Source organism: Kineococcus rhizosphaerae (assembly GCF_003002055.1).
Classification (GTDB): Bacteria; Actinomycetota; Actinomycetes; order Actinomycetales; family Kineococcaceae; genus Kineococcus; species Kineococcus rhizosphaerae.
In genome coordinates this window covers 115,344-172,094 of record NZ_PVZF01000013.1, presented here as the reverse complement: position 1 = coordinate 172,094, position 56,751 = coordinate 115,344, and the positions used below count along the sequence as shown (strand labels likewise).

General features: G+C 74.9%; 59 protein-coding genes (2 of these 59 running past the window's edge). 22 read left to right on the top strand and 37 right to left on the bottom strand.

From position 1 onward, the window contains the following. Positions 1-896, bottom strand: partial view of a hypothetical protein gene (locus tag CLV37_RS22160; protein WP_106214562.1) — the 5' portion only. The gene continues 4 nt to the left of window position 1, outside the view; the window shows 896 of its 900 coding nt (coding positions 1-896); its start codon is at positions 894-896; the stop codon falls past the left edge of the window. A 37-nt stretch (positions 897-933) separates the two neighbouring features. Further along, positions 934-1,173 carry a hypothetical protein gene (locus CLV37_RS22155; protein ID WP_146149542.1) on the bottom strand — a complete coding sequence of 80 codons (240 nt, stop codon included), beginning with the start codon at positions 1,171-1,173 and terminating at the stop codon, positions 934-936. A 155-nt stretch (positions 1,174-1,328) separates the two neighbouring features. On the opposite strand from CLV37_RS22155, the gene CLV37_RS22150 reads away from it, so the two are divergent. Continuing rightward, complete coding sequence (locus CLV37_RS22150; protein WP_106214558.1) at positions 1,329-1,871, top strand: hypothetical protein; 543 nt, start codon at positions 1,329-1,331, stop codon at positions 1,869-1,871. Between the two features lie 2 nt (positions 1,872-1,873). Here CLV37_RS22150 and CLV37_RS27835 read toward each other — a convergent pair whose 3' ends face one another. After that, positions 1,874-2,017, bottom strand: a complete 144-nt coding sequence (locus CLV37_RS27835; protein WP_170127435.1) for a hypothetical protein — start codon at positions 2,015-2,017, stop codon at positions 1,874-1,876. 103 nt (positions 2,018-2,120) lie between these two features. On the opposite strand from CLV37_RS27835, the gene CLV37_RS22145 reads away from it, so the two are divergent. After that, on the top strand, positions 2,121-3,512 hold the full coding sequence (locus tag CLV37_RS22145; protein WP_170127434.1) for a GGDEF domain-containing protein: 1,392 nt from the start codon (positions 2,121-2,123) through the stop codon (positions 3,510-3,512). Positions 3,513-3,723: 211 nt separating this feature from the next. Here CLV37_RS22145 and hutI read toward each other — a convergent pair whose 3' ends face one another. The 4 genes from hutI to hutH are packed head-to-tail and all read right to left on the bottom strand — an operon-like array spanning position 3,724 to position 9,377. Then, complete coding sequence (gene hutI / locus CLV37_RS22140; RefSeq protein ID WP_106214554.1) at positions 3,724-4,878, bottom strand: imidazolonepropionase; 1,155 nt, start codon at positions 4,876-4,878, stop codon at positions 3,724-3,726. Next, a complete protein-coding gene (locus tag CLV37_RS22135; RefSeq protein ID WP_106214552.1) occupies positions 4,875-6,185 on the bottom strand; it encodes a formimidoylglutamate deiminase in 1,311 nt (436 codons plus the stop codon). The genes hutI and CLV37_RS22135 overlap by 4 nt, the downstream gene beginning before the upstream one ends. Further along, positions 6,173-7,828, bottom strand: coding sequence for a urocanate hydratase (gene hutU, locus CLV37_RS22130; RefSeq protein WP_106214550.1), 1,656 nt, complete (start codon positions 7,826-7,828; stop codon positions 6,173-6,175). Before hutU ends, CLV37_RS22135 begins: the two co-directional genes overlap by 13 nt. Positions 7,829-7,841: 13 nt before the next feature. Continuing rightward, the gene (gene hutH / locus CLV37_RS22125) at positions 7,842-9,377 is read right to left on the bottom strand and encodes a histidine ammonia-lyase (protein WP_106214548.1); all 1,536 of its coding nucleotides are present in this window, start codon (positions 9,375-9,377) and stop codon (positions 7,842-7,844) included. Positions 9,378-9,457: 80 nt separating this feature from the next. Here hutH and CLV37_RS22120 point away from each other — a divergent pair, with 80 nt between their 5' ends. Further along, positions 9,458-10,219, top strand: coding sequence for an IclR family transcriptional regulator (locus CLV37_RS22120; RefSeq protein ID WP_106214546.1), 762 nt, complete (start codon positions 9,458-9,460; stop codon positions 10,217-10,219). A gap of 109 nt (positions 10,220-10,328) precedes the next feature. Here CLV37_RS22120 and CLV37_RS22115 read toward each other — a convergent pair whose 3' ends face one another. The 5 genes from CLV37_RS22115 to CLV37_RS22095 form a co-directional block, all read right to left on the bottom strand. After that, positions 10,329-10,790 (bottom strand): OsmC family protein, encoded by a 462-nt coding sequence (locus CLV37_RS22115; RefSeq protein ID WP_106214544.1) that lies wholly within the window; start codon positions 10,788-10,790, stop codon positions 10,329-10,331. An 82-nt stretch (positions 10,791-10,872) separates the two neighbouring features. Next, a complete protein-coding gene (locus CLV37_RS22110) occupies positions 10,873-11,958 on the bottom strand; it encodes a sugar ABC transporter substrate-binding protein (protein ID WP_106214543.1) in 1,086 nt (361 codons plus the stop codon). 30 nt (positions 11,959-11,988) lie between these two features. After that, the gene (locus CLV37_RS22105; protein WP_170127433.1) at positions 11,989-13,635 is read right to left on the bottom strand and encodes a methyl-accepting chemotaxis protein; all 1,647 of its coding nucleotides are present in this window, start codon (positions 13,633-13,635) and stop codon (positions 11,989-11,991) included. Positions 13,636-13,757: 122 nt separating this feature from the next. Beyond that, the gene (locus CLV37_RS22100) at positions 13,758-14,471 is read right to left on the bottom strand and encodes an alpha/beta fold hydrolase (protein WP_106214539.1); all 714 of its coding nucleotides are present in this window, start codon (positions 14,469-14,471) and stop codon (positions 13,758-13,760) included. A 136-nt stretch (positions 14,472-14,607) separates the two neighbouring features. Beyond that, complete coding sequence (locus CLV37_RS22095) at positions 14,608-15,363, bottom strand: TetR/AcrR family transcriptional regulator (RefSeq protein WP_106214537.1); 756 nt, start codon at positions 15,361-15,363, stop codon at positions 14,608-14,610. Between the two features lie 105 nt (positions 15,364-15,468). On the opposite strand from CLV37_RS22095, the gene CLV37_RS22090 reads away from it, so the two are divergent. Continuing rightward, positions 15,469-15,846 (top strand): VOC family protein, encoded by a 378-nt coding sequence (locus tag CLV37_RS22090; RefSeq protein WP_106214535.1) that lies wholly within the window; start codon positions 15,469-15,471, stop codon positions 15,844-15,846. A gap of 25 nt (positions 15,847-15,871) precedes the next feature. Here CLV37_RS22090 and CLV37_RS22085 read toward each other — a convergent pair whose 3' ends face one another. After that, a complete protein-coding gene (locus CLV37_RS22085) occupies positions 15,872-16,954 on the bottom strand; it encodes a spore photoproduct lyase family protein (protein WP_106214592.1) in 1,083 nt (360 codons plus the stop codon). Positions 16,955-17,039: 85 nt separating this feature from the next. On the opposite strand from CLV37_RS22085, the gene CLV37_RS22080 reads away from it, so the two are divergent. Continuing rightward, positions 17,040-17,642 carry a hypothetical protein gene (locus CLV37_RS22080; RefSeq protein WP_106214533.1) on the top strand — a complete coding sequence of 201 codons (603 nt, stop codon included), beginning with the start codon at positions 17,040-17,042 and terminating at the stop codon, positions 17,640-17,642. Here the strand turns inward: CLV37_RS22080 and CLV37_RS22075 are convergent. The 6 genes from CLV37_RS22075 to CLV37_RS22050 are packed head-to-tail and all read right to left on the bottom strand — an operon-like array spanning position 17,625 to position 24,378. Continuing rightward, on the bottom strand, positions 17,625-18,707 hold the full coding sequence (locus tag CLV37_RS22075; protein ID WP_106214531.1) for a histidinol-phosphate transaminase: 1,083 nt from the start codon (positions 18,705-18,707) through the stop codon (positions 17,625-17,627). The genes CLV37_RS22080 and CLV37_RS22075 overlap by 18 nt on opposite strands. Continuing rightward, positions 18,704-19,915 carry an alpha-hydroxy acid oxidase gene (locus tag CLV37_RS22070; RefSeq protein WP_106214529.1) on the bottom strand — a complete coding sequence of 404 codons (1,212 nt, stop codon included), beginning with the start codon at positions 19,913-19,915 and terminating at the stop codon, positions 18,704-18,706. The genes CLV37_RS22075 and CLV37_RS22070 overlap by 4 nt, the downstream gene beginning before the upstream one ends. Continuing rightward, complete coding sequence (locus CLV37_RS22065) at positions 19,912-21,321, bottom strand: purine-cytosine permease family protein (RefSeq protein WP_106214527.1); 1,410 nt, start codon at positions 21,319-21,321, stop codon at positions 19,912-19,914. The genes CLV37_RS22070 and CLV37_RS22065 overlap by 4 nt, the downstream gene beginning before the upstream one ends. After that, complete coding sequence (gene hisD, locus CLV37_RS22060; protein ID WP_106214526.1) at positions 21,321-22,649, bottom strand: histidinol dehydrogenase; 1,329 nt, start codon at positions 22,647-22,649, stop codon at positions 21,321-21,323. Before hisD ends, CLV37_RS22065 begins: the two co-directional genes overlap by 1 nt. Before the next feature lie 29 nt (positions 22,650-22,678). Continuing rightward, positions 22,679-23,395: an SDR family NAD(P)-dependent oxidoreductase gene (locus CLV37_RS22055; RefSeq protein WP_170127432.1), complete on the bottom strand. Its 717-nt coding sequence runs from the start codon at positions 23,393-23,395 to the stop codon at positions 22,679-22,681. Continuing rightward, positions 23,392-24,378 (bottom strand): zinc-dependent alcohol dehydrogenase, encoded by a 987-nt coding sequence (locus CLV37_RS22050; RefSeq protein ID WP_106214524.1) that lies wholly within the window; start codon positions 24,376-24,378, stop codon positions 23,392-23,394. The genes CLV37_RS22055 and CLV37_RS22050 overlap by 4 nt, the downstream gene beginning before the upstream one ends. A gap of 116 nt (positions 24,379-24,494) precedes the next feature. On the opposite strand from CLV37_RS22050, the gene CLV37_RS22045 reads away from it, so the two are divergent. Continuing rightward, positions 24,495-25,256, top strand: coding sequence for an IclR family transcriptional regulator (locus CLV37_RS22045; protein ID WP_106214522.1), 762 nt, complete (start codon positions 24,495-24,497; stop codon positions 25,254-25,256). Between the two features lie 9 nt (positions 25,257-25,265). Here CLV37_RS22045 and CLV37_RS22040 read toward each other — a convergent pair whose 3' ends face one another. From CLV37_RS22040 to CLV37_RS22015, 8 genes are all read right to left on the bottom strand, one after another. Then, the gene (locus CLV37_RS22040) at positions 25,266-26,015 is read right to left on the bottom strand and encodes an SDR family oxidoreductase (protein ID WP_170127431.1); all 750 of its coding nucleotides are present in this window, start codon (positions 26,013-26,015) and stop codon (positions 25,266-25,268) included. A 102-nt stretch (positions 26,016-26,117) separates the two neighbouring features. Continuing rightward, the gene (locus CLV37_RS22035; RefSeq protein WP_106214588.1) at positions 26,118-26,636 is read right to left on the bottom strand and encodes an AAA family ATPase; all 519 of its coding nucleotides are present in this window, start codon (positions 26,634-26,636) and stop codon (positions 26,118-26,120) included. Between the two features lie 167 nt (positions 26,637-26,803). Then, positions 26,804-27,016, bottom strand: coding sequence for a hypothetical protein (locus CLV37_RS22030; RefSeq protein ID WP_106214518.1), 213 nt, complete (start codon positions 27,014-27,016; stop codon positions 26,804-26,806). A 128-nt stretch (positions 27,017-27,144) separates the two neighbouring features. Continuing rightward, a complete protein-coding gene (locus CLV37_RS27830) occupies positions 27,145-27,312 on the bottom strand; it encodes an LxmA leader domain family RiPP (RefSeq protein ID WP_170127430.1) in 168 nt (55 codons plus the stop codon). A 117-nt stretch (positions 27,313-27,429) separates the two neighbouring features. Continuing rightward, positions 27,430-27,594: an LxmA leader domain family RiPP gene (locus tag CLV37_RS27825; protein ID WP_170127413.1), complete on the bottom strand. Its 165-nt coding sequence runs from the start codon at positions 27,592-27,594 to the stop codon at positions 27,430-27,432. Between the two features lie 200 nt (positions 27,595-27,794). Next, positions 27,795-28,436 carry a response regulator transcription factor gene (locus tag CLV37_RS22025; RefSeq protein WP_106214516.1) on the bottom strand — a complete coding sequence of 214 codons (642 nt, stop codon included), beginning with the start codon at positions 28,434-28,436 and terminating at the stop codon, positions 27,795-27,797. Positions 28,437-28,445: 9 nt separating this feature from the next. Then, on the bottom strand, positions 28,446-29,489 hold the full coding sequence (locus CLV37_RS22020; protein WP_106214514.1) for a sensor histidine kinase: 1,044 nt from the start codon (positions 29,487-29,489) through the stop codon (positions 28,446-28,448). Positions 29,490-29,608: 119 nt separating this feature from the next. Then, complete coding sequence (locus CLV37_RS22015; protein ID WP_106214512.1) at positions 29,609-30,604, bottom strand: UbiA family prenyltransferase; 996 nt, start codon at positions 30,602-30,604, stop codon at positions 29,609-29,611. A 209-nt stretch (positions 30,605-30,813) separates the two neighbouring features. Here CLV37_RS22015 and CLV37_RS22010 point away from each other — a divergent pair, with 209 nt between their 5' ends. From CLV37_RS22010 to CLV37_RS21980, 7 genes are all read left to right on the top strand, one after another. Further along, the gene (locus tag CLV37_RS22010) at positions 30,814-31,563 is read left to right on the top strand and encodes an AfsR/SARP family transcriptional regulator (RefSeq protein ID WP_146149540.1); all 750 of its coding nucleotides are present in this window, start codon (positions 30,814-30,816) and stop codon (positions 31,561-31,563) included. A 146-nt stretch (positions 31,564-31,709) separates the two neighbouring features. Continuing rightward, entirely contained in the window at positions 31,710-33,011 is a 1,302-nt protein-coding gene (locus tag CLV37_RS22005) for a M16 family metallopeptidase (RefSeq protein WP_170127429.1), read from the top strand. Beyond that, complete coding sequence (locus tag CLV37_RS22000) at positions 33,008-34,330, top strand: M16 family metallopeptidase (protein ID WP_106214506.1); 1,323 nt, start codon at positions 33,008-33,010, stop codon at positions 34,328-34,330. The genes CLV37_RS22005 and CLV37_RS22000 overlap by 4 nt, the downstream gene beginning before the upstream one ends. Beyond that, positions 34,327-35,295 (top strand): LLM class flavin-dependent oxidoreductase, encoded by a 969-nt coding sequence (locus tag CLV37_RS21995; RefSeq protein ID WP_106214504.1) that lies wholly within the window; start codon positions 34,327-34,329, stop codon positions 35,293-35,295. The genes CLV37_RS22000 and CLV37_RS21995 overlap by 4 nt, the downstream gene beginning before the upstream one ends. A gap of 1 nt (position 35,296) precedes the next feature. After that, on the top strand, positions 35,297-35,947 hold the full coding sequence (locus tag CLV37_RS21990; RefSeq protein WP_106214502.1) for a flavoprotein: 651 nt from the start codon (positions 35,297-35,299) through the stop codon (positions 35,945-35,947). Beyond that, positions 35,940-36,899: a hypothetical protein gene (locus CLV37_RS21985; RefSeq protein ID WP_106214500.1), complete on the top strand. Its 960-nt coding sequence runs from the start codon at positions 35,940-35,942 to the stop codon at positions 36,897-36,899. Before CLV37_RS21990 ends, CLV37_RS21985 begins: the two co-directional genes overlap by 8 nt. A 46-nt stretch (positions 36,900-36,945) precedes the next feature. After that, positions 36,946-37,269 carry a helix-turn-helix domain-containing protein gene (locus tag CLV37_RS21980; RefSeq protein ID WP_106214498.1) on the top strand — a complete coding sequence of 108 codons (324 nt, stop codon included), beginning with the start codon at positions 36,946-36,948 and terminating at the stop codon, positions 37,267-37,269. Positions 37,270-37,574: 305 nt separating this feature from the next. On the opposite strand, the gene CLV37_RS21975 is transcribed toward CLV37_RS21980, so the two are convergent. The 3 genes from CLV37_RS21975 to CLV37_RS21965 all read right to left on the bottom strand — a co-directional run bounded on the left by CLV37_RS21975 (position 37,575) and on the right by CLV37_RS21965 (position 38,975). Then, the gene (locus CLV37_RS21975; protein WP_106214496.1) at positions 37,575-38,006 is read right to left on the bottom strand and encodes a DUF6924 domain-containing protein; all 432 of its coding nucleotides are present in this window, start codon (positions 38,004-38,006) and stop codon (positions 37,575-37,577) included. 151 nt (positions 38,007-38,157) lie between these two features. Next, positions 38,158-38,475 (bottom strand): hypothetical protein, encoded by a 318-nt coding sequence (locus tag CLV37_RS21970; RefSeq protein ID WP_106214494.1) that lies wholly within the window; start codon positions 38,473-38,475, stop codon positions 38,158-38,160. Positions 38,476-38,621: 146 nt separating this feature from the next. Then, the gene (locus CLV37_RS21965) at positions 38,622-38,975 is read right to left on the bottom strand and encodes a hypothetical protein (RefSeq protein WP_106214492.1); all 354 of its coding nucleotides are present in this window, start codon (positions 38,973-38,975) and stop codon (positions 38,622-38,624) included. Positions 38,976-39,158: 183 nt separating this feature from the next. On the opposite strand from CLV37_RS21965, the gene CLV37_RS21960 reads away from it, so the two are divergent. The 4 genes from CLV37_RS21960 to CLV37_RS21945 all read left to right on the top strand — a co-directional run bounded on the left by CLV37_RS21960 (position 39,159) and on the right by CLV37_RS21945 (position 41,593). Then, positions 39,159-39,716 carry an alpha/beta fold hydrolase gene (locus CLV37_RS21960; protein WP_170127428.1) on the top strand — a complete coding sequence of 186 codons (558 nt, stop codon included), beginning with the start codon at positions 39,159-39,161 and terminating at the stop codon, positions 39,714-39,716. 168 nt (positions 39,717-39,884) lie between these two features. Next, positions 39,885-40,184 carry a hypothetical protein gene (locus tag CLV37_RS21955; protein ID WP_106214488.1) on the top strand — a complete coding sequence of 100 codons (300 nt, stop codon included), beginning with the start codon at positions 39,885-39,887 and terminating at the stop codon, positions 40,182-40,184. A 148-nt stretch (positions 40,185-40,332) separates the two neighbouring features. Next, positions 40,333-40,848: a SigE family RNA polymerase sigma factor gene (locus CLV37_RS21950; protein WP_106214486.1), complete on the top strand. Its 516-nt coding sequence runs from the start codon at positions 40,333-40,335 to the stop codon at positions 40,846-40,848. Continuing rightward, positions 40,841-41,593 carry a hypothetical protein gene (locus tag CLV37_RS21945; RefSeq protein ID WP_146149539.1) on the top strand — a complete coding sequence of 251 codons (753 nt, stop codon included), beginning with the start codon at positions 40,841-40,843 and terminating at the stop codon, positions 41,591-41,593. The genes CLV37_RS21950 and CLV37_RS21945 overlap by 8 nt, the downstream gene beginning before the upstream one ends. Before the next feature lie 52 nt (positions 41,594-41,645). On the opposite strand, the gene CLV37_RS21940 is transcribed toward CLV37_RS21945, so the two are convergent. From CLV37_RS21940 to CLV37_RS21915, 6 genes are all read right to left on the bottom strand, one after another. Continuing rightward, positions 41,646-43,157, bottom strand: a complete 1,512-nt coding sequence (locus CLV37_RS21940) for a putative bifunctional diguanylate cyclase/phosphodiesterase (RefSeq protein WP_106214482.1) — start codon at positions 43,155-43,157, stop codon at positions 41,646-41,648. After that, a complete protein-coding gene (locus tag CLV37_RS21935; RefSeq protein WP_106214480.1) occupies positions 43,154-44,302 on the bottom strand; it encodes an FIST signal transduction protein in 1,149 nt (382 codons plus the stop codon). The genes CLV37_RS21940 and CLV37_RS21935 overlap by 4 nt, the downstream gene beginning before the upstream one ends. 180 nt (positions 44,303-44,482) lie before the next feature. Further along, complete coding sequence (locus CLV37_RS21930; RefSeq protein ID WP_106214478.1) at positions 44,483-44,674, bottom strand: hypothetical protein; 192 nt, start codon at positions 44,672-44,674, stop codon at positions 44,483-44,485. A gap of 23 nt (positions 44,675-44,697) precedes the next feature. Beyond that, positions 44,698-45,954 (bottom strand): ABC transporter permease, encoded by a 1,257-nt coding sequence (locus tag CLV37_RS21925; protein WP_106214476.1) that lies wholly within the window; start codon positions 45,952-45,954, stop codon positions 44,698-44,700. After that, positions 45,951-46,832: an ABC transporter ATP-binding protein gene (locus CLV37_RS21920; protein ID WP_106214474.1), complete on the bottom strand. Its 882-nt coding sequence runs from the start codon at positions 46,830-46,832 to the stop codon at positions 45,951-45,953. Before CLV37_RS21920 ends, CLV37_RS21925 begins: the two co-directional genes overlap by 4 nt. A 59-nt stretch (positions 46,833-46,891) precedes the next feature. After that, the gene (locus CLV37_RS21915; protein WP_170127427.1) at positions 46,892-49,039 is read right to left on the bottom strand and encodes a peptidase domain-containing ABC transporter; all 2,148 of its coding nucleotides are present in this window, start codon (positions 49,037-49,039) and stop codon (positions 46,892-46,894) included. A gap of 145 nt (positions 49,040-49,184) precedes the next feature. On the opposite strand from CLV37_RS21915, the gene lxmK reads away from it, so the two are divergent. From lxmK to CLV37_RS21895, 4 genes are read left to right on the top strand one after another with little or no spacing between them, the layout of a single operon-like run. Beyond that, positions 49,185-50,285 carry a class V lanthionine synthetase subunit LxmK gene (lxmK, locus tag CLV37_RS21910; protein WP_106214470.1) on the top strand — a complete coding sequence of 367 codons (1,101 nt, stop codon included), beginning with the start codon at positions 49,185-49,187 and terminating at the stop codon, positions 50,283-50,285. Then, positions 50,282-51,247, top strand: coding sequence for a T3SS effector HopA1 family protein (locus CLV37_RS21905; protein ID WP_106214468.1), 966 nt, complete (start codon positions 50,282-50,284; stop codon positions 51,245-51,247). The genes lxmK and CLV37_RS21905 overlap by 4 nt, the downstream gene beginning before the upstream one ends. A 59-nt stretch (positions 51,248-51,306) precedes the next feature. Beyond that, positions 51,307-52,635, top strand: coding sequence for an NAD(P)/FAD-dependent oxidoreductase (locus tag CLV37_RS21900; protein ID WP_170127426.1), 1,329 nt, complete (start codon positions 51,307-51,309; stop codon positions 52,633-52,635). Between the two features lie 10 nt (positions 52,636-52,645). Further along, complete coding sequence (locus CLV37_RS21895; RefSeq protein ID WP_106214464.1) at positions 52,646-53,977, top strand: cation:proton antiporter; 1,332 nt, start codon at positions 52,646-52,648, stop codon at positions 53,975-53,977. A gap of 7 nt (positions 53,978-53,984) precedes the next feature. Here the strand turns inward: CLV37_RS21895 and CLV37_RS21890 are convergent, their stop codons facing one another. After that, a complete protein-coding gene (locus tag CLV37_RS21890; protein WP_146149538.1) occupies positions 53,985-55,736 on the bottom strand; it encodes a putative bifunctional diguanylate cyclase/phosphodiesterase in 1,752 nt (583 codons plus the stop codon). 268 nt (positions 55,737-56,004) lie between these two features. On the opposite strand from CLV37_RS21890, the gene CLV37_RS21885 reads away from it, so the two are divergent. Further along, positions 56,005-56,751, top strand: the 5' end (the start) of a protein-coding gene (locus CLV37_RS21885; RefSeq protein ID WP_245885543.1) for a putative bifunctional diguanylate cyclase/phosphodiesterase. The gene runs 1,971 nt beyond the window's last position; 747 of the gene's 2,718 nt are visible here — the first part of the coding sequence; its start codon is at positions 56,005-56,007; the stop codon falls past the right edge of the window.

Here is a 56,751-nt window from a genome sequence, read left to right as displayed (position 1 = left end):
GCGTCGAAGCCGGTGTCGTCGGCGGCCTCGCCGCGCACGACGGCGGCCAGCCGGGCCAGCCAGGCGGCACCGGCCTCGTCGTGGACGGTGTGCCGCGGCACGAGGACGGGGTAGGGCGTGACGGGGACGCCGTCGGCGGGACGGACGTCGACGTGGACGACGACGTGGCCCTGGGCGTGCAGCCAGTCGGCCATCGCGTAGTCGGTGCGGGAGTCCCCGACCGTGCGCCAGGCCGTGGGCAGCGGGCCGTCGGCGGCCAGCAGGCGCAGGGCCGTCTCGGCGCCGCGGTCCTTGCCGAGCAGCACGGACTCGACGTCGGTCGAGATGATCGTGGGGTCGATGCGCCAGTCCACGGCGCCGTGGGCGTCGGGCACGGACACGCCCTTCCAGGTGACGCCGAGGTCGAGCTCGGCGAAGACCTGCAGCGCGGCCTTCTCGAACTCGGGCTGGCGCGCGAGGTAGGTCGCGGAGTCCACGTCGAGGCGCTGCTCGAGGGAGACCATGGCGCGCTTGCCGCCGTCGACGAACAGGACGTCGCCGAAGTCGTCGCGCGCCAGCGCCTCGAGGCGCTCGACGGCCTCGGCGGGGACCGCGACGGCCCGGTCGACCTCGACGTCGCCCATGCCGCCGGCCGTGACGCTGAACGTCACGGCGCCCTTCTCGCAGACCGCGTGCAGCCGCGCACCGGCGGGCAGGCCCGCGGCGAGGATCGGGCCGACGACCTGCTCGCGGAGGAACTCGTCGGAACGGCCCGTGTTGAAGACGACCGGGATCCCGGCGGCGAGGAGTTCGAGGAGGCTGTCGAGGAGGCCGGGGGCGCTGATCGAGCGCGTCACGGGGCTCGCGATCGGGCCGTCGACGTCGAGGAGGAGGCCGAAGGGCGGGGCGGTCGTCACCCCCCGATCCTCCCACCCGCGCGGAGGTGCCCGGCCGCTACTCCGCCACGACGGAGCGGCGGTCGCGCTCGGCCAGGACACCGTCCCAGTCGACGCCGCAGGCGGTGGCCAGGGCGCGCAGGTCGCCCAGCGCGGCGGTGCGCAGGTCGTCGGCCAGGCCCGCAGCGGCGGTGTCGGAGCTCGCGGCGACGGCGTGCAGCTGCTCCAGGTAGCCGGTCAGGGCGCTGACGTGGTCGGCGACGGGCGCCGGCGGCTGGGGGTGGTCGGTGTCGGTCATGCCCACAGGGTGGCGGGTGCGCGGCGGGCCGGCGAGGGGAGGCCCGTGACCGCCCGTGCCCCGCCCGTCGCGCCGCCGCACCCGGGGGGCGCCGGACGGGCGAACCTCCGGCGTCGGCCTGCGCAGCGGGCGGGGCCCCTGGGAGGGTCCGGCCGGTGCGCCTCCTCGTCCTGCCCCTCGCCTCGCTCGTCCTGGCCCTCGGGGCCTGCGGCACGCAACCCGCTCCCGGCTCCTCCGCCGCGAGCGCTGCGCCCACCTCCGAGCCGACCTCGTCCGACGACTGGACGCAGACGCCGGAGGAGGCCGCGGAGGAGGCCGCGCACTTCGACTGGCTGCAGGGCGGGCCGATGGCGACCTCGATGCCGACGCGCACGTGCGTCTTCCAGGACGACTCCGAGGAGGGCGACACGACCCCGGCGGACCCCGAGGAGACGTTCGTCCCCTCGTCCTCGAGCTGCTTCGACCCGCAGCAGTACCAGACCGAGTCGAACTGCACCCCGCCGCCGGACCTGCCGGAGGGCGGGACCTACGGCTGCATCGACTTCCAGCTGCTCACCCAGCGCCTCGTCGACGACTGGAACCGGTACGCGGACGCCGAGGACGCCCGGAACGCGGCGAGGTACGGCCTGACGCTGGAGGAGTTCCGCGCCGAGAACCCCGACCGGCACGCGGACGGGTCCCCGGTCGACGCGCCCTGAGGTCAGGTGAAGACGTCGAGGACCGCCTTCAGCACCCGGAACGGGAACGTCACGACCGTCCACACGAGGCCGGCGGCGTCGGTGACCTCGGCCGCCCCCTCGACGACCCGGCCCACCCGGCGGCGCCGTCGCCCGCGTCTGCTCACCCCCGCAGCACAGCACGACCGTCCGGGAGTGCTCAAGGGCGGTCCGCGGCACGCCGATGCCCGGAGGATGCGTCCTACGACAGGGCTCCCGGCGGTGACGGCGGTGGCGCTCGCCTGGCCGACGGTCCTGTGGCCGCACGCCGCGGCCGGCCAGGTCGCGTTCTCGATCGCGCAGGTCGTCGTCGTGGGCCTGTCCTGGGCGGCCGTGCGCGGCCGGACCGGGCGCCTGCGCGTCGTGCACGGGTGCATCGCGGCGGCGTTGACCTCCTGGCTGGCGGGCGACGCGCTGTTCGCCCTGTGGGTGGAACCGACGTCGACGTCGGTGGTGAGCGCCAGCGACGTGCTCTGGGTCCTGGGGTACCCGCTGCTGGGCGTCGCGCTGGTCTCCATGCTCCGGCTGTGGTCGCCCGGGCGGCTGCGCGAGGCCGCGCTGGACGGGCTGGCCCTGACGACCGTCTTCGCGACGCTGACGTGGCAGTACCTGGTGGTGCCGCTGCTGGCCGCCTCGGACGGCGTCGGGGTCGCCCTGGTGAACTCCTTCTACCCCGTCGGCGACGTCGTCCTGTTCGCCGTCGGCGCCGTGCTGCTCTTCGCCCACGGCGTCGACCGGGGCCTGAAGGTGCTGGTGGTGGTGGCCCTGAGCGGCACCCTCGCCGGCGACCTCGCCGTGACGCTGCTGCAGTACCACCTGCCGGACTTCGACACGGACCGGCTCTCGGCGGTCCTGCTGGTCTCCGGCGCCTTCTTCGTCTGCGCCCAGCACCACCCCGCCGCGGCGCGCGACGCCATCGCCGCGGCGGCGACCCCCCGCCTGCACCCCGTGCGCGTCCTGTTCCTCGGGGTGGCGCTGTGCGCCCTGCCGGTGCTGCTGGTGACCGAACCGCGGGGATCGCGGTACGTCGTCCTGGGCGTCATGCTCGCCCTGTCGGGGATCGTCCTGACCCGCTTCCTCATCGTCGTGCGCCAGCAGGAGCAGGCCCGGCTCGCCCTGGAGTTCGCCGCCGACCACGACGACCTGACCGGTCTGCTCAACCGGGAGGCCGCCCACCGGCTCGTCCGTCAGCGCCTGGACCGGGGCGAGGGAGTGCGCGTGCACTTCCTGGACCTGGACGACTTCAAGCAGGTCAACGACACGTTCAGCCACGCCGCCGGGGACCACGTGCTCGTCGAGGTCGCGGCCCGGCTGGAGCGTTCCGTCCGCGCCGGGGACGTCCTGTGCCGCCTCGGCGGGGACGAGTTCGTGGTGGTGACCGGGGAGACCTCCGAGAGCGCGGCCCTGGCGGAACGGCTGGAACGGGCGATCCGCGAACCCGTCGCCTTCTGCGGGGCCGAGCTCGGCGTGGGCGTCAGCATCGGCGTGGCGTCCTCGGCGGGCCGCAGGCGGACCCTGGAGGAACTGGTCAAGGAGGCGGACGCGGGGATGTACCGCGAGAAGCGGCGCCGCAAGGACCAGACGACCCGGGGTCCCGACGTGGCCCGCGCCACCTCGTGGTGATCCTCCTGCGCTGACCTCCCCCCGTGCCGACGGCGCGGGGTCAGTCCCCGGACGACTTCCGGGCGTCCCGCCCCCCGTCGAGCCCGAGCACCTCGTCGTGGTGGAGGTTCGACGCGGTGCGACCGTGCTCACCTCCGCAGGATGGCGCAGCGGCCCTCGATCGCGCTGCGGGATTCCTTGATCGCGGTGCGGGATTCCTTGATCGCGGGGGTCAGTGGACGGAGTGGGTGAGGGGGACGCCGGGACGGTAGGCGAGGTGGGTCACCGACGGGGCGTCCAGGACGTGCAGGTCGGCGCGGGCACCCACGGTGAGGCGGCCCACGTCGGTGCGGCGCAGCGCCTGCGCCCCGCCGAACGTGGCGGCGTGCACGGCCTCGGCCACGGTCAGGTGCATCTGCAGGACGGCCGTCGCGACGCAGAACGCCACCGAGCTCGTGTAGCTGGACCCGGGGTTGCAGTTGCTCGCGATGGCGACCGTCGCGCCCGCGTCGAGCAGCCGGCGCGCCGGAGCCAGCGGCTGACGGGTCGACAGGTCGCACGCGGGCAGGACCGTGGCCACGGTCCGCGAACCCGCCAGCGCGTCCACGTCGGCGTCGGACAGGTGGTTCACGTGGTCCACGCTGGCGGCGTCGAGCTCCACCGCGAGGCGCACGCCGGGGCCCTGCGTGAGCTGGTTGCCGTGCACGCGCAGGCCCAGGCCCTTCCCCTTCGCGGCCAGGAGCACCGCGCGGGAGGCGTCCTCGTCGAAGGCGCCCGTCTCGCAGAACACGTCGGCCCAGCGCACGTGCGGCAGCACCGCGTCGAGCTGGGGGCCGAGGAGTTCGGCCAGGTAGTCCTGCGGGTCGGCACCGGGGGCGACGATGTGCGCACCGAGCCACGTGACCTCGTCGGTGAACTCGCGCGCCAGCCGCGCGGCGCGCAGCTCCTCGGCGGGAGTCAGGCCGTAGCCGGTCTTCGTCTCCAGCGTCGTCGTGCCCTGGGCGCGGGCCTCGGCGACGTGCCGGCGCAGGCTGCGGCGCAGTTCCCCGTCGGTCGCGGCGCGGGTGGCGGCGACGGTCGTGGCGATCCCGCCCGCGGCGTAGGGGCGCCCCGCCATCCGGGACTCGAACTCGGCGGTCCGGTCGCCGGCGAAGACGAGGTGGGAGTGCGAGTCGACCCAGCCGGGCAGCACGGCGCGCCCGCACACGTCGACGCGGTCGTCGGCGTCGGGCGCCGCGCCCGCGGGGCCGACCCAGGCGACCCGGTCGTCCTCGACGACGAGCGCGGCGTCGGTGATGCGGGCCAGCGGGTCCCTCTCACCGGCGGGGCCGTCGAACTCCGGGTCGTTCGTGGTGAGTTCGCTGATGCCCGTGTAGAGGGTGCTCACGGCAGGCTCCGCAGGATCTCGACGAGGCGTTCTCCCGGGACGGCGAGGTGGACGCCCCCGCGCACCCGGAACTCCCCCGCCACGACGACGTCGGTGACGTCCTGGGCGGCGGCCGTCATCGCGAGCTGCGCCGGGTCCGAGCCCGCGGTGCGGACGGAGTCGGTGCGCACGGCGACGAGGTCGGCGGGCTGACCCACCTGCAGGGAACCGCCCTCGAGCCCGAGGCTGCGGTGCCCACCCGTCGTCAGCGCGGCGACGAGCTCGGCCGGGGAGAACACCCCGCGCCGCAGCGAGCCCAGCCGGGAGGCGCCCTCCAGGCCGCGGGTCTCGGCGAACGGGTCGACCACGGCGTGCTGGTCGGTGCCGAGGGCGAGCACCGACCCCGCGTCGACGAGGGCCCGGTAGCGGCCGACGCCGTCGCCGAGGTCGGCCTCCGTCGTCGGGCACCCCGCGACCGAGGCCTGCCGGGCACCGAGCAGCGCCACGTCGGCGTCGGTGACGTGGTTGGCGTGCACGACCGTGAGCGCGGGGCTCAGGGCCCCCGCGCGGTCCAGGAGTTCGGTCGGGGTGCAGCCGTAGGCCCTGCGGCACGCCTCGTTCTCGGCGGGTTGTTCCGAGAGGTGGACGTGCACCGGCGCGCCGAGGTCCCACGCGGTCTCGGCGACGACGCTGAGGTCGGCGGGACCGACGGCGCGGACCGAGTGCGCCGCGACGCCGACGCGGAAGAACTCGTCGGCGGGGATCTGCTTCACCCGCCGCGCCCACGCCTGCGCGGACCCGTCGGAGAACCGGCGCTGCTCGGGCAGCGGCGGTTCACCCGGGGCGGACGTCAGGTACAGCGTGTCGAGCAGCACGAGGCGGATCCCCGCCGTCCGGGCCGCGTCGCGCAGGGCGAGGGCGAACGCGTTCGGCTCGTCGTGGGGGGTGCCGTCGGGCCGGTGGTGGACGTAGTGGAACTCCCCCACCGCCGTGAACCCCGCGAGGACCATCTCGGTGAACGCGGCCGTCGCGAGGTCCCGGTAGGTGTCCGGGGTCAGGCTGCCCGCGAGGGAGTACATGGCGGTCCGCCACGTCCAGAACGTCCCCCCGTCGCCGTGGGTCCGGCCGCGCAGGCCGCGGTGGAACGCGTGCGAGTGGGCGTTGGCGAACCCCGGGAACACCAGACCGGTGAGTACCTCGTCCCCGGGTTCGGCGGGAGTTCCCGGGGTGAGGGCGGTGATCCGGCCCGCGACCGTGGAGATGCGGACGTCCGCGACCGCCCGGCCGTCCAGCCAGGCGGCCTGCGCGTGGAAGGTCACGATTCCCACATGGGGACGCGCAGCCCGCGTTCACGGGCGACCTCGGCGGCGCGTTCGTACCCGGCGTCGACGTGGCGCATGACCCCGGTGCCGGGGTCGTTGGTCAGGACCCGCTCGATCTTCTGCGCCGCGAGGTCCGTGCCGTCGGCGACGGTGACCTGACCGGCGTGGATCGACCGGCCGATGCCGACGCCGCCGCCGTGGTGCAGGGACACCCACGTCGCCCCGGAAGCGGTGTTCAGCAGGGCGTTCAGCAGCGGCCAGTCGGCGATCGCGTCGGAGCCGTCGGCCATGGCCTCGGTCTCGCGGTACGGCGAGGCCACCGACCCGGAGTCGAGGTGGTCGCGGCCGATGACGATGGGCGCGGAGATCTCGCCGTTCGCGACGAGCTCGTTGAACTTCAGGCCCGCGAGGTGGCGTTCCTTGTAGCCCAGCCAGCAGATGCGCGCGGGCAGGCCCTCGAAGTGGACCTTCTCGCCCGCCGCGGTGATCCAGCGGCGCAGCTTCTCGTCCTCGGGGAACAGTTCCAGGATCGCGCGGTCGGTGCGCTCGATGTCCTTCGGGTCCCCCGACAGCGCCGCCCAGCGGAACGGCCCGCGGCCCTCGGCGAACTGCGGGCGGATGTAGGCCGGGACGAAACCGGGGAACTCGAACGCGCGGTCGTAGCCGCCGAGGCGGGCCTCCTCACGGATCGAGTTGCCGTAGTCGAACACCTCGGCGCCGGCGTCCTGGAACCCGACCATGGCCTTCACGTGCTTGGCCATGGCCTCGCGCGAGCGCCGCGTGAACTCCTCGGGGTCCTTCGCGGCGAGCTCGTGCCACTCCTCGACGGACACGCCCTCGGGCAGGTAGCTCAGCGGGTCGTGCGCCGAGGTCTGGTCGGTGACGACGTCGATGGGCGCCTTCCGCTCCAGCAGGTCGGTGAACACCGTCGCCGCGTTGCCGACGACGCCGACCGACAGGCCGCGGCGTTCGTCGCGGGCGGCCACGACCCGGGCCAGGGCGTCGTCGAGGTCGTCGGCCAGCTCGTCCAGGTAGCCGTGGTCCACGCGGCGCTGCAGGCGCGCGCGGTCGACGTCGACGACGATGACGGCGCCCTCGTTGAGGGTGACGGCCAGCGGCTGCGCACCGCCCATGCCGCCCGCGCCGCCGGTGAGGGTGATCGTCCCGGCCAGGGTCCCGCCGAACTTCTTGTCGGCCACCGCGGCGAACGTCTCGTACGTGCCCTGCAGGATGCCCTGGGTGCCGATGTAGATCCACGACCCCGCGGTCATCTGCCCGTACATCGTCAGGCCCAGGGACTCCAGGCGGCGGAACTCCGGCCAGGTGGCCCAGTCGCCGACGAGGTTCGAGTTCGCGATGAGGACGCGCGGCGCCCACGCGTGGGTGCGGAACACCCCGACGGGTTTGCCGGACTGCACCAGCAGCGTCTCGTCGTCCTCGAGGGTCTCCAGGGTGCGCACGATCGCGTCGTACGCCTCCCAGCTGCGGGCCGCCTTGCCGGTGCCGCCGTAGACGACGAGGTCGTCGGGGCGTTCGGCGACCTCGGCGTCGAGGTTGTTCATGAGCATCCGCAGCGGGGCCTCGGTCTGCCAGCTCTTGGCGTGCAGCTCGTTGCCGCGGTGGGCGCGGACCGGACGGGGACCGGACATCGACGGGACTCCCTCAGTTGATCTCGGTGACGGAACGGGCGGCGTTCAGGACGTCCCCCGAGGCGACCAGGGCCACGACGGCCTCGATCTCGGGGGACAGGAACCGGTCGGGACCGGGACCGGCGACGACGGTGCGGACCGTCCGCAGGATCGCAGAGGTGACCGGCCCCGGCAGCAGGGGCGCGCGCAGGTCCAGCGCGCGGGTGGCGGTGAGGACCTCGATCGCGAGGACCCGGGTGAGGCCGTCGAGGGCCTTGCGCAGTTTCCGCGCCCCGGCCCAGCCCATCGAGACGTGGTCCTCCTGCATGGCCGAGCTCGGGATCGAGTCGACGCTGGCGGGCACGGCGAGGCGCTTGAGCTCCGAGACGATCCCCGCCGCGGTGTACTGCGCGATCATCAACCCGGAGTCGACGCCGGCGTCGTGGGCGAGGAACGCGGGCAGGCCGTGGTTGCGGGCGGGGTCCAGGAACCGGTCGGTGCGCCGTTCGGAGATGCTCGCGAGGTCGGCGACGGCGATGGCCAGGAAGTCCAGCACGTACGCGACGGGCGCGCCGTGGAAGTTCCCGTTCGACTCCACCCGGCCGTCCAGGGTCACGACCGGGTTGTCGACGGCCGCGGCGAGTTCGCGCTCGGCCACGGCGCGGGCGTGGGCGGCGGTGTCGCGGCCGGCGCCGTGGACCTGCGGGGAGCAGCGCAGCGAGTACGCGTCCTGCACGCGCGTGCACTCCGGCCCCTTGTGGCTGGCGACGATCGGGGAACCGGCGAGCGCCCGGCGGACGTTGCCCGCGGCGACGCGCTGACCGAGCTGCGGGCGCAGGACCTGCAGGTCGTCGGCGAACACCGCGTCGGTGCCCAGGAGGGCCTCGACGGACAGGGCCGCGGCGAGGTCGGCGGTGGCGAAGAGGGTGTCGAGGGTGTCCAGCGCCAGGGCGAGCTGGCCGAGCATCCCGTCGGTGCCGTTGATGAGGGCCAGGCCCTCCTTCTCGGCGAGGACGACGGGTTCCAGGCCGTGGCGCGCGAGCGCGTCGCCGGCGTCGAGGAGGTTCCCCTCGCGGTCGCGGACGAACCCCTCGCCCATGACGGCCAGGGCGCAGTGCGCGAGGGGGGCCAGGTCGCCGGAGCAGCCGAGGGAGCCGTACTCGGTGACGACGGGCGTGAGGTGGGCGTTGAGCAGGCCGGCGTAGGCCCGGGCGGTCTGCGCGCGCACGCCGGTGCGGCCGGTCATCAGCGTCGACAGGCGCAGCAGCATCGTGGCGCGGACGACCTCGGTCTCGACCTCGGGACCGGAGCCGGCGGCGTGAGAGCGGACGAGGCTGCGCTGCAGCTGGGTGCGCTGGTCGCCGGGGATGTGCCTGGTGGCCAGGGCGCCGAAGCCGGTGGAGATGCCGTAGTGGGGTTCGACGTCGTCGGCGAGGGCCTCGATGCGGGCGCGGGAGGCCTGCACCTGCTCGAGCGCGGCGGGGTCGAGGTCGACGCGGGCACCGTGCCGGGCGACGGCCACGACGTCGGCCACGCTCACCGGGCCGGAGGAGACGAGAACGTTCTGCACGCCTCCATCCCACCCGACGCGGGGGGTTCCGTCAGCGGGTGGCGCGGCGCCGGTGTCCAGAGTGCTGGACACTTCACGGCGTGGTCACGTCCGCGGGAGCCCCGACCGTCGGGGCGGCGTTGCGGATCCTGTCGTTCATGGCGGCCCAGCAGGGCCCGGTGGCGGCGGCGACGCTGGCCCGGGCGCTGGGCCTGCCGCGCTCCAGCGTCTACCGGTTGCTGACCGAGCTGGCCGAGCAGGGCTTCGTCCTGCACTTCCCCGAGGCGCACCGGTACGGGCTGGGGATCGCCGCGTTCGAGCTGAGCTCGGGGTACGTGCGCCAGGAACCGGTGACGCGGCTGGGACGGCCGGTGCTGGCCACGCTCGTGGACCGCGTCGGCCAGAGCGCGCACCTGGCGGTGCTCGTGGGCGCCGAGGTCGTCTACCTCGTGGAGGAGCGCGCCCCACGGCGGCCGGCCCTGGTGACGGACGTGGGGGTGCGGCTGCCGTCGCAGCTGACCGCGAGCGGGCGGGCGCTGCTGGCGGCGCTGCCGCGCGAGCAGGTGCGGGCGCTGTTCCCGTCGGCGGCCGCGCTCACCGCGCGGGGCGTGCAGATGTCGTCGGCGCAGCTGCGCTCGGTGCTGGTGCAGACGCGCTCGCGCGGCTGGGCCGTGGAGGACGGCGAGATCACACCGGGGTTCGCGTCGGTGGCCGTCGCGGTCACCGACCGCAGCGGGTGGCCCGTGACGAGCCTGGCGGTGACGTTCGAGGCGGCGGCGGTGTCGCCGCAGCAGCGGGTGGAGCTCGCCGAGGCGGTGCGGCGGCACGCGCAGGAGCTGCGGCGGAGGTTGTTCGGGGGGTGAGGCGGGTCCTGGCGGCGTCCGCCAGGACCGTCCTCGAGCGGTGCGGGATTCCTTGATCGCGGTGCTGAATTCCTTGATCGCGGTGCGGGATTCCTCGATCGCGGCGGGGTCAGGACAGGGGCAGGCGTTCCCAGTCGCTGCTGAACTCCAGGCCGCTGCGCTTGAACAGCTGGGTCACGGGGCAGCGGCGTTCGGTCTCGGTGCGCAGGGTCTCGAAGGTCGCCTCGTCGGCGTCGGTCTGGACCCTGACCCGCACGGCGACGCGGTCGAAGTTCGCGTTGCCGTGCGCCCCGGCGCCGATGACGGCGGGGTTCAGGTCGCCCTGGACGTGGATCGTCCAGGTGCCGAGGGTGACGCCGAGGCCCTTGGCCACGATGCTGCCCGTCACCTGGTTGCACGAGGTGAGCGCGCCGAGGGCGTAGCTCAGCGGGCTCGGCGCGGCGTCCGCGCCCCCGAACGACGGGTAGGTGTCGGCGTCGAAGGTGTGCTGGTGCTCGCCGGCGACGGTGAGCCGCTGGGCGACTCCCGTGCCCTCGGCGTCGATCACGAACGGGACGGTCTGGGGGCTCACGCGGGCTCCTCTGCTCGTACGGTGGTTGAAGCTTCACCGTACGGTCGGCGAGGTGCCAGCGCGGCCCGAACGACCGCTGCGCTCAGCTCGTGATGCCGGCCTGCGCGCAGGCCGTGCTCGCCGCCCCCGCGCACAGCGCGTCGACCGTCGTGTACCCGTCCTTCAGGACCTTCGTGGCGACCTCCGCCTTGCCCACGGCCTGCGGCTTGAGCAGGACGGTCGGCACCGCCCCGTTCCCGTTGTCGGTGGTGCCGGTCGTGGCGGGGGTCTTGCCCTCGAGCACGTCGGCGACGAGCGTCGCGGTCGCGCGGGCCTGCCCGGGCAGGTCCTTGTAGACGGTCATGGTCTGCGCACCGCTCAGGATGCGCTGCAGCGCAGCGGTCTCGGCGTCCTGACCCGTGATCGGCACCCCGGAGTACCCGGCCTTGGCCAGGGCCTGCAGCGCACCGGCGGCCAGGCCGTCGTAGGCGGTGTAGACGCCCAGCAGGCGACGGCCGTGCAGCGAGGCGAGGGCCTGCGTCATCTCGACCTCGGCCTGCGCGGAGCTCCAGCCGGCCACGTACCGCTCGTCGGCGATCTCCACCTTGCCGTCCAGGACGGAGTGGGCGCCCTTGGCGAACAGGCCCGCGTTGTTGTCGGCCGGGTCGCCCTCGAGCATGACGATCGCGCCGCCGGAGGTGTCCGAGCCGATCGCGTCGAGGATCGCGGTGCCGCCCAGCTTGCCGACCGCGTCGCCGTCGAAGGACACGTAGTAGCTCAGCGGGACGTCCTTGATCAGCCGGTCGTAGGCCACGACCGGGACGTCGGCGGCCTTCGCCGCGCTCACCAGGGCGCCGGCCTGCGACCCGTCGATCGCGACGACGACCACGGCGGCGGCCCCGTCCTGGACGGCCTTCTCGCCCTGGGTGTTCTGGGTGGCCTGGTCGGCGGCGGTCTGCACGTCGACGACGCACTCGGGGCACCGCGCGTGCAGGGCGACGGTGAAGTTCGGGACGTCGTACGCCTGCGAGCGCAGCGACGTGGAGGGGACCAGGAACGCCACGTGCGGGGCGTCCGCGGCCGGTGCGGAGGAGGAGGCGGCGGTCGTGCTCCCCAGGCCGCAGGCGGACAGGCCGAGGGTGAGGGCCAGGGTCGCGGCAGCGGCCACGGTGCGGGCGGTGCGGTTCATCGGGTCTCGTCCTCGGTCAGCGGCGGGGGATCAGTAGCGGAAGTTCGCGACGGTGGAGCGCATGCGCGCGGTCATGTCCACCAGGTCGCTGACGGCGCGGTCGGAGTCGGCGGCGCCCGACTCCGTGGTGCGGGCGGCGGCGGCCACCGTGTCGATCGTGGCGGCGATCTGCCCGGCGCCCGTCGCGACGTCGGCGACGCTGCGGCTCATCTCCTGCGTGGTGGCGGCCTGCTCCTCGACCGCGGCGGCGATGGTGCCCTGGTAGTCGCTGATCTCGGCGACGACCGAGCCGATGCTGGCGATGGCCGAGACCGCGTCCTCCACGTCGCGCTGGATGGCGTCGACGCGGCGGGCGATGTCCTCGGTGGCGCGCGCGGTCTGCGAGCTCAGCTCCTTGACCTCCCCGGCGACGACGGCGAACCCCTTGCCGGCGTCGCCGGCGCGGGCGGCCTCGATGGTCGCGTTGAGGGCCAGCAGGTTCGTCTGCTCCGCGATCGAGGTGATCGTCTTGACGACGTCGCCGATCTCGGCGGAGGAGCGGCCCAGCTGGGCCATCGTGTCGCCGGTGTCGTGGGCGACGCGGACGGCGTTGCCCGCGACCTCCGCGGCCCGGGCGGCGTTGGAGGCGATCTCACGGATCGAGGACCCCATCTCCTCGGCCCCGGCGGCGGCCCCGCCGACGTTCGCGCTGACCTCCCCGGCCGCGCGGGCGACCGTGGCGGCGCGGTCGGAGACGTCCTGCGCGCCGGTGGCGATGGTCCGGCTGCCGGCCTGCAGCTGCGCGATGGCCTGCGCGAGCGCGGAGGCGTCGTCGTCGAGGCCGGAGACGGTGCGGCGCATGCTGTCGGTGGCCGCGCCCAGGGCCACGGCCATCGTCCCGACCTCGTCGCGCTGGTCGATGTCGACGCGGGCGGTGAGGTCGCCGTCGGCGACGCGGTCCAGGACGCCGACGACCCGGCGCAGCGGGCGCACGACGAGACGGGTGATCCAGACCGCCAGCAGCACCGACAGCAGGACGCCCAGGGCCGTCACGCCGGCCAGCAGCTGCCGGGCGCGGGAGTCGCTGCGGTGGGCCGCGGCGGCGGAGGCCGACCCGGCCTTCTGGTCGAGCTGGTCGAGCCGGTCGAGGGCGGTCTCGGCGTTCTTCGCCAGGATCGCGACGTTGCCCAGGTAGAGGGTCTGGAAGGACGCGCGGTCGGCGGGGTCGCCCGACGTCGCGAGCGGCACGAGGAAGTTGTCGCGGGTGCCGCGGTAGGCGCTCCACCAGGTGTCGAAGGCGGCGAGCTGCTCGCGCTGGGCGGCGCTGGTCGCGGTGGGCCGGTAGTCGCCGAGCCCGTCGTCGATCACCTGGTCGTCGGCGGTCAGGCGCTTCTGCAGGTCGCGGCGGGCGGTGTCGTCCTGGGCGAGGGCGAGGTTGGCCAGGTCGCGCTGGGACTGCATGGTCGCGGCCCGCACCTGCCCGAGCGCGGCGGCCGGCACCAGGTTGCGGGCGTAGATGTCCTCCGCGCGGGAGGTCACGTCCGAGATGCCCTGCAGCCCGACGGCGAGCAGGGCGCCGGCCATGACGGTGGACGTCAGGACGATCGCCCCGAGCTTCGTCGCGACCGAGCGGTCGGCGAAGCGCGTCCGGCGCGGGCGGCCGGCCTGCGCGGCGGGGGCTGCGGCTGCCGTCGACATGGGTGCGTGCTCCTCGTGACTCCCGGGGACACCCAGCGGTGCCCTGTGGAGGTCCATCGGCATCGGTGGCCGGGAGTTGAACCCGGGACGAGGAGCACGCCCTCACGCGGGGCGCCGTGCGCTCACGCCGTCGCGGCCGCAGCCGTCGCGATGACGTCCGCGACCTCGCGCGGGTGCGTCTGCATGACCAGGTGCGGGGCGTCCAGCTCGACGACCTCCTTGCACTGCGCGCGCTCGTAGCCGAACCGCTCGACGTCGGGGTTGATGGTGTGGTCGGCGGCCGAGACGATCCCCCAGGACGGCTTCGTCCGCCACGCCGCGACGGGCGCGCCCTCGCCGAAGGCGACCGCCGACAGCGGGCGCTGGGAGACGGCGAGCACCGCGGCGGTCTGCTCCGGGACGCCCGCGGCGAACACGGCGGGGAACGCGTCGACCTCCACGGACACGTCGGTGCCCGGTTCGCCGCCCTCGACGGGGTAGGGCGTGTAGACGAGGTGCGCGGCCAGGTCGGAGTCGGGGAAACCGCCCTGGAGCTGGCCCAGGCTCTCGCCCTCGGCCAGCGCGTACCCCGCGACGTACACGAGGCCGACGACGTTCTCGGCGGCGCCGGCGACCGTGATGACGGCCCCGCCGTAGGAGTGGCCCGCGAGCAGCACGGGACCCTCGACGGCCTCGGCGACGGCGCGCACCGAGGCGGCGTCGGCGACCAGGCTGCGGTTGTAGACGGGGGGCACCCGGACGGTGAACCCGCGGGCGAGCAGCTCGGCGGTCACGGGCGCCCAGCTGGCGGCGTCGGCGAACGCGCCGTGGACGAGGACGACGGTGGGAGTGGGCACGGGGACTCCTCGGGGTGGGCGGGGGCGGACGCTCCCGACGCTAGGCAGCCCCGGGCGTCCCGGCGTGGCCCTGACAGGGTCTGGTCCGGCGGGCGGGGGACGCGGGTGCGCGTCGATCGTGCGCACCCGTCCTGCCTCACGCGTCGAGCAGCGGTGCGAGGCCGTCGAGCAGCCGGTCGAGGCCGAAGGCGTAGGCGCGGTCGGGGTCGTGGGCGCTGCCGGTCGCGGCTCCGGCGGCGGTGCCGACGCGGACGGCCCGCGGGAAGCGGTCGGGGTCGAGGTACCGGGCCAGGACCGGCCCGGCTGCGGCCCACCACTGCTCGTCGGTGCCGGCGACGGCGGTGCGGGCCCGGGCCTCGGCGGCGTCGCGGGCGCAGGCGCGGACGAACAGGAGCAGGTGCGTCAGGCAGGCGTCGCGGGTGACGTCGTCGACGGGGGCGTCGTCGAGGGCGGCGAGCTCGTGCTCGTACTTCGCGGTCTGCCCCGGGCCCAGGGAGGGGCGCAGCGTGGACACCTCCGCCACCCACGGGTGGCGGGTGAGCAGGTCGTGGTTCTCGGCGGCGACGGCGGCGAGCCGGGCGCGCCACGGCCGTCCCGCCGTGTCGGTGCGCGTCATCGCGCGGTAGGCGGCGTCGACCATGAGGTCGAGCAGTTCGGCGCGGTCGGCGACGTAGGTGTAGAGCGACATGGGGGCCACGCCGAGGCGGGCGGCGACGCGGCGCACGGACACGGCCGCGAGCCCCTCGGCGTCGGCGAGGTCGACGGCCGCGGCGACGACGGCGTCGAGGTCGTGCCGGCGGCGGGGGCCGGGGGCGGGCACGGCGGCCGGGTCGCGCCAGAGCAGGGCGAGCGTGCGCGCGGGGTCGCCGTCGTTGGTGCGGTCGGGACTCACCCGCCGATCATCCCCGTCGATCACCCCCACCGATCACCCGTGAGCGGGAACACGGGCGACGGGTCCGCCGTTTGACTCCGTACATCGTACAGAGAGGGGTCCGCCGTGAGGATCACCGCGAGCGCGCTGTCGCTGACCGTCGAGGACGAGGAGGCGTCCGGCGCCTTCCTCGTCGACCACTTCGGGTTCACGGTCGCGATGCAGGCCGACGGGTTCGTCAGCCTCAGCCGGCCCGACGCCGGGATGAACGTGGTCTACCTGCGCACGGGGCTGCCCACCCTGCCCGCCGACCAGCGCGACGAGACCGCCCGCGGGCTCATCGTCGCGTTCGTCGTCGACGACCTGGAGGGCGAACTGGCCCGCCTGCAGGCCGAGGGGGTGCGCGTGACGATGCCGCTGACCGTGGAGGAGTGGGGCGAGCGGGCCTTCCAGGTCCGCGACCCCAACGGCGTCGTCGTCCAGCTCGTCGACTGGAACGGCTGAGGACCGGCCGCCGCCGGCCCCGCCGTCAGGTCCAGTACAGGTACCGGGCGGCGGGCAGGCGGTCGGCCACGGCCGTCTCGAACCACCCGCGCAGCTCGCGCATCGTGTCCTTGTCGTACACGTGCTTCACCGCGCCGAACCTCCCGTGCTTGCGGGTGCGGGTGGACTCGTCGAGGTCGAGCTTCGTGCGCGGGTACCAGCCGAGCTGGACCTCCTTGCTCTTCGGCGTGAAGCGGTGCGTGATGCACTCCACCGTCAGGTCGGCCTCGGCGGGCAGTTCGGCGGCAGCCGCCTCCAGCAGCCCGGCGTACTGCCCGCGCCAGTCGACCACCGGCATGATCGGCGCGATCGTCAGGCCCACGGGGTACCCGGCGCGGGCCAGCCGCCCCAGGGCGCGCAGGCGGGCGGCGACCCGCGCGGTGCCGCCCTCGAAGCGCTCGACGTCGGTGACGTTCACCGAGGCGCGCACGCGGGTCCGGCCGTGGTGCGGCAGGTCCAGCAGGGGCTCGACGTCGTCGTACTTCGTCGTGAACCGCAGCTGCACGGGCCCGGCCCACTCGTGCGTGCCGAAGTGCGTGATCGTGGCGGCCAGCGACCCCGTGACGTGCTCCAGGGCCAGCGGGTCGGTGTAGCAGGACGCCTCGAAGGTGGTGCCCTCGTGACCGCGCGCCGCCGTGCCCGACGTGACCGCGCCCGTGCCGACGACCTCGTCGAGACCGGCCAGGACGCGCGGCAGGTCCGCGTAGACGCGGGTGATCGGCGGGCCGGACAGCGACCCGGCCAGGTAGCAGTACTGGCAGTGGCCCGGGCAGCCCTCGGCCAGCGGGAAGGAGAAGTCGGCGCTCGGCGGGATGGGCGTGGGCCGGCGCTTGGACGCCGCGCTCGTGACGACGGCGAGCGTCCGCTTCGCGCGGGCGTAGGTCGCGCGCTCGTCCTCCCCGCGCAGGGGCGGCAGGCGGTCGCCGGACAGCAGGCGGACGTCGTCGACCCCGGCGGCGGCGAGGCGGTCGAGGATGGCGCGGCCGTGCGGTTCGGCCTGCGCGGAGGCGGTCACGAGGACGTGCCGCGGGGTCCAGAGGACGGGCTTGCCAGGGGCGTCGGTGACCATCACCAGGGTCAACGACCCCCGCGGCCCGCACCTTCCACCACGAGGTGTGACGTGTACGACCGCGCCGGCGGGGAACAACCCCGTCGTGCTCTCCGCCGTCTTCCGTTCCCTCGCCCGCGTCCGCGGGGCCAAGGCCCTGCACCCGCACGGTGCCGTCCTCGCGGCCACCGTCGTCCGGCACGGCCTGCGACCGGGGACGGGGGTCGGCTGGGTCGACGACCCGGGCGAGGACCGGGCCCTCGTCCGGTTCTCCCGGGGAGCCGGGCTGCCCGCCCCGCTGCCGGACGTGCTGGGCCTGGCGCTGCGGGTGGAGTCACCGGACGGGGACCCGTGGGACCTGCTGCTGTCGACGACGCTGGGCCGCCGGCTGCCGTTCCCCCGCCGCGACGCCCGGTCGGGGCTGCACTCCAGCATCGCGGCGTTCGCGGGCCCGCGGGGGCGGCTGCTCGTCGGCGCCCGCTGGGTGGACGGCCGGTTCCTGCTGGCCGTAGCCACCCCGCGGGGGCCGTGGCGGCCGTTCGCCGAACTGCACGTGCACGGGCGCGCGGCCGTCGACGAGCCGGTCACCTTCGAACCGGTGCGGCACGCGGTGCCCGGTCTGGCGGTGCCGGAGCGCTGGCGGCGGCTGCGGGAACCGGCCTACGCCGGTTCCCGCCGCGGCCGCCGCCGATCAGGCCGGTCGGGCTGATCGGACCAGGAACTCCTCCACCGCCGTCAGGACGGCGGCCTCGGCGGCGGGGTCGCCGACGGTGACGCGGACGCCCTCACCGGCGAACGCGCGCACCGAGACACCGTGCGCGACGCACCGCGCCTCGAGTTCCAGGGCGCGCTCGCTCACGGGCAGCCACACGAAGTTGCCGCGCGCGTCGGGGGTCTCCAGGCCCCGCTCGGCGAGGTGCGCGCGGAACGCCCCGCGGCTGCGCGTCACGGTCGCGACGATCTCGGCCGTGTGGTCCACGTCGGCCCAGGCGGCCAGGGCCGCGGCCTCGGCGACCCCGCTGAGCCCGAACGGCGGGGCGCTGTTGCGCACGGGGGCCAGGACCTCCGCGTCCCCGACCGCGTACCCGGCCCGCAGCCCCGCCAGGCCGTACGCCTTGGAGAACGTGCGGAGCACGACGACGTTCGGGTGCGCGGCGATGAGGGCGGGGACGTCGACGGTGTTCTCGTCGAACTCCTGGTAGGCCTGGTCGAGCAGCACGAGCACGTCGCGCGGGACCCCGGCGAGGAGCCGGCGGAGCTCGGCGGGGTCCAGCGAGGTCCCCGTGGGGTTGTTCGGGTCGCAGACCAGGACGGCCGCGGTGCGCTCGGTGATCGCGGCCAGCATGGCGTCGACGTCGTGCCGGGACTGCGCGTCCAGCGGCACCGGGACGGCCTCCGCGTCGGCGATGCCGACGAGGATCGGGTACGCCTCGTAGCTGCGCCACGCGTGCACGACCTCGGTGCCCGGCCCGGTGTACGCGGTCAGCGCGAGCTGCAGGACGGCCAGCGAACCGCCGCCGACGACGACGTTCTCCGGTCCGACGCCGAGGCGGGCCGAGATCGCGGTGACGAGGTCGTCCCCGGCCAGGCTCGGGTAGCGGTTCGACGTCGCCCCGACGCGGGCGACGGCCTCGACGACGCGGGGCGAGGGCGGGACGGTCGACTCGTTCGACGACGCGCGCCACCGGACGGCGCCGGCCCCGGCGGCGCGGGAGTAGGCGGGCAGGGCCGCGATCGTCGGGCGCACGGTGGGTCGCACGGTGGGGCGGGTCATCGGGGGTCCTCCACGAGCAGGTCGGGTCCTTCGCGGCGCAACTGCTCCACCGTGGTGACCCCCAGGAGTTGCAGGGTGCGGCGGAACTGGTCGAGCAGGAGCTGCAGGACCCGGGCGACGCCGTCCTCGCCCGCCGCGGCCAGCGCCCACAGGTAGGGCCGGCCCACGAGGCAGGCGTCGGCGCCGAGGGCGATCGCGGTCGCGATGTCGGCGCCGTGCCGGACGCCGGAGTCGACGAGGACCGTGAACTCCTCGCCCACCGCGGCGCGCACGCCGGCGACGAGGTCCACCGGGGCCACCGCGCGGTCGAGCTGGCGGCCGCCGTGGTTGGAAAGGTGGACGCCGTCGAGGCCCAGGTCCTTCGCGCGCACCGCGTCGCGGGCGCTGACCGGGCCCTTGAGGACGATCTTCCCGCCGAACCGCGCCCGGAGGCGGGCCACGTCGTCCCACGTGACGGCCGGGTCGAACTGCTGGGTGATGTTCTCGATCGTGTACCCGGCCGACCCGCCGGAACTGACGTTGGCGAACGTCAGCGCGGGGTTGCGCAGCATGCCCGTCCAGTAGCCGGGTTTCGTGCCGATGTCGAGCAGGCTCGACAGTGTCAGCGCCGGCGGGATGGTGAAACCGTTCTTCACGTCCCGCACGCGGTACCCGGACACGGCCGTGTCGATCGCGATCTCGAGCACCCCGTACCCCGCGGCCTCGGCGCGCTCGACGAGCTGGTCGGTGAGGGTGCGGTCCTTCCAGACGTAGAGCTGGAACCACCGCTCGGCGTGCGGGACGAACCCCGCGAGGTCCTCCAGCGACGTCGTCGCCATCGTCGAGAGCGTGTACGGCAGGCCGTGCGCCGCCGCGGCCCGCGCGACGGCGGGTTCGCCCAGCGGGGAGATCATCCGCGTGTAGCCCGTGGGGGCCAGCCCCAGCGGGGCCGCGATCGCGCGGCCCAGGACGGTGGTCGACAGGTCGGGTTCGGACACGTCGACGAGGGAGTTCGGGACGAACCGCCGGCGGCGGAACGCCGCGACGTTCCCGCGCAGGCTCTGCTCCTCGTCGGCGCCGCCGTCGACGTAGTCGAACACCGAGCGGGGCAGGGCCCTGCGCGCGGCGCGGCGGAAGTCCTCGACCGTGCGGGCCCGGTGCAGCACCCGGTCCCGGCCGAACTCCGGCAGCCGGATCTGGACGAGTTCGCGGACCTCCTCGTACCTCACCGGACCTCCTGCCCGACGGGGGCGTCGCCGTGGACCGCGACGTGGCCGAGGCGGACGGGGAACCTCTTCATGAGGACGAGGTAGAGACCCCCGGCGATGAAGATGCCCAGGATCCAGGAGACGTCCGCCCCGCCCAGGGGCTCGACGAACGGCCCGACGTAGAACGTGGAGTTCACGAACGGCAGTTCCAGCACGATGCCGACGAGGTAGGCGACCATGGCGCGCCAGTCGACACCGCCGTAGCGGCCCTTCGGGTCGAAGATCTCGGCGATGACGTACCGCTCCTTGCGCACCAGGTAGAAGTCGACGAGGTTGATCGACGTCCACGGGATGAGGAAGTACGCCAGCAGCAGGATGAAGTTCGTGAAGTTGTCCACGAAGTTCGTGCGGCCGACGATGGCGATGACGGTACCGAGGGCGGCCAGCACGAGGATCCCCGCGGTGCGCAGCGCGGGCCCGACCTTCTCGGAGCCGAGCACCGTGAACGTCGTCGTGGCGGACATGAACATGCCGTAGAGGTTCAGCGCGTTGACCGCGATGTTCCCGGCGACGATGACGAGGAAGAAGATCCACGTCGCGCCGCCGGCCTGGTTCACGACGAACGAGACCGACCCCTCGGCGAAGGCGTCGGCGGCCGCGTTCGCCGCGACCGCGCCGAAGGCGAACATCCACGTCGAGGCGATCACGGTGCCGCCGTAGGTGAACCAGAACGACTGCGCGACGGGGGTGTCGACGGGCAGGTAGCGGGAGTAGTCCGCGACGTAGGGGGCGTAGGTGAGCTGCCAGGTCGCGGCGATCGCAGCGGCCAGCAGGAACGGGCCCCAGGAGAAACCCTGCGCGGTCCACCGCCCGAGGCCGACGTGCCGGACGAGCTGGACCGACAGGAAGAGGAAACCCAGCCCGGAGACCAGCGAGAGCCACTTCTCGGTGGCGTGCAGCAGCCGGTACCCGTAGATCGCCAGGACGGCCGTGACGACGCTGCCCAGGACGATCGACAGGTTGACGTCGAGCCCCAGCCAGCCCGTGATGGCCTGCCCCGTCAGGACCGCGCTGCTCGCGAAGTACCCCAGGTACATGAGCAGCACGAGGACCAGCGGCAGCACGGCGCCGAAGTACCCGAACTGCGCGCGGGACTGGATCATCTGCGGGATGCCCAGCAGGGGGCCCTGCGCGGAGTGCAACGCCATGAACACCGCACCGACGAGGTGGCCCAGGACGACGGCCAGCAGCGTCCAGGGCAGCGGCAGGCCGAGGGTCGCGCAGATCGCGCCGGCCGCGATGCAGGTGATGGTCATGTTCGCGCCGAACCACAGCGTGAACAGGCTGCGGACGTTCCCGTGCCGTTCGGCGACCGGGACGAAGTCGATGGTGCGGCGTTCGACGCTCGCGACGGACGGGGAGGCCATCAGTCCTCCAGCCGGGCGCGGACGGAGGCGGCGTGGGCCGGGAAACCCTCGTGCTCGGCCAGGGCGAACACCGTCGGGGCGCTGGCCACGAGGGCGGCGTGGTCGGCCTTGGCGACGGCGGTCCACTTGCGGAACGCGTCGGCGGTGATGCCCGAGGAGACCTTGGCGTACCCCGACGTGGGCAGCGAGGCGGGGATGCCGATGACGAAGTTGCCCATCGAGACCGTCGTCTGCTGGCCGAGCAGGATCTCCCCGGCGTCGACGACGAGGTCGAGGACCCGCTGCTCGTCGCGGGCGACGATCTGCATGTGCTCGGGGGCGAACGCGTTGGCGACCTCGGCCCCCTCGGTGAGGTCGGCGACGTGCACGACGCCGCCGTTCTCGCCGAGGGCCTTGGCCGCGTAGGTGCGGCGGGGTTCGGGCAGCGCGTCGAGCTGCTTCGCGAGTTCGAGCTCGGTGGCCGCCACGAGGGCGGCGCTGTCGGTGACCAGGACGGAGGTGGAGTCCGGGCCGTGCTCGGCCTCGTTGAGCAGGTCGGCGGCGAGCAGGCGCGGGTCGGCGGAGTCGTCGGCCAGGACGAGCGACTCGGACGGGCCGAGGAGCATGACGGCGACCGTCCCGAACCGCTGGACCTCGACCTGCGCGCACGCGACGGGCGGCGAGCCCGGGCCGCAGAGCTTGCGGACCCGCGAGACGGTCTCGGTGCCGAACGCGAGCGCGGCGATCCCGGCGGGGCCGTTGGCGCGGAACACGTCGCGCAGGCCGAGTTCGTCGGCCACGACGAGGACGGCGGGGTCGACCGTCCCGCCCGAGCCCGGCACGGGCGGGACGATGACGGCGATCTCGGGCACCCCGGCGACGACGGCCGGGACGGCGAGCTGGATGAGCACCGAGGGGTAGGACCCCTTGCCGCTGGGCACGAACAACCCGGCGCTGGCGATGGGGCTGACCTTCTCCCCCACCGTCAGGCCGGGGGCGGTCTCGAAGCTCCAGTCGCCCTTGGCGACGAGCTGCTCGTTGAACCGGCGGACGTGGGCGATGGAGTCCCGGATCGCGGCGAGCAGGTCGTCGCTCACCTGCTCGCGCGCGGCCGCGAACTCGGCCTCGGTGACGCGGATCCCGTCGGCCTCGATCGTGCAGCCGTCGAACGTCTCCAGGGCGCGCAGCAGCGCGGCGTCGCCGTTCTCGCGGACGTCCTCGACGATCTCCAGGACGCTCTCGCGCAGGGCCGGGTCGAAGATGGCCGCGGTGCCGCGGGTCAGCAGGTCGGCGCGCTCCTCGGGGGTGAGGGTGCTCCAGCGACCGCGGTCGCGCAGGGTGGGGCTCATGCTGTTCTGCTCCTCGAGGGGGTGGGGGATCAGAGGGTGCGGCCGCCGTCGAGCGTGACGACACCGCCGGTCATGAAGCGCGCGCCGGGGCCGAGCAGGAACTCGACGGTCTCGCCGATCTCGCGCAGCTCGCCGAACCGGCCGGCGGGGATGAGGGCCTTCAGCTCCGCCGCGGTGGCGGGGTCCTCCAGCCAGGTGCTCGTCATGCGGGAGGGGAAGTACCCCGGGCACAGGGCGACGACGCTGATCCCCTCGCCGCTCCACTCCAGGGCCAGCGAGCGGGCCAGGGCGACGGCCGCGGCCTTGCTGACGTTGTAGTCGGTGAAACCCGCCTCGGGTCGCTGGGCGTTGACGGAGGCGTTGACGAGGATCGTGCCGGGCCGGGTCAGGTGCGGGTACGCGGCGCGGGCGACGCGGTACGCGCCGACGGTGTTGACGTCGAGGACGCGCAGGAAGTTCGCGCAGTCCAGCTCCGCGGCAGGTTTGCCCTCCCCGTCGATGCCGGCGTTGGCGAAGACGCCGTCGAGGCCGCCGAGCCCGGCCAGCGCGTCGGCCACGGCCGCCGCGACGGCGGTCTCGTCCCGGACGTCGCAGACGCTGCCGCCGGCGGCCGCCCCCGCCTCCACCGCGGCGGACACCCCGTCGGCCGTCGTGCCGGTGATCCAGACCTGGTGACCGGAGGTCGTGAGGTGCGCGGCGCAGGCGCGGCCGATGCCACTGGTGCCGCCCGTGACGAGGTACCTCACGACGCGCCGCCGCAGCGCAGCAGGACCTTGCCCGCCGACCGGTGCCGCTGCCGGGCGAGGAACTCCGGCACGTCGGCCAGGGGGATCCGGTGGGTCACGACCGCGGCGTACCGGTCCGGGTCGGCCGCCAGAGCGGCCAGCGCCCGGGGCAGGTGGGCCGTGTCGAACCCCACGCTGCCGACGATGGTCACCGACCGTTCGACGATGTCCGCGGGAACCACCTCGGCGGGCTCGCCCGACAGAGCGACGAGGAGGACGGTGCCGCCCGAGGCCGTGCGGGACAGGGCGTCGGTGAGGCTGCCGGGGTACCCGGCCGCGTCGACGACGAGGTCGAACACCTCGTCCACCCCGGTCAGGTCCGCGTGGGTGCGCGCCCCGTCCCGCACGGCGAGCGCTGCGCGGGTGGGGGCGGGTTCGACGACCGTGACGGGGACGGCGGGCCAGCGGCGCGCGATCTCCGTGCGAGCGAGGGCGCCGATGGGCCCGTGGCCCAGCAGCAGGACGGTGCGCGGGTCCCCGTGGACGCGGTCGAGCGCGCTCGTGACGACCGCGAGGGGTTCGGCCAGGACCGCCACGGCGAGGTCGAGGCCGTCGGGGACGACGTGCACGGACGTCGCGGCGATCGTCAGGCGGTCGGCGTACCCGCCGGGGAACCGTTCGCCCACCCAGGCCATGGCCGTGCACAGCCGGGCCGAGCGCGCGCAGCCGTCGCAGGCGCCGCAGGGGATCCGGGAGTCGACGACGACGCGGGTCCCGACGGGGACGTTCGGCGCGCGGGAGACGGCGACCGTGCCGGCGACCTCGTGACCCAGGGTCGCGGGCCAGTCCTCGACCCAGGCGCCGGTGGCCATGACGTGCAGGTCGGACCCGCAGATCCCGGCCCAGGCGACGTCGAGCACGACGTCGCCGTCGGCGGGTTCGACGGGCGGGCGGTCACCGAGGGAGAGGTTCAGCTCGGCGTCCAGGAGCAGGGCTCGCGTCACGGGATCCCTCTCACGGGTTCTTGTGTCTGTCTGAGATACGAGACTAGAGTCTCGCGATGGGGAGAGAGTAGGCGACAGCGCCCCCCGCCGGAAGACCCGTCCGAGATCGGAGCCCCGTGTCCAGCAGCCGCGTGAAGTCGGCCGAACGCGTCATGGCGGTGCTCGACCTGCTGGCGTCACGGGTCACCCCGCTGACCGCCCTGGAGATCGCCGCCGAGCTCGACCTGCCCAAGAGCACGACCCACCACCTGCTGAACGTCATGCAGGAACGTCGCTACGTCGCCCACTGGCCCGACCGGCGCGTGTGGTCGCTGGGGACGAGCGCCCTGGAGATCGGCGCCGCCTACCTGCGCACCGGGCACCTGCAGCACGCCGGCCAGCGCCACCTCGCCGCGCTCACCGCCCGCACGGGGCAGACCAGCCACCTGGCCGTCCTGCAGGGCACCGACGTCCTCTACCTCGACAAGCGCGAACCCCAGGGGTCGGGCATCCGGCTGGTCACCGAGGTCGGGACCCGGCTGCCCGCGCACCTGACGGCCGTCGGGCGCTCGATCCTGGCCGGTCTCGGCGACGGCGAGCTGCGGGCGCTGTTCACCGAGTACGAGTGGCCGCGGCGCACGGACGTCCAGATCGCCTCCCTCGCGGAGCTGACCGGCGTGCTGACCGCGGTCCGCGAGGCCGGGTACGCCGACGAGGTCGGCTCCACCACCTCCGGGATCGAGTGCGTCGCCGCGCCCGTCGTCGGCTCCGACGGGCGGCCCGTCGCAGCCATCGGGATCGCCATGGTGTCCGGGACCCGGCCGCGGCCGGTCGCCGACCTCGCCGTCGAGGTCCAGGCGGTCGCGCAGCAGTTCTCCCAGGCCCTCGCGGGGACGTGACCCCGCGGGTCACCAGGCGGTCAGACCCCCGTCGACGCGCAGGTCGTGGCCGGTGACGTAGGCGGCCCCCTCGCCCAGGAGGAAGACGACCGGGGCGGCGATCTCCTGCACCGTCGCCATCCGGCCCATCGGCACCTGGTCGGCCAGGACGGCGTTGCGCTCCGGCGGGTTCCGGTCGGTCATCTCGGTGCGGGTGTAGCCGGGGCTGATCGAGTTGACCCGCACCCCGTCCCCGACCCACTCGACGGCCAGCACCCGCGACAGGCTCACGACGCCCGCCTTGGAGGCGCTGTACGCGGCGTGGGGCTCGGCGCCGCGGTTGAAGACCGAGGCGCTGACCGAGGCGACGTTGACGATCGACCCGCCCTCGCGCATCGCCTCGTGCTCGGCCAGGCAGCTGTTCAGCACCCCGCCGAGGTTGACGTCGACGACCCGGTCCCAGTCCTCCGGCGAGGTCCGCCCGGACGGCTGCAGGTGGTCGATCCCCGCGCAGTTCACGCCGTAGCGGACCCGCCCGAGCCCGCCCGCCCGGGCCACCGCGGCGCGCACGGCGTCGCGGTCGCGCACGTCCACCCCGATCCCCACGGCCCGCACCCCGGCGTCGGCACAGGTCCCCAGCACCCGGGCGAAGTCGGCGCCGTCGCGGTCCAGGCACGCCACGGAGACCCCCTCAGCCGCGATCGCCGCGACGACGGCGGCCCCGATCCCCCCGGCGGCCCCGGTGACGACGGCGACGGTCCCGGGGTCGAGCACGGTCACGGGGGGCTCCAGGGGTGGTGCGGGCGCCCCGCCTGACGGGGCCTGGACCCCGCACCCTCGTCCGGGTGCGGCGCGTCCGCAACCGGCCGCCGCCGCGACGGGTCAGCGCGCCGGGTGCAGCGCGGGATCGATCCCCGCCGCGCGCAGCACGTCGTCGACGACCTCGCCCAGCGGGCGCGTCGCGTCGACGCGGGTCCCCGCGCGGGGGACGTCCTCCTGGGTGGCGTGCAACCGGCGGGAGAGGTCCCGCTGCTCCTGCGTCGCGCCCCACTCGTCGGTGCCGGCCCGCGACGCGAGCCGGCGCTGCAGGGTGCCGGCGTCCACGGTCAGCACGACGACGGCGTCGAACACGTCGAGGAAGCGGGCGTGGTTGCGGGAACCGCCGCAGAAGAACGTCCACGGGTGCGTGCGGTCGGCGGCGAGGCGGCGGACCTCGGCGACGGGCCAGACGTGGTGCTCGTGGCGGAACCCCGCGGTGGGCTCCCCGGTGACCGGGTCGCCCTGGTGCGCGAGCGTCCGGTCGCCGTGCACGACGTGCAGGCCCCGGCGCTGCAGCTCGGTGGCCACCGACGTCTTGCCGGTCCCCGACACGCCCTCGACGAGGACGTTGCGGACCCCCACCCCGTCACCCCTCCCGACGACGACCCCGGGTCGCCGGTGGTGGGGCCGGGAGTGGACGCGGGCGGCGCGGCCCTGGCCCGAGGCCGGCCCCGTCACCGGACGGTGCGACGAGGTCCCTGACGACCTGGGCAGCGTAGCCTCCGCCGCACCGCGCCCACCCGGGCTCCTCACATGGTGGCGACGGTGGTCGCGGCCAGCACCGCGGTCATGGTCTCGTTGTCGGACACGCCCCGGCGGCCGTCGGCGGCGCAGCCCTTCGCGGCGGGGTCCTGCGCCGCGGCGGGGTCCTTCGCGCGCCCGGGCGGGCGGGGCGTGGTGCCGCGGTGCAGCGCGCGCAGCGCGCGGACGAGTCGTCCGGGGCGTTCGTGGTTCCTGGTCACGGTTCCTCCTCGTGGTGGACGGTTCCGGCTGGTCCGTCGAACGGTGCCGCGGACCGGTGGAGGCGGGCTCGAGGACGGCTCGAGCCGGGACGGGGAGCGGGCGCGGCGCCCGCCCCCCGGTCACCGGGTCAGCAACCGTGCTGGACGGTCTCCGAGATGCTCGCGCCGGACACGGCACCGGCCGTGGCCAGGGTGACGGTCACGACGATCGGCGTGGCGGGTGCGTCGCCGACCGCGGCGGCGCCGAACTCCTCGGTGCTGGTGTAGGCCAGGTAACCCTCGACGAGCTTGTCCATGACGTCCTCCTGAGTGGTGGTTCGGTGGGACCACCCCGGACGTCCCGGGGTGGCGGTCTTCGGGTGGAGCAGGTGGAACCGTGGAGCGGGTGGAACCGTGGAGCGGGTGGGGACGGGTCAGCAGTGGCTGGTGACCGTGTCGGCGCTCAGCGCCACGGAGGCGATGCTGATGCCGACGCAGGCGGGCGAGCTCGGGGTGGCGGGCGCCTCGCCCGAGGCGTCCGCGCCGAACTCCTCGGCGGAGGTGTAGGCGAGGTAGCCGGCGACCAGGTTCTCTTCCACGTTCGTTCTCCTCTGGGCGGTGTCTGTCCGGTGGGGTCCTGCTCCGCGTTCCGGTGTTCCACCGGGCCGCTCGAGGAACAGTGAACCCGCGCCGGGGGAACGGGGACAGAGCACGGCCGCCGAAACTTGGGCCGCACGCATCCTGAACTGCGGGAACGGTTTCGAGAGGAAAGTTTGGCCGCCGCGGACGACGGGGGGATTCAGTGCCCGGGGTTGCGCAGCAGCCCGGCCCGGCTGGCCTTGTTCACCGCGTCGATGCGCGAGACGGCCGACAGCTTCACGAAGACGTTGTGCATGTGCCGTTTGACGGTGGACTCGCGCAGGTCCAGCCGCCGGCCGATCTGCGCGTTGCTCAGGCCCAGCGAGGCCAGCGACAAGACCTCGATCTCGCGGTCGGAGAGGTTCCCCGAGGAGTGCTCGGGAACCGCCTCGAACAGCTTCGAGGTGACCGACAGGACCACCTGCCGCGGGTCGGCGACGACCCGGCGGATGGCGGCCAGGAGCTCGGCGTCCGAGGCCGACTTCAGCAGGTACCCGCGGACCCCCAGGCCGAGCAGTTCCTGGATCGTCGTCGGGCTGTCGTACATGCTGAGCATGAGGATGTGCAGCCGCGGCGCGACGCGGCGCAGCGTCTGGACGGTCGGCACGACCCCCGGCCCGGGGAACTCCACGTCGAGGAGCAGGACGTCCGGGGAGGTCTCCTTCACGAGGTCCAGGGCCCCCTGCGCGTCCCCGGCCAGTCCGACCACCTCGATGTCGTCCTCGGCGTTCAGCAGCTGGCCCAGGGCGCTGCGGAACAGCGTGTGGTCGTCGACGATCGCGAGGCGCACGGGACGGGACACGTCGGGCTCCTAGCCGGGCAGGGGGACGGTGATGAGGACGGTGGTGCCCCCGCCGGGGTTCGGCAGCCACTCGACGCGCGCGCCGAGGAGGGCGGCGCGTTCGCGCAGCGAGGTCATGCCGGCCCCCTCGCCCCGCGAGGCCGCGAAGCCGACGCCGTCGTCGACGGTGCGGGCCATCAGCAGGGACGGGCCGATCTCGACGACGAGCGCGACGGTCGTGGCGTGGGCGTGCCGCTGGGCGTTGCGCAGGCACTCGCGCACCATGAGGAAGATCTCGCGCCGCATGGCCGTCGGGACGTGCGCGACGTCGCCGGAGAACGTCAGGCTGACCCCGGCGGCGCCCGGGGTCCCGGTGATGTAGTGCTCCAGCGCGGCGCGCAGGTCGACGGCCTCGTCGTCCGCGCGCAGACCCTCCAGGATCCCCCGCACCCCGCGCATCGTCTCCACGACCGTGCTGCGGGCCGCGTCCACGGCCTCGCGCACGGGCGGGGGCGCGTCGTCGCGCACCAGCAGCTTCTCGGCCAGCTCGAGCTGGCGCTGGGCCACCGCGAGACCGTGGCCGGTCTGGTCGTGCAGCTCCCGCGCGATGCGGCGGCGCTCGGCGACGTTCGTCTCGTTCACCTCGTCGAGCAGCGCGGTGAGGTGCTCGTCGGCGGCGACCATGAGGACGCTGGAGAACACCGCCGTGCACACGACGGACATCTCGCACAGCACGGGGACGGCCTCCGGGCACGAGCCCAGCGCGTCCTGGGCCGTCCGCAGGATGACCTCGTGCAGGATCCGGGCGGCCAGCAGGGAGTCCCGGGGGTGCACCTGCTGCTGGGCGCGGGCCCGCGCGACGGTCGCCGTCACGGGGTTGCCCAGGACGTCGCCGTAGCGCAGCTGGTTGAGCACCAGGTCGAAGATCGCGTCGGCGTGCGCGAGGAACCCCTCGCCGGCGACCTCGTCGGCCTGGATCGAGTCGGGCAGCTCGGACCAGCGCCGGCGCAGCCCGTCGGCGACCCCGGGGCGCGCCGCCTCCAGCAGGTCGACCGGTCCTCCTGGTGCGCTCACCCCGACCCCCCGGCAGCCGTCCCGTCCGTCACGTCCGGGGGCAGTATCCCCGAGAGGGACGTCCGGGCCGGGCGCCGGGGTCCGCGGCCGGACCGTCCGGCCGGTCGTTCAGCGGGTCGTCAGGACCACGCCCCCGCCCCCGCGCAGGCCGCCAGGAGCACGACGTGGACCGCGAGCTGACCGGAGGAGAACCGCCGGTAGGGGGCCGTGCGGACCCGGGCGCGCTCGGCCGGGTGCTGCCCCGCGGCCCCCGCCGCCCCGGCCAGGAACCGGCGGCAGGCCGTCGCGACCCGCACGGCCGCGACGGCCGTGGTGAGCCCGGCCAGCGTGAGCGGCAGGTGCCCGAGCCCGAGGCCCGCGGCGAGCGCGGCGGCCCCGACCACCAGCGCCGCGACCCCGCCCCGGCGGGCCGCGGCCTCCGGGCCCCGCAGGACGGCCAGCGTCCGCCGGCCCGCCAGGGCGTCGCCCGCGACGTCGTCGAGGTCCTTGACCAAGGCGCCCACGCAGGCCATCCACGCCGACATGCACGCACCCAGCACCAGCACCGCCGGGGCGATCCCGCCGCCCGCCGTCCAGCCCGCGACGAGGTAGGTGCCCGCCCCGCCCACGAGGATCAGCAGGGGCTGGGACAGGGGCGTGCGCAGGAGCCGCGCCCGGCGCTGGGCGGGACGCCACGAGTAGCCCGCCCCCGCCACCAGCAGCGCCAGGACGCCGACGAGGGCGGCGGGACCGGTGGACCAGGCGCCCGCGAGCGCGGCGACGGTGAGCCCGGCGCTGACCGCCACCGCCGAGCGGGGACCGAGGTCGCCGCGGGCCATCGGCCGGTCCTTGCCGTTGAACCGGTCCTCGGTGAGGTCGCAGACCCCGTTCACCACGTAGACGGCGACGTAGGCGGCCGACCAGGCCAGGCCGGCGAGCAGGACGCGCGCGTGCAGGAGGGCACCGGGGCCGGCGGTGAGGACGACGGCGCAGCTGAAGCGCAGGGCGACCGTCCACTGCACCCGGGGGCGCGACTCGAGCCAGCACCACCAGAGCGTGCGGGCGACGGAGCGCCGCGGGGCGCGGGCGGGGGTGCGGGTCCCCGGCCGCTCGAGGGCCAGGTCGACGAAGGTCATGGCAGGCAGTCCAGTGGATCGGACGCGGCGCCGGAAGGTCTGTGCGTCGACAGTTGCACCCCGGCTACACCCTGGGGTGCACGCCGGACTGCACCTTGGTCGCGTTCGCTTGTCCCCGGCCGGACCCCACCGGTTCCGTGGTCCTCGTGCACCGCGGGTCGAGCCTCCGACCACCGACGCGGGGCCCCAGCCGACCCAGGAGGACTCCCGTGACCATCGAATACCGCGTGCTCGGCGGACTGGAACTGCGCGTCGACGGGGTGGACGTCGCCCCGAGCGCCCCCAAGGTGCGCCAGGTGCTGGCCCTGCTGCTCGCCCGGGCCGGGCGCGTCGTGCCCGCCGACACCATCGTGCGCGAGGTGTGGGACGACCGTCCGCCCGCGAGCGCGGCCACCACGACCCAGACGTACGTCTACCAGCTGCGCCGGATCCTGGCCCGGGTCAGCGACCGGGCGGCGGAGGACCTGAGCACCCACCAGAACGGGTACTGCCTGTCCGTCGACCCCCTGGCCCTCGACGAGCGCACGTTCCGGGACGCCGTGGCCCGGGGGCGGGCCGCGTTCGGCGCGGGCCGCTACCGGGAGGCCAGCACCGCGCTGCGGCAGGCCGAGCTGCTGTGCCCGGGAGCGCCGTACGAGGGCCTGGACCACGGGCCGCTGCTGCAGGCGCACGCCCTGGAGCTGGCCGAGGTGCGCGCGCACGCCGTGGAGGTGCGCATCGAGTCGGACATGCTCCTGGGCCGGCACCGCGAGCTGATCGGGGAACTGCGGCTGCTGGTGGCCGAGCACCCGTTCGACGAGTGGCTGCACGGGCGGCTGGTGCAGGCGCTGGGCAAGTCGGGGCGGCGCAGCGAGGCCCTGCAGGCGTACCAGGCCATGCGGACCCTGCTGGACACCGAACTGGGGTTGCGCCCGTCGGCGGAGTCGCGGCGCCTGCACGCGGAACTGCTCAACGCCTGAGCCCCGACCCGGTCTCCGCGACGTCGGGTCCGGGGCTCGACCCGGGGCTCGATCCGGGGACCAGCGGTGCTCGACGGGCCGTTCCTAGCCTCGGGACCGGACCGGGGGATCGACCGACCGGGGACCACCGACCGAGGAGGACGGACGTGCAGGGAACCCTCGAACGTGCCGGGGCCGTCACCGCGACGGGCCACCGGCTGACGACGCGGCTGGGCAACGGCCTGCTGGTCGTCGTCGAACGGACACCGGGGACGACCGGCTGCGCCGTGGCGGTGAACTACCGGGCGGGTTTCCGCGAGGAACCCCGGGGGCGTTCGGGACTGGCCCACCTGTTCGAGCACCTCATGTTCCAGGGGTCGGCGAACGTGTCGCGGGGCGCGCACTTCGCCGAGGTCCAGGGGCACGGCGGGGAGGTGAACGGCAACACGTTCACGGACGTCGCCGACTACCACCAGAACGCCCCGGCCTCGCTGCTGCACCGGGTCCTGGAACTGGAGGCGGACCGCATGGCGGGTCTGGACCTCGTCCCGGAGAACCTGCGGGTGCAGCGCGACGTCGTCCTGGAGGAGATCAACCTGCAGGTCCACGGGAAACCCTACGGGGGGTTCCCCTGGACGGTGCTGCCGTCCGCGGTCCACCCGCGGTGGGCCGACGCGCACGACGGCTTCGGCAGTCCCGAGGACCTGCACGCGGTGTCCCTGCAGGAGTGCGCGGACTTCCACGAGGGGTCGTACGCCCCCGCCAACGCCGCCGTCGGGGTGTGCGTCGACCACGACCCGAACGAGGTGCTGACACTGGTCCGCGAGGTCTTCGACACCGTGCCCGCCCGGGAACGGGCCCACCTGCGCGCCGTGCCGGACGCACCGGGCGGGTCGGCGGGCCGGACGGTGGAGCACGTCGACGCGCTGGCCCCCCGGCCCGCGTTCGCCCTCGGCTGGCCGCTGGCCGGTCCCGACCGGGACCTGCCGGCCTACGCCGCCGCCACCGTCCTGAGCGCCGTCCTCACCCGGGGGCAGCACTCGCTGCTGCGCGCGGCCCTGCGCGGGTCCGGGGCGGCCGCGGACACCTCGATCGGGTTGTTCGGGCCGCTGATGGCGACCACCCCCGAGACGTTCGTCCTGGTCGTGCACCACCGCGAGGGCGACCGCGACCTGGCCCGCGGGACCGTCGACGACGTCCTGGACCGCGTCGCGCGGACCTTCGGGCCGGCCGACGCCGTCCGGGCGGTCCGGACCGCCACGTTCGACCTGGCCCGCCGCGCGGACTCCCCCACCCAGCTCGTGCGGGACACGACGCGCTCGGCCCTGCTGTTCGACGAACCCGGCCTGCCGCAGCGGTTCGCCGCCCAGGTGCGGGCGGTCACCGCGGCCGACGTCCGGGCCGCGGCGCAGCGGCTGCTGCGCGAACGCCCCGGGACGGTCGTGCTGCACGCCGGGGGTGCGCGGTGAGCGCGGACCGGCTGCGGCGCCCCGGGGCGGCCGTCCCGGCGCCGCGGGTGGCCGAGCGCACGCTGGGCAACGGCGTCCACCTCGTCGTCTCGCGGCTGGCGACGACACCGCTGGTGCACGCGCACCTCGCCGTCCCCCTCGACGTCGCCGCGCTCGGGGAGGGGCCGGCCGCGCTGGCCGACCTGGCCGCGGTGGAACTGCTCGCGGCGGCGCTGGTGGAGCACCCGGCGGCGCACCGGCTGGAGGAACGGGGCGGGACGGTGTCGGTGACCCGCCGCCGCCGGCTGCTCGTGCTCACCGTCAGCGCCCACCGGGAGGACCTGGACGTGGTGGCCGCGACGCTCGGCGCGCTCCTGACCCGGCCGTGGGCCGGGGACCCCCGGCCCGCGGCGCTCGCGGCGTGCCGCACCTTCAGCGCGCTGGTGCAGTCGCAACCGGCCGCGGGGAGCCTGGCGACGCTGTGGCGCCGCGTGTACGAGGAGGTGCCGGTGGCGCTGTTCCCCGCCGCGCCCCCGGCGGCGTTCGCCGGTGCCGTCCCCGACCCCGCCGCGGTGCGGGCCGGGCGGACGGGCCCGCGGGGGGCCCACGTGGTCGTCGTCGGCGACCTGCACGAGGAGGCGACCCTCGACGCGTTCGCGGGTGCGCTGTCGGGGTGGGCCGACGAGCGGGACCCCGCCGTCCCCGCACCCGTGCCCGCCGTCCCCGTCGTGCGCCCGACCGGGCACCTGGACCGGGAGGTCGCGGGACGCTCGGCGACCCACCTGCGGTGGGCGGCCCCGGCCCCCGGGCCCGAGGACCCGGCCGCGCCCGTCGCCGCGCTGGTCCTGGGCGGGAACTTCTCCTCCCGGCTCAACGTGGTCGTGCGCGAGGAGCTCGGGCTGGCGTACCGGACGGCGGCGTTCCTGCACGAGCACGGCGACCGCTCGGTCCTGCTCGTCGAGGCCGACGTCACGAGCACCCGCGTCGGCGAGGCGCACGACCGGATCGGCGGGCTCCTGGCCCGCTACGCCGAGCACGGCCCCCGCCCCGAGGAGCTGCGCGCCGCGCTGGCCTACACCGGCGGCCGGTACGCCACGACCCTCGCCTCGCAGTCCGGGCGGGCGGCGTGCCTGCTGTCGTACCTGACGACGGGGCTCGGCCTCGACGCCATCGCCACCCTGCCGCAGCGGCTGTCGGCCCTGACCGTCGAGGACCTGCGGGCGGTCGCGGCGCGCTGGCACCCCGACCGGTCGTGGTCGGTGGCCGTCGGCCACGCCGTCCACCCGCACCAGCACCAGCACCAGCACCAGCACCAGCACCAGCAGGAGGTCCTCGCGTGAACGACGTGTCCGTCGTCCTGCCCGTCCAGCACACCGGGCTGGGGCAGACGCTGCCGTACGCCCGGCTGGCCGCCGCGACCCGCACGCAGCGGCTGTGGTGCGGGCAGTCGTTCGGCGTGGAGACCCACGCCCTGTTCGCGGCGCTGGCCGGTGCCGGTCACGGGCTGCAGTTCGGCTCGGCCGTCGCGCTGGCCCCGCTGCGCCACCCGCTGGCGGCCGCCCTGGCCGCGCGCTCCGTCGCGGTCCTGTCCGAGCGCCCGTACGTGGCCGCGTTCGGACCCGGCGCGACCGGGTTCCAGCGGGGCGTGCGCGGGGCGCCGTACCGCAGCCCCCTGGCCGCGACCCGCGAGTACGTCACGACGGTGCGCGACCTGCTCGACGGGAAACCCGTCACGCGGCTCGACGGGGAGTTCCCCGCCGACGGGCTGCGGCTGCCGCAGTTCCCCGCCCCGCCCGTGCACCTCGGCCTCGGGGTGCTGCGGGGCCGGATGGCTGAACTCGCCGGGGAGAGCGTCGAGTGGGCCGTCACCTGGCTGACCCCGCCGGAGCACCTCTCCGGCACCGTGGTGCCCCGCCTGGCCGCGGGCGCCGCGCGCGCCGGACGCGACCGTCCGCGGGTGGCGACGGTCCTGCAGGCCGTCGTCGCCCGCCCCGGACGCGACGTCCTCGCCGCGGCCACCGCCTCGTGCGAGCAGCACGTCCAGGCCGCCCACTACGTGGACATGCTGGCGCGCAGCGGGATCCACTTCGACGAACCGGGGTCGCGCGCCCGCGCGGCCCGGCTCGTCGAGACCGGGGTGATCGCCGCGGGGACCCCCGCGCAGATCGCCGGGCGGATCGGCGACCTGCACCGGCACGGCGCCGACGAGGTCGTCGTGAACGTCTGCGGCACCTACATGACCCAGGGTCCGGGAGCCGCGGCCCGGGACCTGTCCGAGATCCTCGACGCGCACGGGGAGGCCTGAGGTGAGCACCACCGAGACCCGGACCGGGACCTCCACCGGGACCACCACGGAGACCACGGCCGCCGGCCAGTCGCCCCCGCGGCTGGGCGCCCACCGGCTGCTCTACGTGGCCTCCGGCGGCCTGCAGGCGATGTTCGTGCCGATGTGGCTGCAGTGGCTGCGGACGAGCTACCCCGACCTGGCGGTCCGGTACGTCGTGACCCGGTCGGCGACGAGGTTCACCACGCGGACCAGCCTGGCCGTCGCCGCCGGCGACGCCGAGGGGATGGTCGACGAGTGGCCCGAGCAGCCCGAGTCGGCCCTGCACGTCGACCTGGCCCTGTGGCCCGACGCCGTCCTCGTGCACCCCGCCACGTTCGACTTCGTCGCGCGGCTGTCGGCGGGGTTCGGCGACAGCCCGGCGATGCTGGCCCTGCAGTGCACCACCGCCCCCATCGTCATCTGCCCCGCGCTGCCGCCCAACGGCTTCCGCAACCCCGCCTACCGGCGGAACGTCAGCGAGCTGGCCGAGCGGGAGAACGTGACCGTCCTGCCCCCGGTCCGGGGACGGAGCATGTCCACCGGTCACGAGGGGGTGGGGACGGTCGCCCACCTGCCGACGGCGATCGCCTCCCTGGAGGAACTGCGGGAGTGGGTGGCCGGCGATGCGTGACCTGCGGGAACCGACGGGGGAACTGGTGGCGGAAGATCTGGTGGAGGAGCGGGTGCTGGCCCGGTTCGGGACCGGGTTGCAGACCACGACCCTCACCCCGGCCCCCGCGGGCCGCGTCCGCTGGTCCCGGACCCCCGGACCGGACCACCCGGACGGCTGGTGGCACCCCGGGAGCGTCGTGGAACGCCTGCGGCCGGACCGTCCCGGCGCCCGGTTCGCGCTGCCGGGGTCGTGGTCGGCGCGCCACGTCGCGTGGGACGTGCGGGGGGCGACGACGCTGGCGGCGGTGGTGCGGGCCGACCCCGACGCCGACCTCACCCGGCGGGCCGTGCGCGACGTCGTCCACGGTCTCGGCGGGCTCCACGCCGACCTGCGCGACGTGCCCGCCGCCGACCTGCCGCCCCGGCCCCCGGGGCTGGACCGGCTGGCGCACTGGCTCGACGGCCGGCCCACCACGCGCGCCGGCCACACCTGGCGCGAGCACCTGTTCGACCGGCTCGGGGCCCGCCGCCGGGACCTCCTGCGGGCGCTGGCGGCGGACCTCGCCCTCCGCGCCGACCGCAGCACGGCCGCCGTCCACGGCTGGCTCTCGGCCGGGAACGTCGTCGTCGGCCTCGACGAGGCGGGGGACCCGCTGGTGCAGGTGCTGACCGGACCCGACGTCGGGCGCGGTGTCCCCGAGCTCGACCTGGGGTGCCTGCTGGGTGAGCTCGTCGAGTTCTCGTTCCGCGCCGGCCGGCACGGCCTGGACCCCGTGGGCTTCGACCACCTCGCGCACACCGTCCGCGCGCTGTACCCGCACGGGGTCGACCGCGACCTGCTGCACGCGGCGACGGTGCTGCGGATCGTGCTGCACAGCAGCGACTTCTCGCGCTTCGTGGGCTGGGACGACGACCTCCTCGTCTACCCGGGCGCGATCGCCGACCTGCTGGACGCCCAGCAACGACCGTGAGGAACCGCCGTGCACGCGCACGGCGCGACGACGAAGGGTGAGTCCCGTGTCCCGTCCCCCCGCTCTGAGCCACGTCGACAAGACCCGGGTCGTCCTCGGCGTGCTCGCCCGCGAGAAGACCCTCGCCGCCGCCGCCGCCGAGGCCGGCGTCTCCGCCCAGGCCGTCGCGAACTGGCGCCGGCAGTTCGTCGAGTCCGGGTCGCAGGGGCTGCGGACCCGCACGGCCGCCGAGACCACGCACAGCCTCGCGCAGCTGCGCGTCAAGCAGCTGGCCCGCGAGGTCGAGGAGCTGAAGATCGCGCTCGCCGAGGCGCACCTGCTGCTGCACGCCGGCCGACGCCGGGCCGCGCCGCGGGGCATCTCGGCCTGAACTCCCCCGAGGTCGCGGTTCCCCGGCGCGGGACAGCCCGTCGACGCGGTTCGTCATCGCCTCACCGGGCTCACTCCACCGGTCGCACTCCGCGGGGGAAAGCTCCCCGGGAGGAGTGTGACGCACCGGGACACCGGTGACACGCGATGTGTCACAACACCGGTGACACGCGATGTGTCAAAGGGATCGGTGGTGGTTGTGGACCTCAGTCGGTGTCAGCCGCTCCCCGGTAGCGCGCACGACGCGGGATGACCGTGACGTCGCCGGCGTGGCCGAGCGGTCGCGGTGGAGCACCGACAGGGAGATCAGGTGGGCCCGCGGTAGATGCCATCGGCGTCCGCCGCGAAGGTGAAGTCCGACCAGTCCCTGTTGGAGCAGAACAGGTTGTTCTCCACCGCCCACATGCCGGCGGGGGTGACCCGCAACTGCTGCGCGCTGCCACCGGCGAGGTGGATCACCAGTGCCGCCAGCTCCGGGGATGACAACGTGACCGCGTCGGCGACGATGATCAGCGCCCGCTCCGGCGCGTCGGCGGTGAGCTGCTCCAGTGTGGCGTCGCGCCACTGAGGATCGTCGATCGTCGCGAAGCCCGCCACGAACCCCTCCTCGCTGGGGGTGTGGAGGGCGCGAAGCAGGGTGTCCCACTGCTGGGGGCGGGAGAAGTCGGTGCGGACGAGCAACGTCTGGAAGCCGATCTCGGTGGATGAGGGTCCCGGGGGCCACGGCAACGCCGGCACTGCTACCTCCTCGCCTCGATGCCGGCTCGGCTTCGTGGTCGGCACCCGCCAGTGGTGGGTGGGACTGAGGGATCCTGGACTTGGGAGCCTTCCACGCCTCGCGGTGTGCTGACCATGGCGCCGACTCCTCGCTCTTCGGGGTGACCGCGCGTCAGGTGGGGCGTGCTGCGGAGGCCCGGCGCACCCAGGACAGCAGCGTCAGCACCGTGGTGGAGTCGAGGTCCCGGGCGATCTGGCCGGCAGTGGTCACATCGTGAGCACCGACTGAGACGCCGTTGTCCAGGAGGAAGTCGACGATGTCGCGGCCTTCCACGCCGGGGTACTGCGCACAGCGGCGAGGCATGTCGCCTCGCCGGGAGGGGGCGTCGTCCAAGACGTGGTCGGGCACCTCGAAGTCGAGGTCGACCCGCATGATGCTCCAGTCCTCGTTGCCGTTCTCGTCGCGCTGGGGGATGAAGCCGCGCGTCACCTGCTGCCTCCGTCTGCTCGGTCACCTCTGTCCTCGTCAGCGTGGCACGACGTCCAGGGGCGCAGGTTGGATCTTCCTCAACCCGGCATGCGCGGGCGATCGACGACCTACTGGTCTGCGGGATGACCGGACGCTCCGCCCGCGGCTCACGCCTGCAGACGTGGCTGCAGCGGCTGCTGGTTCAGCGGGCCGTTGCGAGCCACGACGACGGCCTCCTCGCCCTCGCCGATCCGCAACTGCAAGGAGCCGGTGCCCAGCGCAGTCCGGGTGCCGCGGTAGCGCCAGAACGTTTCCAGGTGGTGCTGGCCCGGGTCGAGGGGGAAGGTCTGCGCACGGGACCAGGCCAGGGCGTGCTCGGCGCCGTCCAGACGCAGGTACGGCCGCGCTGTCGACCTCAGCAGCCAAGCGTTGACCCAGTGGGGCTGAGCTACGACACGGACGCTGGAACCACGTCGGGTCCGTGTGCCTGGTCGGGGCACGGATTCCGCAGCCGTGCTCATGACGACACTGTGGCACCGCGTCCTGGCGCGCGGCAGTCCCTCGGGGCCATCCGCTCTTCGGCACGTGCGGGCGTCTCGGGCCAGCCGTTGAGCGCGCACAACACGGGATGATCGTGCGCTTCGCGCGCACCGCGGGATGACCGCGAGGTCGCCGTCGGCCATGCTCACGGGCACGCTGTGCCAGTGGTCGCGATCTTCTTGCACGGTGCCGGTCGAGGAGGCCCCGACGCCTGGCCCACCCAACGCGACCTGCCCGACTTCGCCGACGCCGTCTGGTTGGACTGGCGCGAGCAGGAGGCCGCGGCTGGCCCACCTGCGGCCGACTTCGTCGACCACCAGGTCGAGGCCGTCCTGGCCCGCGCAGGTGGGGACCTCGACGTGGTGGCCCACTCCGGCGGAGCGGTAGCGGCCCTGCTGGCCGCTCAGCGCTGCAGGGGAGGGGTCCGCAGTCTGGTGCTCTTGGAGCCGGCGTGCTTCGCACTGGCCCGCGGCAGCGCGGCGGTGGAGGAGCACATCGGCGCCATGGCGCCGGTCCTGGACCGCATCGGCGACCCCGACCTGGACGACGTGGCGTACGGACAGGACTTCTTCGCCGCGTTGGGCGCCCCGCAACCACCGGCGAAGACGGTTGAGCAGGTCCTGGCCTTGCGGCGTCTGCGCACGGTGCCGGCGCCCTGGGCGGTCGACCTCGACCCGGCCGTGGTCGAGGAGATCCCGACGCTGGTCATCACCGGGGGGTGACTGCCGTTGTACGAGGAGACCGCCCAGGCCTTGGCCCGGCTGGGCGCCAGACACGAACGAGTCCCCGGTCGTGGTCACCGCCCTCAGGACCTGCCGGCGGCCACCGACCTCATCCGCGCCTTCCAGACCACTTGCTGAACATCCGCAGATCGACACGACCGTGACGTCGTGGCCATGGCGTCAGCGCGCACGACGCAGGATGACCGTGACGTCCAGGGGTCTGCGGCTCAGACCTGGCACCGTGACCTCGTGAAAGCTGATGCGTCGCGATCGGGCCAGGTTCCGCGGCTGACCTGGATCGTCAGCGGAGCAACGGGGGCGCTGGTGCTGCTGACCTGCATCGTCGTTCAGGTGCTCGGTCGGCAGCCTGCGAGCAGTGCCTTCCGCATCGTCTGGGACGTTCTCGGCCTGCTCGGCTCGGTGTTGCTCGTCGCGTCCGTCTGGCTGTTGAAGCGACGCACGAGGTGACTCGTCGAGGATCGCCCTCTCATCGACGGAACCACCCGCCCCAGCTGACCACATGCAGAACTGTCACCGACGTCCTGAGACGTGACAGCTCGCCGGGAGGAGTTCGCGGACGTGACAACCATCCACGTCCCCGCTGCGTCAACGGTGCGTGAGGGACGCAGAACGCGAGGAGCGCTTCACCGGGTGGGCGCGCGACGCCACCCCGCGACTGCTGCGCATCGGGCGCCTGCTGACCGGCGACGACCACGCCGGTGAGGACCTCGTCCAGGAGGTGCTGGCGAGGATCTACGTGAGGTGGAACCGCGTCGACCAGCCCGACGCCTACGCCCGTCGGGCCCTCGCCAACGCCGTCACCTCCCGGTGGCGGCGCAGCGACCGTCGGCACGAGGTGCCCCGCGACCTCGCCGAGGACGATGTCGGAGCCGACCCGTCCCACCCGTTGACCGACGTCGTGGACCGCCTCGACCTGCTGGCCGCGTTGCGCGCGTTGCCCGCCGGACAACGAGCGGTCGTGGTGCTGCGGCACCTGGACGGCTGCACCGAGGAGGAGACCGCCGACCTGCTCGACGTGAGCATCGGCACCGTCAAGAGCCAGAACGCCAGAGCGCTGAGCCGGTTGCGCCGGCGCCCGGAGCTCGTGCAGGGGAGGGATCGACGTGGCTGATCTCCGGGAGGACCTCGTCCGTGCGGCGGGGGACGTGTCCGGCGCCCCCGCACTGGTCGCGTCGGCGACGGTGCTGGGGCGGCGACGGCTGCGGCGGCGGCGTCACGCGGTGCGCGGCGCGGCAGCAGCGGGGGTGGCCGTCGCCGTGGTGGCAGTGGCGTGGGTGGGGTCGGGGCGTCCGCCGGCAGGACCCCGCGTCGTTCCGGCCCAGCCCCCGTCGGTGTCCTCCTCGATCGCACCGCAGCGTCAGGCGGCGGAGACCCTCGACGCGGCCGTGGACGAGACCCTGCCGGGCTGGTCCACGACACCGACCGCGCTGGCCGGGCGCAGCGTCGACGAGCGGTCGCTCCAGGACGGCTGGTTCACCGTGCGCCGCGGCGACGTCGACCCCGTCGAGGTGCGCCTGACCGTGCAGGCGAGCGCGCAGGAGGCGACCGGCTCCGACGTCCTCGACTGCCACGACTGCCACGTCGCCACGCAGCAGGACGGGTCGCAGCTGGGGACCGGGCGCTCCACGAGGTACGTGTCCTCGAACGAGGCGGGCGGGTCGACGGTCGAACGGCGCTGGGCGCAGCTGCTGACCACCGACCACCGGCTGATCACCGCCGAGGCGACCCCCGTCGCCGACCCCGACGAGCCGTTGCCCGCCGGCGTCACCTTCCCCGTCGGGTCACCGGTGACCGAGGACGCGCTCGCCGCCCTCGTCCGCGTGCCCGCCCTCCAGCAGCTGGACCTCCCCCGCTGAGGAGGCGGCGGGCGCGCCGCGGAGCCCACCGGCCTGACGCGCCGGGTCCGCGTCAGACCCACGCGCCCGCGCGGGAGACGGCGGGGTGCGCGAACACGGGGTCGAGCCCCTCGGGCTCGGCCGGGCGCCCGAAGAACCAGCCCTGGGCCTGGTCGCAGCGCACCGCGCGCAGCACGTCGGCCTGCGCGGCGCGCTCCACGCCCTCGGCGACCACCACCATGCCCAGGGCGTGCGCCATGGCGACCACGGCCGCCACCACCGAGCGCGAGGCGTCGTCGCGGTCGACGTCGGCCACCAGCGACCGGTCGACCTTCAGCACCTGCGCCCGGGTCCGGCGCAGCCTCGCCAGGGACGAGTGCCCGACGCCGAAGTCGTCCACGGACAGGACGGCGCCGAGGTCGAGCAGCCCCGCCAGGACACGGTCGGCGGCACCCGAGGTGCTCATGACGCCCGTCTCCGTGATCTCCAGGACGACCGAGCGGGCGGGGACCCGCCAGCGGTGCAGGGCGCTGCTGAGGGCGTCCAGCACCGCGTCCCCCTCCAGCGAGCGGGGCGAGAGGTTGACGGCCACGCTCCCTCCCGCGCGGCACCAGCCGGCGGCGCGCCGCACCGCCTCCCCGACCACCCAGCGGTCGACCTCGGTGATGAGCGCGGTCTCCTCGGCCACCGGCACGAACGCGTCGGGGGCCAGCAGCCCGTGCCCCGGGCGCTGCCAGCGGACGAGGGCCTCGGCGCCCAGCACGCGGCCGTCCGCCAGGCTCACCAGCGGCTGGTAGTGCAGGCGCAGCTGCCCGCCGCGGACGGCGTCCCCCAGGGCGCTGCGCACGGACAGCCGGGCGTCGACGTCGGACTGCATCGCGTCGTCGAAGACGGAGGTCCGGGCCTTGCCCGACACCTTGGCGTCGTACATCGCGAGGTCCGCCCGGCGCAGCAGGGTCTCGGCGTCGGTGCCGCCGTCGCGGCTCTCGGCCAGGCCGATGCTCGCGCTGACCACGGCGTCGTGGGTGTCCAGCCGGAACGGGGTGGCGAGCTGGGCGCCGATCCGCCCGGCGATCCGCGCGACCGCGCCCCGCTCGCCGGGTTCGTCGGGCACGTCGCACACCACGACGAACTCGTCCCCGCCCAGGCGGGCGACGAGGTCGTCGGGGCGCAGGCAGGAGCGGATGCGCTCGGCGGCCCGGACCAGGAGCTCGTCCCCGGCCGCGTGCCCGAGGCTGTCGTTGACCTGCTTGAAGCCGTCGAGGTCGATGAACAGGGCCGCGACGGTCCCGCGCCGGGACCGGCCCGCGCTCAACCGCGCCTGCAGGTCGACGAGCAGGGCGGCACGGTTGGGCAGGCCCGTGAGCGTGTCGTGCATCGCCTGCCGGCTCAGCACCTCGTGCAGGCCCCGCATCTCCCGGGTCGACACCTCCAGCGACCGCTCCAGCGTGTAGCGCTCGTCGTCGGCCTCGGCGTACACGGCGCTGACGGCCTCCAGCAGCTCCCGCCACGGCCCCGCCGCCTCGGCGGGGTCGATGCCGGCGCGGCGCAGCTGACGGCCGAGGGTCCGGTGGAACCCGCTCACGGACCCTCCCTCACCACGGTCACGGTCATGGTCTGGTTGTGCAGGTCGCACCCCGAGGTGCCGGCGGGCGACAGCTCGCCGTAGGAGTAGAAGCCGACCAGCGGGGCTCCCCCGCCGAGCTCGTCGAGCACGGCGTCCAGCTCGTCCTCCGTGCGCCGGCCCAGCAGCAGGCGCCGGCCGACGCAGCTGACGGCCAGGGCGAGCGCGGTGCCGCCGGCCGGCAGCGACGCCGCGGCGGCGGCTCCCCCGGCCGCGTCCAGCAGGTCCTCGGTGGTGGTGCGCATGAGCTGGGCCACGGACCCCTCGGGCACGTCCCCCGCGAACGTCAGGCTGCGGGCGGCGTCGTCGGTCCCCAGGACCGTCCGCACCAGCTCGCGGTCGGGCTGGGCCGGGGTGCGCACCTGCAGCGGGAAGAGCAGCGCGGTGCCCGGCAGGCCGCGGGCGCGCTCACCGAGGTAGTCGCGGTACAGGTCCAGCGCCGGTCGGCCGTCCAGCTCGAACAGCTCGGTCCCCCGCGACCGGGTCACCCTCCGCTCCGGGCCCATGACGGACCAGCCGCCCCGCGACCCCGAACCGACCTGCAGGTCCGTCCCGTACACGCCGACCGCGCAGGCGCGGGAACCGGTGGGCCGGCCGTCCACCAGCACCCAGGTGCGGGTGAACCGGTCACCGTCACCGGCCAGACCCCCCGAGACCAGCACCCCGGGCCCGGCGCCGTCGGCCAGCCCCGCGGCCAGCGCACTGCCGTTGACCTCCGTGCCGTCGGCCAGCACGAGCACCCACGCCAGGTCCGGGCCCGCGCGGTGCAGGCGCCGTCCCAGGTCGAGCCCCACCGCGCCGGACGCACCGGCGCTGACGGCGGCCGTCTCGAGGACGAGCCGGGAACGGTGGAAGCGGACCACGGCCACCGTGAGCGTGCCGTCGGCGAGGTCGGCGCCCAGCACCTGGCCGGCGGTCGAGCAGCCCACCACCACCGACGACGGGTGGGCCCGGACCACCTCGCGCAGGGCGGGGCCGCAGGGGGCGTCGTCGTCGAGCAGGTCGGCGTCGCCCAGGACCAGCACCAGGGTGCTCGGGCCGTCCCACCCGGGCAGGGGGGTGCTCCAGCCGTCGCGAGCGCTCCAGCGCGTCGTCACCACGTCCATGCATCGCTCCTCGTGCGCCGCGGCTCGACGCTCAACCTCTACGTGGTCGGGGGAGCACCGGTCCCGCTTGAGCGTCCCGCGGGCACGTTCCCCCGCACGGCCCTCCCCCGGGTGCGCCCCGGGCGCACGCAGCGGGGCCGGGCCGCCGCGGCGGCCCGGCCCCGCCGGTCGGGGGAACGGTCAGACGAACCAGGGGAAGGGCGGGGGGCAGACCTGCAGCGGCAGGCAGCTGCCGCCGAACCAGGGCCAGCCGTGCGGCAGGACGGCCGCACCGGCGGGGGCGGCCGCGGCGAGCGAGCCGAGGGCGGCCACCACCCCGGCGCCGAGGACGAGGCGGGCGAGGCGGGCAGGGCGGGCGGGACGGGGGCGCACGGGGTCCTCCCGGCGGGGGGCGGTCACCGGCCGAGGGCTTCGCGGAACGAGGTGCGCCGGTTGGTCTGCATGAGCGAGGCGCGGTACATGCGCTCGGCGACGCGGATGACGCCGACGGCCCCGAGGAGACCGACCAGCAGGCTCAGCGCGGCCTCCCACCAGGAGGCGTCACCGCTGATGACGCGCACGGGCATCGCCGTCGTCGACAGCAGGGGCACGAACGAGACCACCTTCAGCGGCAGACCCGTCAGGAACAGGGCGAGGAAGAAGATCGCCATGACGAGGACCGTCACCGGCGGGGACGTGGACTGGATGTCCTCCGCGCGGGTCGCGACGGACCCGACCACGGCCCACAGGCACGACAGGGCCACGAAGCCGACGAGGAAGAAGGCCAGGAACCAGCCGACCCCGCCGCCGAGGAGCTCGAGCATCCCGGTGTTGCCGGTGGCGAGCAGGCCGGCGGTGCCCAGGCCCGCCAGCAGCACGACCTGCGCGGTGGCCAGGACCGTGGCCGCCACGACCTTGCCGACGAGGAGCTGGCGGACGGGGACGGCCGCGGCCAGGATCTCCACGACGCGGTTCTGCTTCTCCTCCACGACGCTGGTGGCCAGCGCGGTGCCGAACACCAGGGCGGCGAGGTAGAACAGCAGGCCGAACACCACGGCGCAGACCTTGGCGGTGGCGCGGGCGCGGTCCCCGTCGGGCTGCAGCAGGTCGTAGCCGACGGCCGCGCCCCGCCGGAGGGCGGCGGGGTCGAGGCCGGCCGCGGCGGCGTCGCGGTCCAGCGCGACGGCGGCCACGGCCGTCCCGACCCACTGCGCCGCGTCGGTGTTGCGCTCGGTGTCGCCGATCAGCCGCCAGCCCTGCCCGTCGGCCGTCGGGACCAGCCCGGCGTCGACGGAACCGTCGCGGACCTGGCGCTCGACGTCCGCGACCGAGGGCAGGGTCGTGGTGGAGAACTCGACGGACGACCCAGCGGCCCGCGCCGCGGACCCGGCCCGCTGGACGACGGACGTCGCGTCGCGGCCCGTCACGGCCAGGTCGACGTGCCCGCTGCGGGCCGCGAGGACCCCCTGGACCACGAGGCTGCCGATCAGCAGGAGGAGCAGGACGCCGGTGGCGACGAGGAAGTTGCGGTCGCGCAGCTTCACGGCGATCTCGCGCGCCGCCACGACCCGCCACGCCGGCGTCGTGCGGGCCGGCGCCGGCCCCGGGTCGAGCAGGGTGGGGCGGTCGTCGGGACGGGTGCGGACGGGTGCGGTCAGTTCACGGGCGCTCATGCGGCGACCTCCCTGAAGACTTCGGCGAGCGTGGGGACGACGGTGGACAACTCGTAGACGCGGCCGCGCCCGGCGGCCTCGCGCAGCAGGCGGTCGGAGTCCTCGGGGTCGGCGAGGCGGACGACGGCCGACCCCTCGTGGACGTCGTCGACCTGCAACCAGCCCAGGCCCCGGACCCACGAGGCGTCCGAGCCGGTGCGCAGCCGGTGCCGCACGCCCGCGGACGTGCGCAGCTCCTCGACCGTCCCGGCGGCGACGACGCGACCCGCGTGCAGGACGACGAGCCGGTCGCACAACCGCTCGACCAGGTCGAGCTGGTGGGAGGAGAACAGGACCCCTGCCCCGCGGGCGGCGTGGTCCTGCAGCAGCTCGGCCATGCTGTCCACGGCCGTCGGGTCCAGACCCGAGAACGGCTCGTCGAGGACCAGCAGCCGCGGGTCGGCGATGACGGCCGCCGCGATCTGGACGCGTTGCTGGTTGCCCAGCGACAGCGACTCCAGCTTGTCGCCGCCGCGGGCGGCGAGGTCGAAGCGTTCGAGCAGCTCCTGCGCGGACCGGCGGGCGCGGCCGGCGTCCAGACCCTGCAGCCGGCCCAGGTAGACGAGCTGGGCCAGCACCGGCTGCTTGGGGTACAGGCCGCGCTCCTCGGGCATGTACCCGAACCGGCGGCGGTCGGCCGGCGTGACCGGCGCCCCGTTCCAGCGGATCTGCCCGGCGTCGGGCTCCAGGACGCCCATGACCATCCGCATGGTCGTGGACTTCCCCGCCCCGTTGCCGCCGACGAAACCCACCAGCTCACCGGAGGGCACCGTCATGGCGATGTCGTCGACGGCCGTGCGGTCACCGAACCGTCGTGTCAGACCTCGGATCTCGAGCATGCCCCCGATGCTGGGCGGGGGTGGTGGGGTCCCGGTCCAGGACCGCTCGAGCCCGCCCCTCACGAGGCCACCACCGTCTCGCGCACGGGCGGGCGGGGGGCGAACAGGTCGCGGAACGGGCCGTCGACGAGCAGGAGGTCGTCGGGCCGGCCGGACTGGACCACGCGGCCGCCGTCGAGCACGTGCACGACGTCGGCGCCGGCCACCGACGCGAGCCGGTGGGCGATGACGAGGGTCGTGCAGCCGAGCGCGGCCAGGTTGCGGGCGACGGTCTGCTCGGTGGCGGCGTCGAGGGAGCTCGTCGCCTCGTCCAGGACGAGGAACTCCGGACGGGCCAGGACCGCCCGGGCCAGCGCGATCCGCTGCCGCTGCCCGCCGGACAGGTTCGCCCCCAGGTTGTTGACCATCGTCTCGTAGCCCGCGGGGAAGCGCAGGACGTCCTCGTGGACGCACGCGACGCGGCACGCCTCCTCCACGTCGGCGCGCGTGACGTCACGGCCCAGCGCCACGTTGTCGTGCAGCGTCGCGGTCTCCAGGGTCACGTCCTGCGGGACGAACGCCAGCCGCGCGAACAGGTCACCGGGGACGACGTCCCCGACCGGCACGCCGTCGAACGTCACCGAGCCGGTCGTGCTCGGGTACAGCCCGAGGGCGAGCTTGGCCAGCGTGCTCTTGCCCGACCCCGTGCGGCCCACGAGGGCGACGGTGGTCCCCGGCTCGACGGTCAGGTCCACGTCCTGGACCACCGGCGGGGTGTGCCGCGTGTAGCGGTACCCGACCCCGTGCAGGCCCAGCCGGCCGAGCCGTCGCACCGAGCGCGTCCCGACGGGCTGGGAGCGGGTCGTCGTGATGTCCTCGATGCGCCGGGCGTACGTGCGGCACACCAGGAACAGGGCCACGGAACCGTAGATCGCGTTGGCCGTGGCGAAGATCATCGACGCGATGGCCAGCGCCCCGAAGACGGTCCCCAGCGACATGTCGCCCCGCTGCCACAGCACCAGGCCGACGACGAGGGTGACGATCGGGCCGCTGAACTGCAGGACGCCCGTGACGGCGTTCACCCCGCCCTGCAGCAGCATCCTGCGCCGCAGGTACCTCAGGGAGACGGCGTTCTGCCGCCGCCAGCGGGTGAGGAACTGGTGGCGGTCCGGCTGGGTCTTGATGGTGAGGATCGACTGGATCGCCTCGAGCTGCTCGGTGAGCATCCGGCCCGTCTGCGACTGCTCGTTCTGGATGGCGCTGTAGAACACCGCCCGGGACCCGAACAGCACGAGGAGCATCGCCGCCACGAAACCCGTCGCGACGAGCGCCAGCGGGACGCTGCGGGTGAACAGGTACCCCAGGTAGACCAGCAGCCCGCCGATCTGGAAGAACCCCGCGAACAACTGGTCCGAGAGGGAGTCGCGGATCGCGCTGATGCCCGCGAGCCGGTAGGCGAGCTCACCGGGCTGGCGGGCGTCGAAGTACTTGTAGGGCAGGCCCAGGAGGTGGTCGAGCACCTGCTGCGCGCTGCGGCCGCCGATGACGACGGCGCTGCGCGAGGTGAACACGGACCGCAGGTGGATGCCGAGCCCGACGGCGGCGACGATCCCGAGGATCCACGGCAGGGTGTCGCCGACGATGTCGAGCCGGCCGTCCACGAGGGCCTGGTCGATGACGCGCTGCGTGAGGTACGGGGCGCCGATGTCCGTGGCGTACACCAGGACCGACGTCAGGAGCACCCCCGCCAGGGGTGCGGCGGCGGCCCGCAGCGCCGCGCGGAACGGCCGCGGGGCCCCCGGGTCGCGCTCCGGTTCGGCGAACCGCACGTCCGGTGCCGGCCGCGGGAGGAGGACCATCCCGGAGAACTGGACGCCGAACTCCTCCACCGGTGCGCGGCGGCGGCCGCTGGCGGGGTCGACGAGCACGACGGTCGACCCCCGGAACCGTTCGACGACGACGTAGGAGGAGTTCCCCCAGCCGGCGATGAACGGACCCGGGAGCCCCTGGGCCTCGGCCGTGCTCACCTGGCGGACCTCCGCGACGACGCCGCGGACCGAGAAGAGTTCCGCGAGCTGCGGCAGCGTCGACCCCGAACGACCGAGGTCGACCTCCTCCCGCAGCGCCGACGTGGGGACCCTGCACCCGGCCGCGTGCAACAGCATGGCCGCGCAGCACAGACCCGCCTCCAGCGGGGTCACCTGCAGTTCCGGGGTGATCCGTCCCATCGCCCGGCTCCTTCCTGTCCGCACCGCGGGGACCTCCCGCGGTGCGACCGAGGTTCGCCGGTCCCGCTCGAGCCGGGGTGGACGCACCCACGAGGACCGCGCAGCACGCTCGGAGCCGTCACCGAGGAACGACCGAAGGAGCGTCATGCCACCGACCAGCACCAGCCCGCGGGTCCAGTACCGGTCGACCGAGCTCGAGACCGTCCCGGCCGTCGACCGGCTGCTGCGGGGCCTGGGCCTCGGCGGGTTCGAGGAGGACTCCGTCACGAGCGTCCTGGGCCGCAACGACAACTGGTCCGGACGCACCGACCGGGGCCGTCGGGTCTTCGTCAAGCGCCTGCTCGACGCCGACCGGGACCGCCGGCTCGAACGCAGCCTGCACGTCGAACGGCACGCCGGGTCCGGTCTGCGGACCCCGCGGCTGCTGGGCGCCGACCCGGCCGAGGCGCTGGCGGCGTTCGAGTTCCTGCCCGACGCGCGCACCGGCGCGGAACTGGCGCTCGACGAGGAGATGACGGACGAGCGGTGCCGGGAGGCCGGCGCCCTCGTCGCCGTCCTGCACTCGCTGCCCGTGGGGGGTTTCGACGACTCCCCGCACCCGTTGCCGCCCGTGCAGGGGCTGGAGGCGCTGTCCCTGGCGCACTGGACGGTCGCCTCGCAGGCCGAGCTGCAGATGTGGGGGCTGCTGCAGCGCGACGCCGAGCTCGTCACCGCGTTGCACGCGCTGCGGTCCCGCGAACCCGCCGGGCCCGGCCGGACCCCGGTCCACGGGGACCTGCGCCTGGACCAGTTCCTGCTCAGCGGGGACCGGTTGCACCTGTCCGACTTCGAGGAGACGCGGGCGGGCGACCCGGCCCGCGACCTGGGCGCGTTCGCCGGGGAGTGGTTGTTCCTGGCCGCGGCCGCGATCCCCGTGACCCTGGCCGGCGACCTGCCGCTGGGCCGCGCCGCCGACCACGCGCAGGTCGTCGCGACGGGGACCCGGGAGGTCGCGGCCCGCCGGCCCCGGGTCGCCGCGTTCTGCCGGGGGTACCTCGACGTCCGCCCGCGGGCGCTGGAGGACGCGGGCCTGCTCGAACGCGCCACGGCCTTCGCGGGCTGGCACATGCTCGACCGGATGCTGGCGGCCGCCGCGAAGGCCAACCGCCTCTCGCCGGTGACCCGCGCCGCGGCCGGCATCGGCCGGGGGCTGCTGATCTCCCCCGCCGAGTTCACCTCGACCCTCGGACTGGACGTGACCCCGTGACCCGCACCCTCGCCGACCGGCTGGTCAGCCCCCGCCTGCTGGACGCCGCCCGCGGTGTCGACGTGGAACCCGGGGGTCTGGCGGCCACGGTCGCCGGGACCCGCTACGTCGAGGGCAGTCCCGTGGCCCTGGCCCGGACCGTCGGCGGCGTCCTCTACCAGACCGTCCACAACGGGCGGGACAAACCCCTCGAGTTCGCCCTGCGCAGCTTCCGCGACCCCCGGTTCGAGCAGACCCTGGTGGCCGCCACCCCACCGCTGGTGCGCAGCGTCCGCGCGGACGTCGTCGCCCCGGCCGCCCCGGGCGCGACGGACGTCGTCGTCGACCTCGACGGGGTGCGGGTGCGGGTCCCGAACAGCGAACCGCGCGAGGGGTCGGTGCGCGTCGACCTGCCCGGTCTGCGGCCCGCGCTGTCCCCGGGTTTCCTGTACGCCCACGGCCCCCGGGCCGGCCGGTTGCGCGGCCCGGTCCTGCGGCTCTACGCGCACGTCGCCGACCCGCAGGCGGCACCGGAGGTGTGGCGGCGGGCCGTGCGGTTCCTCACCGTGCCGGAGATCGGCTGGCACGCGAAGGTCCTGTCCACCCCGTCGCTCTACCCGCGCTGCGACGCCCTCGTCGTGTACCTGTGCCGCGACGGGTGGCCCGTCGCGGCGCCCCTGGCCCACGAGCTCGAGGCGACGGGGCTGCTGGGCGGGAGCACGTCCCCGTTCACCCGCGCCCTGACCCCGTCGGTCGGCTGCGCGTTCGAGCCGACCGACCGCCGTCCGGCGCACGCCGGGTCCAGCTTCGGCCAGCACCGCGCGAACGTCGTGGCCGAGGCCGTCGTCGCGCACGCGCTGGAGGGCGCCGACGCCGACCTGGCGGGCCTGCTCGCCCAGGCGTGCGTCGACGCGGACGTCGATCCGCTGGAACCCGCCCGCAACCTCGCCTCGCCGGCGCTGCCCGTGCTGGGCCTGCAGTGACCCGCCCGACCCCCCTGACCCCGCTGACCCCACGAACCCCCGGAACGGAAGGACCGACCGTGGACACCACGCACCAGGACCCCACCGACCTGCACGCAGCCCCGGACGCCGACCTGGACGCCGACCTGGACGCCGACCTGGACGCCGACGTCGTCGTGGTCGGCGGCGGACCCGCCGGCAGCACCGTCGCGACCCTGCTGGCCCAGCGCGGCCGGGACGTCGTCCTGCTCGAACGCGAGCAGTTCCCGCGGTACCACGTGGGCGAGTCGCTGATCTCCGGGATCGTGCCGCTGATCCGCGAACTCGGGCTCGAGGCCGAGATGGACGCGCGGTACCCGTGGAAGTACGGCGTCACCCTCGTGTGGGGTTCCGAACCCGAACCCTGGCGCACGGCGTTCAACGACGCCAGCCCGTTCGACCACTCCTGGCACGTGGACCGCGCGAGCTTCGACGAGCTGCTGCTGGACAACGCGCGCGCCCACGGGGTCCGCGTCCTGGAACGCGCGAAGGTGACGTCGGTGCGCACCGGACCCGACGGCCGCGTCGGGGGCGTGGAGTTCGAGCAGGACGGGCGGCGGCGCGAGGTGCGGGCGCGGTGGACCGTCGACGCCTCCGGCCACGCCCGCGTCGCGAGCCGCCACCTCACCGACGTCGACTGGCACGACGACCTGCGCAACATCGCGATCTGGCGCTACGTCGACGACTTCCGGCCGCTGGAGGACTCCGGCGACATCCTCGTCGAGGCCGTCCCGGAGGTCGGGGGCTGGCTGTGGGGGATCCCCGTGTCCGCGAACCGCCTGAGCGTCGGGTACGTGACCTCCGCGGCCGCGGTCGCCGAGGCCACCGCCGCCGGCCGCAGCGCCGAGGACCTGTTCGACGCCGCGCTCGCCGCCAGCCGGGTCGCCCGCACGATGGTCGAGCCCGGGACGCCGGTCCCGGGTCAGCGGACCGTGCGCGACTTCTCCCTCACGGCCCGGCGGTTCTCCGGACCGGGGTGGGTGGGGGTCGGCGACGCCGTCGCGTTCGTCGACCCGCTGTTCTCCTCGGGGGTGTGGCTGGGTTCGTCGGGGTCCTGGCTCGCGGCGCGCGCGCTGGACGCGTGCCTGACCGACCCCGACGCCGCCCCGGCCGCCCTCGGCCACTTCGAGCGGGTGTACCGGCAGTTCGTCGGCGACATGCTCGCCTACGTGCGGTACTTCTCCGACCCGCGCCGCCACCGCGAGGACTACCTGGAGAAGGCGCAGGCCGCCACGCGGGTGTTCGCCGAGAACTCGCAGGTGGGTTTCGTCTCGCTCATCTCGGGGATCACGGCGCTGCCCGACATCGTGGGTTTCGACCCGCTCGGCGACCGGGTCGGGTCCACGTTCGCCGCGGCGATGTCGGTCTGAGGCGGACCTCGTGAACACGCCGAACTTCGAGGTCCTGCTGCACGTCACGGCGGCCGTCGCGGTGATCGTGGTCCTGGCGAGGGTGTGCGGGGCCCTCGCGGAGAAGGTGGGGCAACCCGCCGTCGTCGGGGAGATGGTCTCCGGGATCCTGCTCGGCCCCACCCTGCTGGGTTCGCTCGCCCCCGGGTTCACGGGCTACCTGTTCACCGACCGCACCCGGCCGGTCCTCTACACCGTGGCGATGCTCGGCCTGTGCCTGTACATGTTCCTCGTGGGCGCCGACCACGAGATCGAGACCGGACGGGGCCGGGACCGGTGGGCCCCCGTCGCGCTGGCCGTGACGGGGGTGGTGGGCCCCGCGGTGCTCGGCGGCCTCGGCGGCGGTCTGCTGCTCGCCGGTGAACGGCCCGCCGGCGTCGCCCCGTGGGTGTACGCGGTGTTCCTCGGGGGTGCGCTGTCCATCACGGCGTTCCCGATGCTGGCCCGGGTCCTGCAGGAGCGGCGCATGGTCCACACCCGGTTCGGCCGGACGGCGACGACGGCGGCCGCCGTCGACGACGCCCTCGCCTGGTGCCTGCTGGCGGTCGTGACGTCCCTGGTGACCCGGGGCAGCGCCCTGGGCGCGGTGACGACGGTCGTCCTGCCCGCCCTCGCCCTGGCCGTCGCCGTCCTGGTGGTCGTGCCGCGCGTCTTCCGCTCCCGCCTCGAGGCGGCGGTCCACCGCGGGCACCTCGACGAGGGCCTGCTGGCCGCCCTGCTCGCCACGACCCTCGTGGTCGGCTGGGCCGCGGACGCGATCGGGATCTACTCGGTGTTCGGCGGGTTCCTGGTGGGGGTCGCGCTGCCGCGCGTCCCCGGGTTCGCCCCCCTGCTGCACGGTTCGGCGCTCGGGCTGGTGCGCACGCTGATGCTGCCGCTGTTCTTCGCGTTCTCCGGCCTGAACACCGACCTGCGGACCCTGGCCTCGCCGTCCTACCTGCTGCCGCTCGTGGCCCTCGTGCTCGTCGCGGCCGTCACGAAGTCCGCCGCCGGCTACGTCGTGCTGCGCCGCTGGTTCCGCTGGTCGCACGGCGAGGCCTTCGCCATGGGGGCGATCATGAACGCGCGCGGGCTCATGATCCTGATCTTCATCAACGCCGGGCTCGACCTCGGCGTCCTGAGCCGTCCCGCGTTCTCGATGCTCGTCGTCGTGGCGGTCGTGACGACGGCCGCCGCGGTCCCGCTGTACCGCCGGCACTTCAGCGACGCGGTCGAGGAGGCCGCCCGCGAGGAGGGCCTGCGGCGGCGGCCGCGAGCCACCGCCGTCGGAGCGCGCGAACCGGAGTGGGCCAGCCCGGGGTGAGCTGCGCTCAGGCGGGGACGGGGGTGACGCGCACGGGGCGCACGGCGCGCGGGAACCAGCGCTCCTCGGGGGCGGGGACGCCGAAGTGGAAGCCCTGGGCGGACTCCCAGCCCTGCTCGGCGAGGTGGTCGGCCTGCGCCGCGGTCTCCACCCCCTCGCACACCGACGACAGCCCGAAGCTGCCCGCCAGGCTCACGACGGCCGCCGCGATGCGGTCCGAGCTGGAGTCCTCGGGCAGGTCCGCCACGAACGACCGGTCGAGCTTGAGCCCGGAGACGGGCAGCCGGCGCAGGTAGGCCAGCGCGGAGTAGCCGGTGCCGAAGTCGTCGAGGAGCACGGCCACGCCCAGCTCGGCGAGGTCGCGCAGCTCCCGCTCGGTGACGGCGTCCCCGGAGACGAGGGAGGTCTCCAGGAGCTCGACGGCCAGCCGCGCGGGCGGCAGGCCGCGGCGGTGCAGACCGCGGGCGACGGAGGCGGCGAACGTGCCGTCGAGGCGGCGCGCGGAGGTGTTCACGGCGACCCGCACGTCGGGGTGGCGGGTCAGGAAGTCGAGCGCCTGCTCCAGCACCACGGCGTCGATGGCGCTGACGAGCCCGCAGTCCTCGGCCACGTCGAGGAACTGCCCCGGCAGGAGCAGCCCGCGCCGCGGGTGGTCCCAGCGCACGAGCGCCTCGAACCCCGTGCGGCGGCCGTCGCGCAGCCGCACCACCGGCTGGTAGTGCACGCGCAGCTCGTCGTGCTCCAGGGCGCGGCGCAGGTCGGTCTCCACGGTGAGGCGGCGCACGGCCCGGTCGCGCATGGTCGAGGTGAACACCCGGCAGCAGCCGCCGCCGGCGGCCTTGGCCGCGTCCAGGGCCGTGTTGGCGTCGCGCAGCAGCGTCGCGGCGTCCAGCAGGGGGGTGGTCCCGCGCCCGACGTCCGTCCCGGTGGCCTGCAGGTCGACCACGACGAGGCCGGTGCTGACGGCGCAGCGGATCTCCTGGCGGCCGTCGGGGACCTCGACCTCGAGGGGGGCGCCGAGGTCGCGGGTGAGCCGGTCCGCGACGTCGACGGCCTCGGCGACGTCGGTCAGGCCGGGCAGGACGACGAGGAACTCGTCGTCGCCGAGCCGGGCCACGACGTCACCGCCGCGCACCCCGGCCGTCAGCCGCCGGGCGACCCCGACGAGGACCTCGTCGCCGACGGCGTGCCCGAGGCTCTCGTTGACGACGCGGAACCGGTCGAGGTCGCAGGAGACGACGCCCAGGAGCCCCTCGCGGGTGGGCAGGCGGGAGGTGAGGTCGGCGACGACCCCGGCGCGGCTGCGCAGGTGGGTCAGGGGGTCGTGGTCGCCGGGGTGGTGGCGCCGGCCGCGCCGGTCGGCGTCGACGAGCTGCACCAGGACGACGCTGGTGGCGTCGTCGGCGGACGACAGCGAGCAGAGGACCTGGGCGCGCAGGGGGCCGGCGTCCCGGCGGCGCACGAGCAGTTCCCCCTGGACGACCGGTGCCCCGCGGAGGAGTTCCTCGACGACGGCGTCGAGGTCGAACCCGCCGTGGGGGCCCGGGGCGGTGCCCCTCGGGACGGGCGCGGCGCCGGCGGGAGCGGGCGCGAGGAGGTCGCCGATCTTGGTGCCGCCGAGCTCGTCGGGGCGCAGGTGCAGGAGCGCGGCGAACGCGTCGTTGGTGTCCAGCAGCTCCCCGTGCAGGTCGGTGACGGCCACCGCGAGAGCGGCGGACATCACGACCCGGGTGAGCCCGGGTCCTCGGTCGTCGTGCACCACTCACCTCCTCGTGGAACCCCAGCTCGGACGCCTCGAGTCCTTCATGCGTCAATCTTCTAGAAGAATCCGGCTGTGCGATGAGTGTGACGCCTCTCGGGCCCGGACACAAACGGTCCGGCGGAACCTCCGCTGCTCGGTCACCGTCAGCGAGCGGGGGTGACTGTGAGGTCCGTCCGGGCGGTGGTTTGCGCCGAACGGGGGACCTGGGAGCGGCCCGTGGGCCCCCGCGCTCAGGCCCGCGCCCCGCCCGGTCGATCCCTGGCACGTGGCAGACCTCCCCGAGCAGCGAGAACGGCGCTCCATCAGCCTGCGCGCCAGGCTCCTGGCGCTCGTGCTCGTCCCCGTGCTCGGGTTCTCCGCCTTCGCCTCGATCCTCGTCGTCCACCGGTTCCAGCGCGTGCAGGCCGCCGAGGACGCCGTCCGCCAGGTGCGCGCGGCCATCGCCCTCGACGCCGTCCGCGCCCGCGTCTCCGAGGAGGCGATCCCCCTCGTCTCCAGCGTGGAACTGCTCGACCTGAGCGTGGCCGGGGGGACCCTGCAGGCCCGCAACGAGCTCGCCGTGAACCTGCACACCCTCTACTCCGGCGCCGCCGCCCGCACCGACGCCGCCGTCGCCACCGCGTCCCGCAACGCCCTGGCCGGGCCCCAGGTCCGCGACGCCGCGACCTCGCTCGCGACGGTCCGCGCGTCCTGGGGCGCCGGGGCGACCGCCGACGAGCGCCTGCGCAGCAACCGCCAGCTCTTCGACAAGTACCGCTTCCTCGTCGCCACCCTCAGCGACGCCGTCGACGAGCACCTCGCCGCCGCAGCCGCCGGGGGCGGCGACCCCCAGCTCGACGACGCCGTCACCGAGCTGCAGCGCACCGCCCGCGCGACCACGCTGGCCGGCGAGGAGGTCCCCTACTACCTGGGGTACCTGGCCGCCGAGAACAGCATCCAGGGCTCGGCCCGGGGCTTCTTCCTGCGCAGCTGGGCCGGCTACCGCAACGCCTCCGACGAGGTCTCCACCTCC

Coding starts and splice junctions, on each gene's coding strand:
- CLV37_RS21915 (WP_170127427.1), bottom strand. CDS start 49,039: ATGGGACGGATCACCCCGGAACTGCAGGTGACCCCGCTGGAGGCGGGT.
- hisD (WP_106214526.1), bottom strand. CDS start 22,649: ATGAGCCCCACCCTGCGCGACCGCGGTCGCTGGAGCACCCTCACCCCC.
- CLV37_RS21965 (WP_106214492.1), bottom strand. CDS start 38,975: ATGAGCACGGCTGCGGAATCCGTGCCCCGACCAGGCACACGGACCCGA.
- CLV37_RS22155 (WP_146149542.1), bottom strand. CDS start 1,173: ATGACCGACACCGACCACCCCCAGCCGCCGGCGCCCGTCGCCGACCAC.
- CLV37_RS22065 (WP_106214527.1), bottom strand. CDS start 21,321: ATGGCCTCCCCGTCCGTCGCGAGCGTCGAACGCCGCACCATCGACTTC.
- lxmK (WP_106214470.1), top strand. CDS start 49,185: ATGCCACCGACCAGCACCAGCCCGCGGGTCCAGTACCGGTCGACCGAG.
- CLV37_RS21920 (WP_106214474.1), bottom strand. CDS start 46,832: ATGCTCGAGATCCGAGGTCTGACACGACGGTTCGGTGACCGCACGGCC.
- CLV37_RS22110 (WP_106214543.1), bottom strand. CDS start 11,958: ATGAACCGCACCGCCCGCACCGTGGCCGCTGCCGCGACCCTGGCCCTC.
- CLV37_RS22075 (WP_106214531.1), bottom strand. CDS start 18,707: ATGACCCGCCCCACCGTGCGACCCACCGTGCGCCCGACGATCGCGGCC.
- CLV37_RS22105 (WP_170127433.1), bottom strand. CDS start 13,635: ATGTCGACGGCAGCCGCAGCCCCCGCCGCGCAGGCCGGCCGCCCGCGC.
- CLV37_RS21985 (WP_106214500.1), top strand. CDS start 35,940: ATGCGTGACCTGCGGGAACCGACGGGGGAACTGGTGGCGGAAGATCTG.
- CLV37_RS27830 (WP_170127430.1), bottom strand. CDS start 27,312: ATGGACAAGCTCGTCGAGGGTTACCTGGCCTACACCAGCACCGAGGAG.
- CLV37_RS21925 (WP_106214476.1), bottom strand. CDS start 45,954: ATGAGCGCCCGTGAACTGACCGCACCCGTCCGCACCCGTCCCGACGAC.
- hutU (WP_106214550.1), bottom strand. CDS start 7,828: ATGTCCGGTCCCCGTCCGGTCCGCGCCCACCGCGGCAACGAGCTGCAC.
- CLV37_RS21935 (WP_106214480.1), bottom strand. CDS start 44,302: ATGGACGTGGTGACGACGCGCTGGAGCGCTCGCGACGGCTGGAGCACC.
- CLV37_RS22015 (WP_106214512.1), bottom strand. CDS start 30,604: ATGACCTTCGTCGACCTGGCCCTCGAGCGGCCGGGGACCCGCACCCCC.
- CLV37_RS22085 (WP_106214592.1), bottom strand. CDS start 16,954: ATGGTCACCGACGCCCCTGGCAAGCCCGTCCTCTGGACCCCGCGGCAC.